A 57,671-nucleotide genomic window follows, 5' to 3' on the forward strand; every position below is an offset into this window, starting at 1 on the left:
GTCAATATAGGAATATAGTTTATTATTTTTCTTGTTTATCCATCACCTTTTGCTTCTTTTTCCTTCATTGTTGCATTTCTTCTGACATTCAAGCCAAATACAAAAGTTCCTATATTCACTTATAAGCTTTTTATTTTTTATCATTAACATACATAAAAAAATCCCTCCTTATAGTCACAATCTATAATAGAGGGATTATATGAATTTCTATTTATTCTTCAATGCCGCTTGTGCTGCTGCTAAACGAGCAATAGGAACTCTAAATGGTGAACACGATACATATTGAAGTCCAATTCGATGACAGAACTCTATCGAAGATGAATCTCCACCATGTTCTCCACAAATACCTAATTTAATATCTGGTCTTGTTTGTTTTCCTAATTTTACAGCCATTTCTACTAGTTTACCAACACCCTTTTGATCAAGTCTAGCAAATGGATCTTGTTCATAGATTTTTTTATCATAATAATCATTCAAGAATGAACCTGCATCATCGCGTGAGAATCCAAATGTCATTTGGGTTAAATCATTTGTTCCAAACGAAAAGAATTCTGCTTCTTTGGCAATCTCATCAGCCGTTAGTGCAGCTCTAGGTATTTCAATCATTGTTCCTACCAAATAGTTTAACTCTACCTTGTTATCTGCAATGATTTTATCAGCAATATTAGTTACTACACCTTTAACATACTTCAATTCTTCCACATCTCCAACAAGTGGAATCATGATTTCAGGCACTACATTGTATTCAGGATACTTTCTGTTAACGTTAATAGCAGCCTCTATTACAGCTCTTGTTTGCATTTCGGCTATTTCTGGATATGATACAGCCAATCGCACTCCTCTATGTCCCATCATTGGATTAAATTCATGTAACCCGTTAATAATACCTTTTAATTCATCTACTTCCATTCCCATATCATCTGCTAATGTTGTAATATCGTAAGAAGAAGTAGGTAAAAACTCATGTAAAGGTGGGTCTAAGTAACGAATCGTTACTGGTCTTCCTTCCATTGCCTCATAAATTCCTTCAAAGTCACCACGTTGCATAGGCAATAATTTTGCCAGTGCTCGTTCTCGTTGTTCTTTTGTTTTCGCAACAATCATTTCACGAATTGCTTTGATTCTTTCACCTTCAAAGAACATATGTTCAGTACGAACCAATCCAATTCCTTCTGCACCAAAGGTAACAGCTTGTTTTGCATCTCTAGGTGTATCTGCATTCGTTCTAACCTTCAATGTTCTAAATTCATCTGCCCATTGCATAAAGACTTCAAAGTCACCAACAATCTGTGCAGGAACTGTCTTTAACTCTTCTCCATATACATTTCCTGTTGTACCATCAAGAGAAATATAATCATATTCTTTAAAAACACGTCCATTTACTCTGAAAGTTTTAGTTTCTTCATTGATTTTAATATCTCCACAACCAGATACACAACAAATTCCCATACCACGTGCAACTACAGCTGCATGGCTTGTCATTCCACCACGGACAGTTAAAATACCACGTGCTGAATTCATTCCTTCAATATCCTCAGGTGATGTCTCTAAACGCACCAGAATTACTCTGTGCCCTTTCGCAGCATAAGAAGTAGCATCTTCTGCATTGAACACCACTTGACCTGTAGCAGCTCCAGGAGACGCTGGTAGTCCTTGTGTGATTGGTACCGCATGTTTTATCGAAGATTGATCAAACGTAGGATGCAATAACGCATCTAATTGCTTTGGATCTACCATCAATACCGCTTCTTCTTTAGTTAACAAACCTTCATCTACTAAATCACATGCAATTTTCAAAGCTGCTTTAGCAGTACGTTTTCCATTACGTGTTTGCAACATAAATAATTTTTTATTTTCAATTGTAAACTCCATATCTTGCATATCACGATAGTGAGCTTCTAATTTTTTCGTAATACCCACAAATTCATCATATACTTCAGGCATCACATTCTTAAGTTCTTCAATATGATTTGGTGTACGAATTCCTGCAACTACATCCTCTCCTTGTGCATTCATTAAAAATTCACCATATAGTTTATTCTCTCCAGTACTTGGATTACGTGTGAAGGCAACACCAGTACCACTTGTATCACCCATATTTCCAAATACCATCATTTGAACATTTACTGCTGTTCCCCAGCTAGAAGGAATATCATTCATTTTACGATAATAGATTGCACGTGGATTATTCCATGATTCAAATACCGCTTCTACTGCTTTTGCCAATTGTTCTTTTGGCTCTGTTGGAAAATCTTCATGCAATTCCGAATGATAAAACGCTTTAAACCTTTTTACCATTTCTTTTAAATCATCTGCCGTAAGTTCTGTATCAAGTTTCACTTTACGTTCTGCTTTAATATCATCAATTACCGTTTCAAATTTAGCTTTTGACAATCCCATAACAACATCTGCAAACATTTGAATAAAACGACGATATGAATCATATGCAAACCGTGGATTCCCTGTTAACTTCGATAACCCTTCAACTACTTCATCATTTAATCCTAAGTTTAGAATTGTATCCATCATCCCTGGCATACTAGCTCTAGACCCAGAACGTACAGATACAAGAAGTGGATTCTTTGCATCCCCAAATGTTTTTCCTGATAATTTTTCTAGTTCTTTTAAATGAGTAAAGATTTCGTCCATGATAGCATCATTGATTTCTTCCCCATCATCATAATACTTGTTACAAGCTTCTGTTGTAACCGTAAACCCATAAGGAACAGGCATACCAAGATTAATCATTTCTGCAAGGTTAGCACCTTTTCCACCTAAAAGATCACGCATTCCTCCGTTTCCTTCATGAAACGTATAAACATATTTTTTCCCCATAAAGAGACCTCCTTGTAATCGCTTTCATATCTATTATTATACCTAAGAATTCATTATAATTCTACTATTTTAGTGCAGTATAAATTAAAATTATTTCGACAATAAGAAAAATTAACTTGCATAAAGATAGTTTGATTCTTATTTTCAAACTATTTTATTGAAATTTTATTTGTATATTAAAAAAAGAGTGAGAAATTCCCACTCTTCAATGGCTCTTAAGATTCAGTTACAATATCCTATCTATTTTTTCTTGTAAATCACTTATATATTTGTTTTGTTGCTTTTTTAAATAAGACTTTATAAAGGGCTTAATGATTAATTTCTTAGCAGTCACATCTTCTGTGAAGATAATTTCTGTTTGCTCCCCTTTTTCAATAAAGCGACCAGACCAATGTCCCTTTATCATATTATTTTCCATTGTAAACGAAAAATAAGAACATGGTGTTTTTTCAATAATAGAAAATGTTGTTGCATAACCTTTTCTAGTATATTCAATGAATTGACATTCATCAACTATATCCACCTTACTTAAATCACTTCGCCATGCGTATTCTTTTATATTTGTAACAACTTTCCAAACTTTTTGAACATCGCAGTTTATATTTGTACGCATTTCACATTTTGTCATTTTATATCCCCTTTACTTTTGCAATTCTTTTAATCGGTTCTTTATAATTTCATATTGTGATTTATAGTCTTCTAATTTTTCTTTTTCTTCATTAACTTTCGCTTCAGGTGCTTTGTTTACAAAATTAGGATTTGCTAACATGCCTTCTGCTCGTTTAATTTCTTTCATTAATCGTTGTTTATCAACTTCAAGTTTTTTAATTTCTTCATCTATATTAATTAAGGAAGCTAATGGAACCGTAATAGAACCTTGATATATTGGACGTACGACTACTTCTTCATCAATATTCTTAACACTCCACTCAGCATGACACATTTGTTTCAATAATGCATTGATAAATAAATTTGTTTCCTCTAAATTTCCATCACTATCATTCACTAACAACGTAATATCTGCACTTGGTTTAAGTTTATAAGTTGCCTTAATTTCTCTTACCGCTTCTACCATTGAAATTAGTTTTTTCACTTCATCCATTTCCTCATTTTGAATATCTCTTTGAACATAATTTGGCCATATTTCTAAATTGATGCTCTCTTTTGCATGTGGAAGAGATAAGTATATTTCTTCTGACACAAATGGCATAAATGGATGAATCATTTTTAAAATTGATTGTAAAACGACTAACAAAGTAGATTTTGCTGCCAGTTTTACTGTTTCATCATTACTTTGTAATTCTGCTTTTGATAATTCTATATACCAACTACAGAAATCATCCCATATAAAACTATATAGCTCATTTCCTACCAATGCAAATTCATATTTATCCATATTTGCTGTTACATTATTTAAAGTTTCATTAAGGCGATTTAAAATCCATTTATCAATGGTACTTATTTTTGTAAGATCAATATCTTCAATATTAAATTCATCACCTAAATGCATTAGTACAAATTTTGAAGCATTATAGATTTTATTAATAAAGTTACTAGAACTTTCCACTTTTTCTTCTATATATCGCAAATCTTGTCCCGGTGTTGAATTTGTTGTAAGGAAGAAACGCATTGCATCACATCCATGTTTTTCAACAACATCCATAGGATCCACACCATTTCCTAAAGACTTTGACATCTTGCGTCCTTTATCATCTCTTACCAAACCATGAATCAAAACATCTTTAAATGGTCGTGAATTTGTACAATAACGTGCTTGAAAAGCCATTCTAGCCACCCAGAAGAAGATTATGTCATATCCTGTCACAAGTGTATCATTTGGATAATAACGCTTGTAGTCCTCTGTTTCCTGAGGCCACCCCAAGGTTGAGAAAGGCCATAAGGCACTAGAGAACCAAGTATCTAAAACATCTTCATCTTGTTCCCAGCTATCTATATCAGCTGGTTCCTCACATCCTACATAAATTTCACCGGTATCTTTGTGATACCATGCAGGAATTCGATGTCCCCACCACAATTGCCTTGAAATACACCAATCCTCAATTTTCTCTAACCATTGTTGGAAGGTGTGCTCAAAACGTTTCGGCGTGAAATGAATCTTCTCATCCTCGATTTCTTGGTTTTTCAAAACTTCATCTGCCAATGGACGCATCTTTACAAACCATTGTTTTGATAAATATGGTTCTACAACTGCATCTGTTCTTTCCGAATGTCCAACTGGATGCATATGCTTTTCAATACTTACTAAGTTTCCAGCAGCTTTAATATCTTCAACAAGTTGTTTACGGCACGCAAATCGATCCATACCTTCATATTTACCACATAAATCATTCATCGTTCCATCTGGATTCATACAAATCGGTTTTTCCAAATGATATTTTTCACCAATCAAAAAGTCATTAGGATCATGTGCTGGTGTACATTTCATAACTCCAGTACCAAACTCTATATCAATATAGTCATCGCTAATAATTGGTAGCTTCTCACCATTTGCTGGATTTATAGCATGTAATCCTACAACATCTGTATAGCGTTTATCATCAGGATGAACAACTATACAAACATCCCCAAACATCGTTTCAGGACGTGTTGTTGCAACATGAAGTTCTTGTCCTGTTTCAACAACTTTGTAAACAAACGTATACATTGCTCCTTCAATCTCTTTATGAATAACTTCAATATTTGAAAGTGCTGTTTCCGCTTCTGGATCCCAGTTAATAATCCGTTCTCCTTGATAGATTAAGCCATCATTATATAAATCTACAAACACTTTCTTTACCGCTTCACTCAATCCATCATCCAATGTAAAACGCTCTCTAGTGTAATCCAAAGATAATCCTAATGTAGCCCATTGTTCACGAATATGACTTGCATATTCATGTTTCCAATTCCATGCTTGCTCTAAAAATTTTTCTCTGCCTAAATCATAACGAGAAATTCCTTGCGCTTTTAATCTTTCATCTACTTTTGCCTGTGTTGCAATACCAGCATGATCCATACCAGAAACCCATAATACATCAAAACCTTGTAATCTTTTATAACGAGCAACAATATCTTGTAGGGTTGTATCCCACGCATGTCCCAAATGTAACTTTCCTGTTACATTTGGTGGTGGAATCACCATACTAAAAGCTGGCTTACTATTGTCCCCAGCCGTAAAGTAGCCTTGCTTTACCCAATGCTCATAATACTTTTTTTCGATTTTTAAATGATCATATTTTGCATCTAATATATTTTTCATACTATTTCCTCCGCTTTTCATTTACAAATAATTTCTCTTTACGAATAAAAAAAGCATTCACCCAAAGGACGAATGCTCGTGGTACCACCTTATTTTACACTTTACCAAGTGCCTCATACATATAACGGTGTTTACCGGATTTCCCTACTGCTTTCAAGAAACCTACTCCTAGACTACCTTCCTTATGCATCCAAGACCTCTTTTCACCAAAGCGAGGCTCTCTTTTCGTGTTTACATAAGTACTCCTTCTATTCTCTGTAGTTATCTGTAATTATAACCAATTTATTTGAAATAATCAACTATAGCTGTGCAAGAAAGTTTTTCGCATATACCCTAACTTCTTCTATCTGTGTCTCACTTGGTTTAAACAACACTCGATAGCCGTCATCTACTAATTTCATTTTTTGTTGTTTCAATCGAGACAATAAATTAGGAACTGCTTCACCACTCCAACCATAACTACCAAAAGCAGAGACTTTTTTAACTCCATGATAACCTGCAATGATACGATTCATAATATTATAAATTGGTGGAAGAGCATCCCCCAAAATCGTACATGATCCATACATGATTGCATCCGCATTTATCATCTCGTTAAACACTTCATCTTCATTTGCAATAACAAGATCGTAAATACTACAATCGATATCACATTTATCAGCTTCTTCTTTAATAATCTGTGCCAATTGTTTTGTATATCCATAGGCGCTAACATATGGAATCACTAGTTTAGGACGATCATTTTTCTTTTCAACAAGAAAAGTTTCGTACTTCTGCATCATCATAGCAATATCTGTATCAATAATTAATCCATGACCAGGAGCAATCAACTCAACTCCAACATCTTTAAGTTTATCTAATGCTTTGCGAATAAATGGTTTAAATGGTCCCATAATCATGGTTGTATAATAATCGAAAGCATCATAATAGTCATTACGATCTTGAATGTTTGACAACAGCATTTCATCACTTGCATAATGTGCACCAAAAGAATCACAAGTAATTAAAATTTTATCTTCTTCAATATATGTATAAATCGTATCCGGCCAATGTAAATTTGGAACACTTAAAAATTTTAGTGTTTTATTTCCTACTTTAATTTCTTCATTATCTTTTACAATCATTGAATTAAAATTTTCATTAATAATCTCATTTAAATTACGATTTGCTGCAAAACTAGAAATTATAGATATGTTAGGATTTAAATCTAACATTTTTTTCAATGATCCGCTATGATCAGGTTCAGTATGATTACACACTATATATTTAATTTCTTCAATCGCTGTAAGTTCCTTTATCTTTTCTAAATATTGATCAAAAAACTTCTCTTTCACGGTTTCAAAAAGAATTGTTCCATTATCCGTTTTTAATAAATAAGAATTATATGTTGTTCCATATTTTGTTTCCATGATAATATCAAAAACTCTCAGTTCCCTGTCTTGTACACCAATCCAATAAAAATCATCTTTTAATTTTAGTATGTTCATCTCTTCTTCTCCTATTTCATTCTCTATAAGTATATGAATTTTTTCAACATGTTACAATTAAAATGCACTATTTACAAGCAAAAATGATTATGCTAGATTAAGTTTAAGAGGATAAATACATGTCAAAAGCAAGTATGATAGCACAAAGGCTACAACAAGGGCAAACAATCGAAAAATATCGTGAAGCTGGTAATAGTATGTTACCAATTTTAAAGTCCAATCAACCCGTTACCTTAGAACCTATAAATACGGCAGAACTAAAAAAAGGCGATATCGTTTTTTGTAAAGTGAAAGGCAATTACTACACGCATAAAATATCAGCAATTAAAATTCAAAAAAATACCATGAAATATCAAATAATCAAGGATTTGTAAATGGCTGGATTAAACGAGAACAGATTTTTGGCATTGTAACAAAAATCTGGTAAACAAAAAAAAACTGTCAATTCAGACAGCTTTTTCTTGATACATCTCTTCAATCGCTTGCCATGCTTTGTCAACACCCATTCTTGTTTCACTTGAAAACGGAATTAGTGCTTCTTCGGGAATTTCTAACCCTTTGCAGATGCGGCGATAATTTTTAATACGCTCATTTTTCTTTAGTTTATCTACCTTAGTTGCGATTACTACAACTTTCATTTTATGGTATCTCGCATATTCCATCATTGTAATATCATCTTCTGTTGGATTATGGCGACTATCTACAATCAGTACAAGGCCTACTTTTTGTTGCCTTTCACCGAAATAATCTTCCATCATTTCACCAAATTGAATCAATTGATGCTTTGAAATATTGGCATATCCATAACCTGGTACATCAACAAACATCAATTCATCATTAATATTAAAGAAATTGAGTAACCTTGTTTTTCCTGGTGTATTTCCAACATACGCAAGCTTTTTACGATTTGTCAGTGTATTGATAAAACTAGATTTACCAACATTACTACGTCCTGCCAAAACAACTTCTGGTAAAGCAGTATCTGGCCAAGATTCTTTATCTGGTGCTGATATTACCAATTCACAACTATTAATTGTTTTCATTATTTCACAAGGGCAGCATTCAATACTTGTGACATATGTTCAACAGGTATAAATTTAATGCTTTCCTTAACTGTTTCAGGAATATCATCAAGATCTTTTACGTTTGCCTTTGGCATTACAATCGTTTTTATTCCTGAACGATGTGCTGCCATCGATTTTTCTTTTAATCCACCGATTGGTAATACATTCCCACGTAAAGTTACTTCTCCTGTCATAGCAACATCATTTTTCACTGCTTTATTACTAAGTGAAGAAATCAATGCTGTAGTCAAGGTAACTCCAGCGCTTGGACCATCTTTTGGAACAGCACCTTCAGGTACATGAATATGAACATCTTGATTTTCAAAAATACTACTATCAATTTTATATTTCTTTGCATTTGCTCTAACATAGTCATATGCAATCGTAGCACTTTCTTTCATCACATCACCCAATTGACCAGTTACTACAAGTTTACCTTTACCATCAAAGTGATTTACTTCAATCTGTAAAATATCTCCACCAAACGAAGTATAAGCCAACCCTGTTACTGTACCAACTTGATCTTTATGTTCTTTTTTACCATAATCAAAAATTTCTTTTCCTAAGAATTTTTGAATTGTCTTTTTCGTCATTGTTAATGTTTTCTTTTTATCCTTTAAGATTGCCAAAACACTCTTTCTAGCTAATGCTGCAATTACTCTTTCCAATTGACGAACACCACTTTCTCTAGTGTAATGTTTGATAACATAAGATAGCATTTCATCACTGATTTTAAATTGTGATGCTTTCAATCCATTTTCCTTAAGTTGTTTTGGTACTAAGTGACGTTTCGCAATCTCCAGTTTTTCTACTTCTGTATAACTAGATAATTGAATGATTTCTAAACGATCTTGCAATGCATGTGGAATATTATCCATATAGTTTGCTGTTGCAATAAATAATACTTTACTTAAATCATAAGGTTCTTCCAAGTAATGATCTGAGAAATATGAATTTTGTTCTGGATCCAATACTTCAAGCATTGCACTTGCAGGATCGCCTTTATAATCAGCGCCCATTTTATCAATCTCATCAATTAAGAATACTGGATTGATTGTACCTGCTTTCTTCATTCCTTGAATGAAACGTCCTGGCATACTTCCTAGGTATGTACGACGGTGTCCCCGAATTTCTGATTCATCCTTTACACCACCTAGTGAAATCTTAACAAACTCACGATCTAACGCTCTCGCTACCGACTTTGATAAAGAAGTCTTACCAACCCCTGGAGGCCCCACAAGACAAATAATCGGCGCTTTTAATGAATTAGTCATCGTTTTCACTGCTAAATATTCCATAATTCTTTCTTTAACTTTTTCAAGACCATAATGATCTTCATCTAAGATTTCTTGTGCTTTATTTAAATCTTCATTATCGGTACTTTCTTGCCACCAAGGAAGTTTCAACAACCAATCCAAGTAAGACTTTACAACACCACTCTCACCCGATGCACTTGGTAACATTTCATAGCGCGATAACTCTTCAAGCGCTTTTTCTTTAACAGACTCTGGATATGGATTTTCCGCAATCATTTTACGATATTCATCGGTATCCGATTCACGATCTGCTACATCACCTAATTCCTCTTTAATCGCACGCAATTTCTCACGTAGATAATATTCTCTTTGATTTTCATCTAAACGTTGTTTAACTTTGTCATTGATTAACGTATCCAATTCATTAATTTGTTTTTCATTTTCCATTTCTTGAATGATATACAATAAACGATCATTTACATCTGCCGCTTCTAAAATTCGCTGTTTAGCTTCTACAGAGAATGGAAAAATTTGAGCAACTTGATCAGCTAAATTCGTTGCAGAGATTCCTTCTGCCAATTTTGTAATCATATCTTTTGGTAAGTCTTGATTTAACACTTCAACATTTTCAAGTTGTCTTGCAATACGACGTACAAGTGCTAATTCTTCATTTACATCGGTTTGGACATCAATCAAAGGTTCAACACTACCAAATACCATTTCATCTGAAAATTCTAAACTTGAAATGCGGGCTCTTTCTAACCCTTTAAATTTAACACGTAAATATCCATCCATATGACGAATATGTAGGATATGACAAATTGTTCCAACTTCATAAAGATCATCCATTCTAGGATCTTCTAAAGCCAAATCTTTTTGTGCTACTAGCAACACTTGGCTTTGAAAATGTTCTTGTGCTTCTTCAAGCGCATAAACACTTTTCTTTCTTCCTACATCAATGATAATCTCATTGTTAGGAAACACTATCACTCCCCTTGTACACACTACTGGTAATTCAACTTTGTTTCCCATAATTTACCTCCTTCAATTTGGTTAAAAAAGACGCTGAAGCGTCTTTTATTTCTTATTTACAACGCTGTCTTTTACAATCTCAACAGCCTTTTGAAGTCTTAAATCATAATTCAATGCATCAACATTGATAGCTTCTTTGACTTTAGAAACTTCCATTCCATAACGATTAGCTATATTTTCATATTCAACTTCTACATCTTTTTCACTAATCTCTACTTTTTCTACTTCCGCAATTTTATCCAAAACTAAACGAACATTTACTTTTGTCTTCGCTTCTGGTTGCATTTGCTCTTGTAATTGCTCTGCTGTTGTTCCTGTCATTTGGAAATATTGTTCTTGATTAAATCCTTGTCCAGCCAGTCTTTGAGCAAAATCATTCATCATTTGACTAACTTCATCATCAATCATCACTTGTGGAATAACCACTTCTGCGTTTTCAACAAGTTTTGTTAATAAGTCATTTTCAAACTTTGTTTGAACTTCATTTTCTTTTTGCTCTTTTAAGTTATTCTTAACATATTTTTTGTAGTCTTCTACAGTTTCTACATCTTTAACTTCTGCATCCTTAATCAAATCATCATTTACTTCAGGTAACACCTTTTCTTTAATTTCATGAATTTTCACTTTGAAGACAACTGCTTTTCCAGCCAAATCTTCTGCTCCATAGTTTTCAGGGAATGTAATATCAAGATCTTTTTCTTCATCTGCTTTCATCCCAATCAATTGTTCTTCAAAACCTGGGATAAAAGATCCAGATCCAATTTCTAATGGATAATTTTCTCCTTTACCACCTTCGAATGCTACACCATCTTTGAATCCTTCAAAGTCGATTACAGCTGTATCACCATTTTTTACTACACCATCTTCTTTAACAACCAATTCGCTGAATCTAGCTTGTAATTGTTCAAGTTGTTCATTTACTTCTTTTGCAGTAACTGATACTTTGTCTTTCTTTATATCTAAGCCTTTATATTCACCAAGTTTTACTTCTGGTTTAACTGTTACATTAAATTTCAACATGACAGCTTCTTTTGTGATTTCATCAACACCTAACTCAGGTCTTGCAATGATCCATAAATCATGTTTTTCAATTCCTTCTTGCAATGCATGTCCTGCAACTTCGTCAATTGCTTCCATTAAAATGCTTTGCTCAGAAATTTGCTTTTTAGCAACTGATTCAGGAACTTGTCCTTTTCTAAAACCTTTTACTTCAATATCTTTAGCTAATTTCTTGAATGCTTTCTTTTGTGCTTCAAGCCATTTTTCGCCTTCAACCTTTACTTTTAATTCACCTTGAGAATTTTCCTTTAACTTCCATGTTGAACTCATTTTCTTACCTCCGTAATTCAATCAATTTTAAACTTCATACTTATATAATAATAAGTCATAACCCTCATACATTGCAAGGTTTTTTTCATCAATAAAGAGTTTAAATGCTTCTTCATCACCATTCGCTTTATATACATACTCAATAATTGCCACAACTAGGTAATTTATTTCATCTAGTACAACATTAAATGGTAATTTCAAATATAATTCTTTGACTAGACATTCTACACACATTTTATAAAATGTGGGATTGTCATTTTCAAAATAATTCTTCAACAATTTTACCATTTCCATTGTTGCTTCATTCTCTTGAATCCTTTCAACATAAACCGGAACAAAAGAAACCTCCAACCCTTCATACATTAGTTTTATTTCATCACTGACATCTTGCTCCATCAATATTTCGATTAATAGAGTACGAATTAGATAATGTGGTTTATCACTAAGATATGCTTCTACAATATCCAAATATTTCCTTATATTACTATTTCTTAATATCTCACAAGCCATATTAGCCTCATCAACACTTCCAAATAGCAAAGTTTCAATATCTTCATCATGATGCTTTTTACTTTGTGTATCGCTTTGTAACATTTGTTTACATTCGACAAACAATGCATTCAATTCACTTTCGTGTGTAAAGGGTATATAAGGCATATTCAACTCTTCTTTCAAAATCGAATATGCCTCCATAATTTTATTATTGTTTATCAATTCTTTTACATTTACGATTAACGCATCATAATAATCCATACCTACTCCTTGTATATAGTATACTAAATAACCAACATTTAGGGAACTAATTTGATTTAAGCCTTATTTTACTACACTATAATAGCATGTTACACACAAAATTTACACTAAAACATCATTTATTAATCCATGTTTTCTTTATCTGCAAAAGGATATGTCCAATATTACCATCTCCCGCAAACAAAGCTACATCAAAAAAATCACTATCGATGCTTACCCATGATAATGTATTTACTTCTTCTATTAAAGAAACGGATTGTTTTAACTTTCCTACAAAAACCTCAAGTTTCAAATCTATGGCATGATAACAAAAGTCCATAAAATGATTTAAATCGATATCCTTTGATGATATTCCCGTCTCCTCATATAACTCTCGATAAGCTGCAGATAAGCTTGTTTCATCTCCTATCACTTTTCCACCTACAAAATTATATAATCCTTTATATGGATTTTTGCTTCTTAAACACATCAATACGTTTTTTTCAGCTTCATCAAATACAACAATTATATTTGTTTTCATGATATTACAAATCATAAGCAAGCTGCTTATTTTCCAGTTGCAAAAGCTTCTCTTTCAAATCTAAGCCTCCTGCATAGCCTACAAGCTTCCCATTTGACCCAATTACACGATGACATGGATATACAATAATAATTGGATTTTTATTATTAGACAACCCTACTGCACGAAATCCTTTTGGACAATCAATTGCTTCGGCAATATCTTTATAGGTTTTTGTTTCACCATATGGAATTGTGGTTAAAGCGTTCCAAACCTTTTTTTGAAATTCTGTTCCTGCAGGATTTAAAAGTAAATCAAACGTTGTTCGTTTGTGATCAAAATATTCTTGAAGCTGTCGGATTGCTTCTTTCATGATTGATATTTCTTTTCGTTCGTATTCTTCAGATATAGGATTTTGAATTGCATCTAATACAATCTGTGATATTCCTTTCTCACTTGCAACTATTCTTAGTTTTCCAATTGGCGAATCATAATATGTATAGTATTCTTTCATTTTTTTATACCTCCCATTTATATTTCTTCATATCAACTTTTCCATTCTTTAAAAGGACAACACCTTCTGTACTTAATAAATCTTTCTGTTCATCCCAACCTAAAACCAAACTACCATCGCTATGTAGCACACGATGACAAGGATATGTACCATAAAACTCTGCGTTTGATAATACCTTACCTACTTTTCTTGCATTTTTAGGATATCCAGAAATTTTAGCAATCTGTCCATAGCTAGCTACTTTACCTTTTGGTATTTCATTAACAACTTCTAAAATCAAAAAAGCAAATTCATCCATTATCATTTCTCCTTTTCATGTGATAGTTTCCATAAATATAAGGCTGCAATAGAACCATAAGGACTATATCTTTGCTTATATATTTCAAATGTTTCTCTATCAATCTGTGACAATCCCTGAAGACGACAAAGTCCTCTACGAATTGCTAAATCTTTATAACTTAACACATCTTTACGTTGCAGAGTTAAAATCAAAATCATTTCTGCTGACCATTCGCCAATTCCTTTAATCAAAGTTAATTCCTCAATTACTTCTTTATTATTTTTTTGTTGAAGAGATTGTAAATTCAATTCTCCCTTTAAAATTCTGTCTGTAATTTCTTTGATTGTTTGAGATTTGCGTTTAGTTAATCCACATTGTTTTATTTCTTCAATTGAATACTGCGCAACATTCTCTGGTGTCATATTCCCCACCATTGCCTCCAAACGTGAAAAAATAACATTAGCTACCTTAGTAGATAACAATTGCCCAACTACTGTGTGCAACAAACCTGTATATATATCAGGAATTACTTCTCGCTCAATAAATCCATACTGATCAATTATTTTACTTAAAGCTTCATCACATTGCTTCAAATAGTTGATTTCCTTTTCCCCATATTGAAAATACACTGTTTTCATGTCTATCTCCTTATTGATTTTGGCGGCTTTTGACGATGTTTTTTAAATGATGCATAAAATGCTGATAAACTATCAAAACCAGATGCAAAGGCAATATCTACGATTTGCATATCCGTTTCTTTCAACAACTTTTCCGCTTTTTCTAACCGCAACATATTACGATAAGAAAAGGGTGTCATTCCATATTCTTTTTGAAATATTAGACTAATATGATTAAAAGATAAATCTAAACCATCTATTCTTTCTTTCAAACGTGCCGAATCTTTATACGTTTCTTCTATAATCCCCTTTAACCTTTTTGCAGTATCTTTTTCTGGTGTAAACACAATCAAATCGGGACGACACCTTTTACAAACCCGATATCCTCGTCTTTCACATTCATCCCTTGTATCTATGAATTCAATATTCTTACGTAAAGGCTTACGCGCTTTACATGATGGTCGGCAGTAAATACCCGTAGACTTTACTCCAATATAAAAACAACCATCATAATTGGCATCACACTCTATAAAAGCTTTCCATTTTTGTTCTTCTGTATATTTCATAATTTATCCTACCCTTAAAGTATAAAGTACTTTAAATGCTTTTTCTTCTAATATTTCATGATAGATATTTTTTAATACATGCTCCTCTATACGAAACCCTCATTTATTCACAATACCATACTATCATTTTTTCAAATATACTAACAATATCAATTTATTTATAATATTCTTTGATATATTTTTTCAATTTATAAAAAAGTAAAAAATATATTGTTATATTTTATACATATAGTATAATATAAGTGAGGAAAAGAGGAAGATAGGTACTCATATCAATAATAGATCACTTTTCCTTTCTAGTATCATCATACTTCTTCAGCATCTATTATTGAAAAAAGACCTTCATGAAAATGAAAGGTCTTTTCTATATAATTTTTTATTTGTTTTCTTTACAATCTGCTCCATTGGTTTTTAAATTTTTTACATATGTCTTATAAGGCGTATCTTTCAAATCATCAACCGTAATATTATCCATTCCTAACATTGGTGGAAATTCTTCGATTTCATTCACTTTAAGTGTAACCTTTAAAACTAAATCATCGCCATCAAATGAGATGTCAAATTCAGTACCTTTATATTCACCAAATTGCTCTTTTATAGCTTTCAACCCAGATTCTCTTTCGCTTTCACTAACACCTGCTACAGCGTCTTCTTGAACTGCAGTAACTGTAATTTCGTCAAGTTTTTTACCATCAGGAACAATTACCATTTCCATAGATGATCCACTTACATCAATTTTACAAACAGTAGATTCTTTTGCTTCTTTTTTACCATCTCCTGAACATCCACTTACAAGCAATGCAAAGAAGAAAATACTTAAACATATTTTTTTCATAATTCTCTCTCCCATATATGGTTTTATTATAAGCCCCCTTCATAATAAAACTACTTTCTAATAGTATTAGTATATCATTAAATTCTTTTTGACTCTAGAGCAAAAACATAATTTCATCCATAAACATAGTTATTTACTTGAGCATAGATTCATATTCATACAAAGTTTTCAAATTAAAATGTTTAACAAAACTATATATCCATTCATGAGAAATCGTTAATAATACTTGCCCATGATATTGAACACTTAAACTTAACTCTTTTGGTTTTGAACACCATTCTTCTGTACAATTCTTTCTTTGTTCTTCCATTTCTTTAACAACCTCATCAAGATTATTTGAATCAGCATATTTTTTAGTGATATTATCTATATCTTCTTGTGACAACATATATTGCTTTAACTCATTTTTATAAAAACTATATGCATAGAAAACATACTTACCATCAATAAGTTTAATAAATTTAATAAGCTCATCCAAATCCACTATCTCTATACATCGAAATATATCTTTTAAATCTAGCGCTTCTACTAGCGTAATATCATTATTCTCAAATCGCTTCCACAAATCTTCCTTACTCATTATGACATCTTGTTCAAAATATTCTAAATCTTCCATTTAACATTTCCTCCAATTAACTCCTATTATACTACATTATTTTAGATGAAGCACTGAATTATTTATTAGTGTATCATCCCAAGTCAAAGATATTTATGATGGTAATGAATATCATTACTATCAACACAATATTCAACATAACCATATAAATTATGAATTCTTTTTGAAACATCTCGAAAGCCATCAGTATCAGATAATATAAATGAATATCCGTTATCCTCAACCCACTTTTCTGCTTGACTCATCAACTTCTCACCAATATGAAATCCTCGTTGTTTTTCATCTACATACCATGGCTCTACAACTGGGATAGGCTTATCGGAAATCAATAGATTATTTATCTGATTATAATAATCTGTGTCTTTAAAATGATTCAGTAATTCTTTATAATTTTTTGCACATACTAACCCTATATCAATAAATCCAGCTAGTGTTTCATCTTCATTTTGATATACATAGCAAATCCATTTATCATAGTTTCTAAAACGATTATTCTTAGGGTAATATAGAAAGGCTGTAATTTCTTCACGCATCTCCTGTTTTGTATAATTGGTATACAAAAGACATCTCATTCTTAACAGTTCATCAAAATCAGTTTCTTTACATTCCCTTAACGTCGCCTACCTCCTATGCTATTTTATTAACAAAGTCTATTTTTATAGTTTTATCATTTCTTTATATTCATCCAACGTTTTTAGATCATAAAATTTTGAATAACTCTCGAACCAGTTATGAGTGATAACCATTGATATCAACTTTCCTTGTACGATTACACATAAAGTCAATTCATAAGGTCTGTCGAAATTACTTTTCTTGCAATTATCAACTTGACTTAACATTTGGTTTGAAATATTTGATTTTTCATTGTAATCAGGATTCTTCGTAGTCATTTCAACAACATCATTTACATCAAACACATATTTATCCACTTTATCATCATAATACTTATACCAGTAAAAAATATGCCTTTCTCTTTCAACACAAGCACATTCTACAAACTTCTTAATATCTGGTACTTGAATGACAGCTTCTGATTCCTTTATAAATTCAGTTTCAACATACCTGATTTTATTATACTCAAACAATTTTATTAAATCTTCTTTGCTTATTATGACATCTTCTGTAAAATCTTTCTTAATTTCCATTTTTAAGTCCTCCATTTATATTTAATTATACTATATATTCTAGGTTTTGATTACTATTTATGTAGTATATCAGGGTTACTATACACCTAGAGCATTTCAAAACAAGGATACCTCCTATACATTATTTATATCACTATTAATAAAATCTCTCACAGAATATCAAAACTACGTTAAACAAACAAATAGGTTTAGTATAACTTGGTGGTCAGGTCATTCTAAAGAAATGGTGCAAAAAAGATACAGTCATTTGTTTCCAGAAAAGAAAAGGAAAATAAGGAACGTTTTGGATAAATTTTAGAAAAAGTACATCAAAAATACATCAAATTGATAATCAGCAAAGAAAAAAGCCCAATTTCAAGGGCTTATTTTATAAATGGCGTCCACAGAAGGATTCGAACCTTCGACCGCACGCTTAGAAGGCGTGTGCTCTATCCAGCTGAGCTATGTAGACAACTGCTCAATAATAATACCAAAAATACATTGAAAAGGCAAGGTATAATTATTGATATAATTAAAAAAAGACTAATCTAAAAATTCAAAATTCACTTCTATATTCCCACTTTGATCATCGATATTCATAATCGCATAAGAAGGCGCTCGTCCATCACGTGAATGATATACTGATCCAGGGTTAAGAATATGCACACCATTCTTTATTTCATAATAAGCAACATGTGTATGTCCATAACAAACAATATCGCACCCTTCATTCTTTGCCTTACGTATCATCTTCTCTTCTCGTTTAAAATAACTAATCATATGAGAGTGAAACATAATTAAGCGATGTTTCCCTAAGTTTAATATCATTTCCATTGGATAATCATAATAATCATTGTTTCCACAAACAGTAATGTATCGTGGATATTCTTCTGGTGGTAAACAAATATCTCCACAATGCAGAAAATAGTCTGCATCTGCATGTTTATCCAAAATCATTTTCAATGGTTTCACCATTGAATGCGAATCACTAACTACTACTATCTTCATATCTAATTACCTATACTTTCTAATACTTTAAAATTCTCATACATGATTGTTAAATAATCTTGATTATTATTTGCTTCTTTTTCACTCAACGAAGACAAATTACTCAACTCAATAGGAATAAGTCCCAACTCTGCAACCAATTCATTATATAATTCTTCTATTTTAGGCGTCAAGTTTTGTTCATGAGCAATGTATAAAACTCCATCATCACGGATCTTTTGCTTTATAATTTCCAATTGTCTTTCATTTGGCAAAGCCCCATACTTTGACAAGATAACAGGATAAACTCTTATTCCAAAAGCATTCTGCCAATTCCCAAAACTAGGTGTCATAGATACAAAAGCAATATCCATATTACTATCTTTTAACACTTGATATTGTGCATCTAGATTAGTTAAATCTATTTCTAATTCTTCATAATTTTCAATAAATTTAGCTTCGTGTTCTGGATATTCTGAAATTAAATAATCTCGAACAACTTCTGCAGTACTGAGCATCGTTAATGGATCCATCCACACAAAAGGATCTTTCGTATAAGTATTTATATTATTAAACACATCACCATCATAATATGAAGTCATTTCTTGAGTCTCTGTACCATTGTTTGTAGAAATAATTACTCTTTGAAAATCATAATAATACCCATAATTCATCAAATCAACATAATTTGTTCCTACTTCGCGAATATCTTTGCTATATATTTCAAAGTATGGTTCCATACCTGAAATATAAAATAAAGCATTACTATTTTCTAAATCTTCTTTATAACTCTTTTTTAATGAAGCAACTTGAATCGTAACATCTGAAGAAATATTACATGTTTCGATATATGGTTCCCCAATACGTTGAAATAAATATTCGATTGGATACGAAGTTGTACAAATTTCTACTTTTTTATTATTACAACCACTTATCAAAAAAGTTGTACATAACAACACCAATACCAATATTTTTTTCATTTGCTTCACCTACTTCCTCCCTTTATATATATAAAGACGTTCTTCTTTTCGAATTCGCAATTCTTTCTTCTTAATATAATTATCTCTTATGTTTGTTAAAAAGAATAATACAAAAACAAACAAGGCATTTATGATGATGGTTAAGAACATCCTATCACTTATCCACATATAAAATGAAATTTTTGTTTCATTGATTAACAACATATAACCATAAACAATCAACTGTGTAGCAAACAAAGCACTAATACATATAACAATACTTTCTAATAAAGAATCTCCTAAATGCTTTGTCCATGCTTTGACAATAATACACAATATAACAAAAATGATTGAATATACCAAAAATGAATTTGTATAGAAAAAATCATAAAACATTCCACTCAACAAAGATAAAATAATTGCATCTGTAAAATCCATTTTACGAACAGTTAACACCAATCCACAAATTCCAAAGCAAGACACAAAATACATATGATCCATACTAAAACTAATATTGAAACATGCCTCAATTGCTCCATCTATCAAAAAACACAGGAACACAAATAAATATTGTACAACCATATTATTTCACCTTCAGAACACTAACATATTCAAAATCATTGAAATCTACCGATGGAGTTACCAAAACAGATTTCCCTTCTGCATTGTATAAATCCTCAACCTTATCAACTTCACCAATAATAATTCCAGCTGGAAATAATTTACCTTTTCCTGATGTTATAATCTTCATACCTTTTTTTATTTCTACATTTGAATCAAAGATACTAACCACATATTTCCCCGTACTTTTATCATAGCTTTCTAAAGAACCATCAGTTGCTTTATCTTTACTTAACTCAACCTTTACAGAAACACTATTATCCATCTTTTCATTAGTTAATAACTTTACTTTAGCACTTGTCGGATTTGCTTCTACTACTTTTCCAATTAACCCTTTACTACTAATGACAGCCATATCTTCTGTGATTCCATCATTGCTTCCTTTGTTAATTGTTAGCATGTTTGACCAACCTTGGATATCGCGTACTAACACTCTTGCTGAGATGCTCTCATAATTATTACTTGAACTAATATCCATCAACTCTTCCAATTCATTCAATTTACGTTTACTTTCATCCAACTCTTCTTTATACATCTTTTGAGAAGCTAACTTGTTTCTCAATTCATCATTTTCATTTTGCACATTCCACAAATTACTAAAATCATCAGAAAATCCTGCAACTGTTTCCACAGGATGATCAATTAATGAATATCTCAGCATTGTAAAAACATCATATCCATATTTTGAAGCAATATTTCCTCCTATAATTCTAGTGAAAATACCAAATGTTAATAAACATGCACATATTGTTATCAATACCTTTTGGACTCTAGTAAAACGAAATTTATCTCTATATACCTTTGAAAAACGCTCCATACATCACCAACTCATCTTCGCCTTTCTATGTTCTCTATTATAAACTATTCTCCACAATTAATAAAGAAGGGTTTCCCCTTCTAATCAATTAAATTCTTTTCTTTAAAACTAAAATAATTATTATGAGAAACAACAATATGATCTATAACACTAATCCCAATAATATCACCAGCTGTAACTAACGATTTCGTAAACACTATGTCTTGTTCACTTGGATTACAATTGCTACTAGGATGATTATGGGAAACAATTATGCTAGCTGCATTCTTCTGTATTGCTTCTTTAAAAATTTCTCGTGGATGTACAACACTGACATTTAAAGTTCCAATGAATAAAGTTTTCTCACAAATAATTTGATTCTTTGTATTTAAAAATAAAACATGAAAATTTTCTTGTTTTTTAAAACCTATTTTTTGATTTAAATACTGTGACAAATTTTTAGGAGAATTTATTTGTATTCGATCTGTAAGGTTTTCAAAAGAAACTCTCTTACTAATTTCAAAAGCTGAAAGTATCTCCAACGCTTTAGAAGATGAAATCCCTTTAATTTTAATTAACTCTTCATAATTCATACTATATAGATTCAACAACCCTCCAGCTTCATTTAATACCATTTCAGCCATCTGTAATACTGATGTTCCTTTATAGCCACAACGTAAAATAATTGCTAACAATTCACGATTGGACAAACTTTCAATCCCATTTATAACTGCTTTCTCACGTGGACGTTCTTTTGAACTAATCTCTTTTATTAAAATAAAACCACCATCACTTCCTATATTATTTTACCCTATAAAGACCTTGTTTCCTATTCTCTCTTTATTACTTTCGCTTCTTTATGTTATACTCACAAGTGAATAGACAAAAATAATTGGAGGAAACATAAATGGAACTAAGCAAAGAACTCTTGCAAAAGCAAATTGAGATTTTACTTCATGCGATTGAAAATGGAAAAATTGATAATCGCAAGTATTATCCAACATTATATTTAGATGATTTAATTAACATGGCTGAAAATAGTGAAGAATCTGGTTACAATGTAGAGCGAATGGTTGCAGCTTCGGCAATTAAATATCCTGATCTTCACAACCTCATTCGCAACCTAGTACAGCAAATCACTATTTTTAATTTAAAAGCTTGGGATAATTATGATGATTTCTGGCTATTACATGCTAATGATATGGACTATGCAGGTGCTGCATATGCTAAAGAACTAGCCATTGCAAATCAAAACGATATTCAAACCTATATTGACTTTTACCTTACAAATGATGTTAATCACGAAGTATATCAAGGAAAGGATATTGAAGCAATATTAGAAAAATGGGGTGTTAGCGAAATTACCTACCCTCTCATTGTTGCTCGTTGGTTTGAACCTGGACAGCATGGTGATGAACAACTAGAAGAATATTTTGATAGCATGATAGAAAAGTTTACTGATTCTTCACAATGTGATTTGTTTATAAAAGCATGTGCTAATTGGTTTTTAAATCGCATTCAAAAAGATAGCCATGAAATAGACTTTGATGATAAAGAAATGTTAAACCGTCTGTTTTCAAGTCTCTTTGATGAAGTTGAGAACTATGAAGACTACATGGCTGATCATGAAGATGATGAAGATTTTGATGAAGAAAACATATATGGCTCTGTTATCAATAAATTCTGTGATTATGTTAAAGAAGGAAAACTACCTACCTATTCTGATTTACTATAATACTAATTAGAAAGGATGTGATTTTAATTACTATCATATCCTTTTTCTTATCAAAACAATGTTCCCTGTTCGGGCTTTTGTGGATTCTCTAAATTCCATATCAAATTATTAGTCAATTTGGGAGAACACCATCTATCTTCTTGATTACCACGTAAATATTCATGAACTTCTTCATCTTCTAAAATAAACGGTAATCTTGAATGAACTCTAGCAAACTCTTTTGTTGCATCTTGTGTAATCACCACAAAACAATTTTCATCCCCCACTTTCATATATAGTCCTGCCATATTTAACAACTTAGAATCTTTCCTTTTCACCATATACTTATTCTTATGCTTGTCCCATTCATAAAAAGCCGGAACTTTCACTATACACCTTCTATTTATAAAACTATCTCTAAAAAACTCCTTTATATTTACTGTTTCCTGCCTTGCATTAATAATAGATTTCCCTTTTGACCACTCTGCCTTTATACCCCACAGCATCTTTACAACACCTGCCTTAGTAATGATCGGATAGTACATACCTGGAGTAATCTCTCTCGATTCATCTATATCATATAGTTCTTTGCTGACACTAAATAGAGATTGCATATCTTCCTTTGTAAGTGATGCAAAACGACCGCACATTATTTACACCTCCATTCATAAGTTAAAATCAAAATAAATAAATATACATTTTCATACTCTTTACTTCCTAAAACCTGTATTGGTATCATAGCATATTCGAAATCGATTAACATCTATTATTCTTTTTCAGTATTTAATTAATTTTGTAACCTCTTTTTTATTGACTTATAAAGGAACACTTTGATATAATCACTATGTTGGAAATTTGACTTGTTAGCTCAGTTGGCAGAGCAACTGACTCTTAATCAGTGGGTCCAGGGTTCGAATCCCTGACAGGTCACCATATAAGAATAACCGTTAATACTTTAAATCAAAAAGGGTTAACGGTTTTTTTATTAAATTAATATAAGATCCACCATCTATTATTTCAGCTATATATATTATAATTGGGACCTATTGAAAAAGATTATTAAAGGCAATTAAATAAAAAAATTGAGTATGTCATGATTTCCCTATATAATATTAGAGTGTTAATAGTATGAAAATTATTTAAAGAGAAATCCAGATTGTATACAAATTCTAATAAGCATCCAAAAGATATTGGTAGCACAATCAAATCTTCATGCTCTTAATAAATAGGAATTTGCGGAGGTATTAGAAAGTGAAAAAAATATTTAGTTTAGTATTAATATTAGGATTGTTGTTTTTAGGGGGGTGTAGTTCTAAATCCGTTGAAGAGAAATTAATTGATTCTGGATATACTATTGATAAAGCTAATATTGATAATATTATTATTTCAAACAAAGAAAATGATAGCTATTTTTGGGTATTTTCATATGAAGCATCAAAAGCAAAACACATCTCTTATATTGGTGGCGAGTTAAATGATGGCTCCGCTGACCCTGATAAATCAGTACTTATTAAAGGCAAAAAAGAAAAAGAAAATACTGATTCAGCAATAAAAATATATGAAAATGAGTTGAGAAGAATTGGAATAACTGAGAAAGAATTGATTGAATATTGTGAAAGCTTAAAATAAATAATAAATAAATTGAAAACTTCATAAAGTGATTTTTTATCTTTTCCTTATTTATTTGATCAACATAAAAACCTGCGCATATAACGCAGGTTTTTGCTTTTCTATCAGGTGTAAAGTGAAGTAGGAAGATAGGAAAGGGATATTTACACTTCACCTTACCATAATAGTATACCATATATGTCAAGCGATATAGCGCCATATAAAAAAGCATATCACTACAATAGTGATATGCCTGAATCATTCATTATTCTTTCTATTAATATACAAGCCTACAAATGCAATAATAATGGCAACGACAGCAATTGCCATTGCTAAAAATCCTGTAGCTGTATAGGGATTTCCTGTCAGAAGTAATACAAAAGCAAAAGCTATAAACAGATAATACACGATTGAACTGCTTATCATAAAACTCCTCCTTCCTCCTCCTTACCTACTTATATTATAAGAAGAAATGAAGAAAAGATAAACAGAAATGCACAAATTGGTATTATCGGCTTTTCATTCGTACTTTTTGGTATTATTTATTATCATTAGTAAGATATGTTTTTAAACTGTCTAACCATATTTTATACAAATCACATTCTTTGATTATTCTATTTGCATTGCTTGTTGATGGCAAGCAAATACAAGATATTGATAAAGAAGAAAAATGACGTTGATATAATTCATAACTCTTTTTTCCATTACAAAAAATAGCCTTTATTGAAGGATGGATAGCAACAAAATCAGCAATTGGATTCACTGTCACATTTCGAATCTTAGAATCTAAGCTTCCTTCTCGCTCACAACTCTCTATAACATCCCATAATGCTATGCCATGCGCCTTCAAGCATTCTTCCTTATCTGTATAACTATTAAATTTACATCCTGTATAAGTTGTAATTATCTTCCAAAATCGATTATGTTTATATCCATAGTATTCTACATTTTTAAGTGATGTGACAGAAGGCATAGATCCTAAAATTAAAATTTTTGCTTCTGCACCAACAATCGGTGGAAAACCTTTAATCATTTACTTTCTCACCAATTAAGTCATAAGGCAAAGCATCCGTGATTTTTACCATTACAAAACTTCCTAATGGAATCACTGTATCACTTCTAAAAATAACCATTCCATCAACTTCATCAGGTGCATTCATCTTAGAACGCCCACGATACTTTCCACTAAGTCCATCCAAAGCTTCCACTAGCACCTCTATCTCTTTACCTATATATTTCTTATTATTTTCTAAAGCAATTTCTTTTTGTCGCTTCATAAGCTCATCCAAGCGTTTATCCATTACTTCTTGATCTACTTGCCCATCCATGTCATATGCTTTTGTATCTTCTTCTGGAGAATATGTAAAAGCCCCCATGCGGTCCCATCGTACAACCTCTAAAAAGGCTTTCAATTCCTCAAAGTCTGCTTCCTCTTCATGAGGAAAGCCTACAATGAATGTCGTTCTTAATGTTGGATATTCAAAGGTTTGACGAATATAAGAAATTCTCTCTAAAATTTCCTCTTTCGTTCCCCTTCGATTCATAAGTTTTAATAAACGATTTGATGCATGTTGCATAGGAATATCAAAATATGGAATCACTTTATCCAACTTCTTCATACCATCAATCAATTCATAATCAATTTCATCAGGGTACATATATAAAATACGAATCCAGTGCAATCCTTCAACTTCATTTAATTTTTCAAGCAATGTTAACAAACTTCTCTTTCCATATATATCCATTCCATATTTTGTTGTATCTTGGGCAATTAAAACCAATTCCTTAACTCCAGATGTTGCTAACTCTTTGGCTTGTTTAATCAGTTGTTCCATAGGATATGAAATATTTCCACCACGAATTAAAGGGATTGCACAAAATGTACAACAATTGCTACAACCTTCAGCTATTTTCAAATATGCAGTATATGGTTTGCTAGATATTAATCGTTCACTCTTATTATAAGAAACTAGAGGATTCCCTAAATGATGTTCTAATATTTCATGTAAATGAGGATATTCTGCAATACTAATAATTACATCAATCTCAGGTATTTCATTTATCAATTCTTGCTTATATCTTTGTGCCAAACAACCTACAACAATCAATTTCTTCACATGTTGTTTCTTGTATTCTGCCATTTCCAATATGGTATTGATAGCTTCTTCCTTAGCAGATGTTATAAAACCACATGTATTGATGATAATGGCTTCTGCCTTATTGGGATCATTCACAAGTTCATGTTTTCCATGTACAAGCATTCCCATCATCGTTTCACTATCTACCAAATTTTTACTACACCCTAACGATATAAATCCAACTCGCATAATATTACCTCACTTCTTCTACATGATTATACAACATTTCCTATTTCTTTCAACCAACGAAAGAAAAAAGAATAGAGAACCTATTCTTTTGTACGCTTAAGCCATTTTAAAGCATGTAACAATTTTATTTGATTTCCATACATCAAAGTACCACGACGGTAAATCTTTGAAGCTCCCATTCCAACAAGAACCGTTGAAACAATCAAAATTCCAAAAGATATCAATACCTCAAAAATTGGTACATCAACCATCGCCATCCTTGCAAACATTGCCATTGGTGAACTTAATGGAATAAAAGATGCAATTTTAAAAATTGTATTCGTTGGATCCATTACCCCTAAATACACAACAAGATAAATAGCAACAAAAACTACCGTAATTGGTGTTGCACTACTATTAACATCTTCACTTTTTGAAACCAAGGCTCCTAATGCACCAAAGATAAATGCATAAAATAAGAAACCAAAAATTCCAAAGACTGCAAATGCTACCAATACTGATGTCGGTATATTAAACATCGCATCTAACATTCCATTCCATGCGGAAGCATTGAGTGAATATGCCAGAAATGTACTACCTACAAACATCCCCACCTGAATAAAGGCTGCTAATGCAGTTGCTAACACTTTCCCAAAAATCAAAGCATTCGTACTCGCGCTTGTTACAAGAAGCTCCATTGTACGATTTCCTTTTTCACTAGCAACAGTGGTTGCAATCACATTTCCATACATAACTGTAATCATATATATAATTAATATCATCACAATTGTATAAAAGAAATTATTCGCACCATCACTACCTAAAATCTCCGTTTTCCCGATGCTTGTATTCTTATAATATATATCCATTACTTTATTTGCATCAAGCCCAGCTTCATCAAATGCATGATTTCGTTTCACTTGAGAAATCGCCTCTGAAAAAATTGTATTCGTCACATCCGTCATACTTGAATCATATACATAATACGTAAAAGAATAGTTTTCTTTTACATAAAATCCACCATCGGCTTTTTCATCAGATACACTTTTTTTCAAAGCATCCAAAGAATCAGCTGTTTTAAATTTAGCGTTTGGAAAATACATTTTAAGTGTTTCTCCCTCATCATCTAAAACACCATCAGGATCATATACGATATAATCAACTTTACTTGTTAACTGCTCTACAAGCGTATCCTTCGCATCACTTGTTTCTATTTCCCCAAAAAAGCTAGGGATTGATAACCCAATTACTGCAATCAACACAAATATCGTAGTTGTTACAATATATGTTTTTGTCTTTACTAAACCCAAAAACTCAAACTTAAAAATGGTTAAAAACTGTTTCATTGTTCATCACCCGTCTTCCATACAAAAATATCTGTAAGCGTAGGTTTATAATCACCAAACAACTCAATATCAACAGATATAGAATTCAGTTTTTCAAGAAAATCTTTTTTACTGTATCCATTTAATAATTGAAGGATTAAAAAATCTTTCTTCTTCCCCTCTATAGCCACTTCTTTTGAAAGTCTATCTATACACAATGTTTCCAACTCTTGTAAAGTGTAATTGTTAGCATTTAAAATAATTTTCTTTTCACCCAAATCCTTTTGAATTGCATCAAGATTTCCCTTTAACACAATTTCTCCACGATTAACAATTACAATATCTTCACAAAACTCTTCTACATAACTCATTTGATGACTAGAAAAAATAACAAGTTTTCCTTTTTTTATTTGCTCATCAATTAAATTTTTTAAAATCTGTGAATTTACTGGGTCTAACCCACTAAATGGTTCATCTAAAATAACAATATCTGGATTACAAATCAACGTTTGTGCCAATTGTACTTTTTGCTGATTCCCTTTTGATAAAGTTTCAAGTTTTCGATTTGTATATTCTTCAATCTCTAATTTCTTCATTAATTCTTTTGCATTCGTTTTTGCTTCTTGCGCAGATATACCACGCAATTCACCAAAATAAATCAATTGCTGTAACACTTTCTTTTTAGGATACATTCCCCGTTCTTCAGGCATATATCCAATTTTATAATCTTTTGCTACAAATGGTTTACCATCGATTAACACTTCTCCCGATGTCGCTTTAAACACATCCATCAAAATCCTAATCGTTGTTGTCTTACCTGCACCATTTCTTCCCAAAAGACCAAGTGCTTTCCCCGCTTCAGCATCAAAAGAAATTCCATGTAACACTTCGGTTCCATCAAATTTTTTTCGAATTCCTTTTACTTCAAGTTTCATAGTTTCCTCCCAACATTGTAACGATATAATATCACATTGAAAATGTATTTCCTACTATATTTTTAATATCAAAATTTTTTGACATAATAATAAAACAGTTACATTTCCGTTGCCTATATCAGTATTAAGACTATTATTTTCTTCAATAGGTTCCATTTTATAGTATTATCCGTTTTTGAGGAAAGAATAAAAAAACATTGTTTATTTTGAATCGTTATATCCAAAATATGAACAATGTGATTACAAACCCAACAAATAAAGAGTTTTTTCATTTGTATAAATAGGACATTTAATAGTATTCTAACTTCTTTTCATTACGTTTAATCAACATACCGATTTTACTGTTGATTAAAATAGTCTAATAATAAAATTCTATTTAATGTAATTTCTTTTCCATCTAGATAAGAAAAGTAATCATTATTTGAAGAATGAAATACTAATTTATATGCACACAATGCTTGGTATTGAAAATCTGTATGTGTACTACCATATCGTAAATCCCCAAGCAAAGGAAACCCCATATGAGCAAACTGCGCACGAATTTGATGAGCTCTTCCACTAAACAACTCAATTTCCACTAAACTAATATCCTGTTTTGTTTTTAAAACATGATATTTCGTTTTCATTTGCTTGTATCCTACTTCTTCAATATCGCGAATAATGATTTTTTGATTTTCCTTTTTATGATAATGAATCCAAGTATCTGCGTTTTTATTTGGTATACCTTTTATAAGCGCAAGATAGAATTTATCAAGCCTTCTTTCCTTAATCAATAAATTTATATTACGTAAACTTTCTGCGTTTTTTGCACCTATTACAAGTCCTTGTGTATTACGATCAATACGGTGTGCTAACGCAGGAGCAAAACTTTGTTCACTTTCAGGGTTATACTCTCCCTTTTCGTGTAAATATTTCTTCATTCGATTGATAAGTGTATCAATATCTTCATTTTGATCACTGTGCACAAGTAGGCCTACAGGTTTATTCATAATTAAAATATTAGTATCTTCATAAATAACTTGAAGCTCACTTTTAGCTTTTAAAAAAGTCATATCTTTTTTTGTTTCAAAAAACTCTTCCGCAATATAACATGAAAATATATCCCCATTACATAATTTTTGTTCTGGCTTACAACGTTTTCCATTTACTTTTATTTTTTTATTTCTAATATATTTATACATTAAACTTTTAGGCAATTTAGGTAGGGCTTTTTGAAGAAATTTATCAACTCTTTGATTTGCATCATTTTCATAAACATGAATCGTTTGCATTTTTTTACCATATAATCGCTACATACGCGATCCCTATAAGAATTCCTACCAATGACCCAAAAAATACATCTGTGAAATAATGTACTTTTAAATACATTCTTGATATTGCAATTAAACTTGCAATAATAAACGCAATGAATCCAAAGTTAGGATAAAAATATCCAATCACAATCGCACAAGCAAATCCATTGGCACTATGGCCTGAAGGAAACGAAGATCCATATGGATTATTAATATGAATCTTGATATCTGGATGGTCTTCAAAAGGCCGTTTTCTTCTAAAAATCGCTTTAATAAAACCATTATTTATAGCATTTACCAATAACATTACCACCACTAAAGCAACAACCAATTTACGCTCACCACGCAAAAAAGCAGTTATACAATAAGCCAACCATATAAAACAAAAATCCCCCATATGGGTACAGAAAATCATAAATTTTTCCAAAATAGGGTTCGTTAATTTATCATTAATATAATATAATATCGTATCGTCTATTCGATTCATCTCATCACCTCCCATATTATATCTTATTAAAGAAAAAAAGGATAGTATTGATTTACTATACCTCGTTCTCTATATATTGATATAATATTCTCCCCAAACGTGTTAAACCATCGACAATACGATCTTCTTGCATGTTGGAAAAATTTATTCGAAATGTATTTTCATTGCCACCATTTGGATAAAATGAACCACCTGGTACAAAGGCAATATTTTCCTTTAAACTTACTTTCAAAATTTCTCTAGCATCAATATATTCTGGCAATTCAACCCAAGCGAATAATCCGCCTTGTGGTCTTGTAAACTTAACTACCTTTGGAAATGATTTTTCCATTGTATGGACTGCTAAATCACGACGTTTTTTATAAACTTTACGTATCTTTTCAATATGTTTATCAATATCATATTCTTCAAGATATTTAGCTATAGTAATCTGTGACATAGTATTACACTGCAAGTCGGAACCTTGTTTTACCAAAATGAATTGACGAATTAATTCTTTGTTTCCTGCTATCCAACCAATTCTATACCCAGGACAATATATTTTTGAAAAAGTACCAGTACACATAATATACCCTTTTTTATCAAAAGCGGATATAGAAGGTAAAAATTCTCCTTCAAAACGTAATTCACCATATGGATTATCTTCAATTACTGGAATTTCATATTGATTAGACAGTTCTGCTAATTTCTTTCTTCGCTCTAAGCTCCATGTTCTTCCAGAAGGATTTTGAAAATCTGGGATAACATAAATCAGCTTAACCTTTGTATTGCTTTTTAATATTTTCTCTAATTCATCCATATCCATTCCATCATCATCACAACTAATCTCTTCAAATTTTGCCCCAAACATCTTAAATGCACTAATTGCGGCAAGATATGTAGGACTTTCACAAATCACAACATCTTCTTCATCTAAGAATACTTTCCCACCCAAATCCAATGCTTGCTGTGAACCATGAGTGATTAAAATCTCATCTTCATTAAAGTTTGTATCTAAACGTTTTTCCATCCGTTTGGCTATCCATGTACGAAGTGGTTGATATCCTTCTGTTGTGGTATATTGTAAAGCCTTTTGTCCATCTTCAACAAGAACTCTTTCATTTATTTTCTTTATATCTTCAATAGGAAATAATTCTGGTGCTGGCAATCCTCCAGCAAATGATATAATTTCAGGATTTTCAGTTATTTTTAAAATTTCACGAATCTCTGATGCTTTCATATTTTTCATTCGTTTAGCTAATTTCATAAAACACCTCCTGATGATTTTCTATGATTATATCATTTGTATTATATTATTTCCACAACAAAAAAAAAAGAGGTAACCCCCTATTTTATGCGTATATTTTTGTATTCCTTGGCTTTTGATCCTTCCAAGATATCTTCAATCTTTTCTACAATCAACCAATCATCCATATTTTTTTGACGATCATATTGCATTGGTTCAATCTTCTCTACATCCCGCACTTCAACTAGACAAATAATCTTCTTTCCATACCATCGTTTCTTTTGAGCATCACTCAATTGTAATTGCTCTTGATTCTTTTCAAGCAAATGAATCGACTCATCAGCACTCATTTTCTCTGAATTAAAAACATGACTTACAACCCCTCTGGCACGAATTGTTCCACTCCCATCATTCTCTACAAAATATAAAATTTCACCTGCAAATACCCTACTATGTGGAAGCTTACGTCCTGCTGCACCACGAACAATCATTGTCTTTTTTTTGTTTAATAAATTTTCTAATACATTGCTTTTCTTATCTGTATATACTAAATGTTCCATCTTGTTCTCCTTGTATAGTAACACTATAAACCCTACAGTAACTGTAAGGTCAAGAAGAAATTGGAATTGTTAATAATGTTACAAATAAATCTTCATCTTTTCCCGAAACTGGATCAATAATATATTCCTCACATCCTGGACCAATCATTTTAAATCCATTTGTTTTACACCAATCTAACATTTTAGCATATGTATTATTCATATTATGATATGCACCATAATGATATGCACAAACAACTAAGAAATCCCCCCACTTGCGAACATGTTCATGTTCTATGTCTTCTGCAACTCTTACACACACTTCAATATCAGCATTCATAGGGTTATAGGATTTATAATGATCATGATAAATTGCCATTACATTTCCACACATTGTCAAATTATGATCTTCACTTAATTTTCGTAATCTTGTAAACCGTAAATAAAACGCTTCTGGAGTTGATTCACTTCGATATCGCTCAAACAAAAGATTGGTAGATGGAATACGTTTCACAAATACATCCTCGCTTCTATTATCGCTCAATGTCGTCCACTGTTGTAAAAGCTCATGATGTAATCTTAGGTGCATCATCTTTTCTGTTACTGCTTTTTCTTTTTCTACTAACAAGGGCTCATTTTCCAAAGTATCCACATTCATCAAATATTTTATCTCTTCAATTGAAAACTCTAGCCTCCGAAACAGTTTAATTTTATTTACGATTAAAAGATGATTTTCATCATAGTATCGATAACGATTTTCTTCTGCTACAATTGGTTTCAATATCCCTATATCATCATAATAATGTAATGTTCGTACCGATAAATTACATAACTTAGAAAATTCCCCAATTTGATAATATTTCATTTCCCATTACCTTTCCTATTTATTTTATCAAATACCAAAAGAAAAAGCATTATAAAATTATAATGCTTACATCCGTTTTTTCAAATACTCCTTAAAGCTTGTTGGTTTACGATTCAATAACCAAGTTAACACATTAGCATTCCCATCAATTCCATATTTACTATATGTATTAGATAATTCAATAAATGCATCGCGTGAATAAACATTTTCTAAATGAATACTATCCATAAAATCAACAATATCAATTTTTTCTGCGATTGCTTGTTCACCATATACTTCATTAAACTCACAAACCAATCCTTTTGGTGATAATACATCATTTCCCACCAATTCATAAGTTGCTTTGTTATGAATTTCAGGATGTTTTAAAACATTTGCAGTTACCTCTCCTACATCATCGCTATCAACATAAGCAAGGGGTGTATCTATATCATAAAAAATAGAGTAACGCTTCGTTTCTTTTACAAGCATTGGATTAAAATTATGCATATAATGCATAGGTTGTAGAATTGTATAATTCAATCCATCACTTAATCCTTTATATATTAAATATTCTTCAATGTCTCTTTTTGCTGTATGTTGTAATAAGGTTGACATAATTGAATGTGTTACTGACATCAACACAAATTGCGAAACCTTTAAACGAACCGCTTCATCAATCATCGCTTTTCCTATATAATATTCCTCTGCTTTAAACAATGGAGGAATAAAGACAATTTGAGAAGCTCCTTCAATTGCCAAGCGAATTGTTGATATATTAGTTAAATCACCAACTACAACTTCTTTAACTCCAAGTTCATCTTTCAAATTCTCCACTTCTGGATTAATGTCAGTAGCTCTAACATCTAACCCTGCACTTACCAATTGTTTAACAATACTTCGTCCTGTGTTTCCATTTGCACTTGTTACTAAAATCATTTTATATTTCCTCCTTTTATTAGTTTCATTATAATAAAATATAGGTATGTTTACAATGATTAAGCAAATGAATTGAATCTCTATTAAGATATGCTATCATATAAATAGTTAGATTAAGCTAACATATTAGGAGGAAAGAAGAATGGAAAACAGTTTAAACAAATATTTATCAGATTTAGTAGTTGAATATCATAAACTACAAAACTTTCATTGGTATGTGAAAGGAAAAGATTTTTTTACAGCGCATGAAAAACTAGAAGAATTATATGATTACATCAATGAAACAATTGATGAAGTTGGTGAATTAATTCTTATGATTGATGGCAAACCAAAGGCTTCTTTAGAAGATTTCTTAAAGTTATCTAGTATTAAGGAGGCGCCTGCTCAACATATCGCTTCAAAAGATATATATAAAGAGGTTTTAAATGATTTCGAACATTTATTAAAGACATCAAAAGAAATCAAACGTGATGCAGAAGTAAAAGAATTGGATGTTGTTGCAATTCAAATGGATGATTACATAAAAGAATTTACAAAATCTATTTGGATGATCAAGCAAGTAGTAGAAGCATAATAGATGTTTAGAAAATTAAAGGATGTAATTTCTGTAAGATACAGTAGTTACATCCTTTTTTTATCAACATCATAAAGCAATCCTTTGGATCACTTTATGATTACTACTTTTGTTTTTTCAACGCTTCACTACCCTTAGTAATAAGTAATGGTTTTACTAGCCACTCCACATTGTCCCAATGTTCTTCTTTTGTAAGAATTTCAAATCCACTCTTGAAGAACGCAAGAAGGGCAGCTTCTGGATCTTCGTAATTCATCACATCTCTTAGAGTTATAAAATACTCACTTTTTTCTTTACTATAAAATGCTTTATCTGGTTTGATATTTGTATTCGATAAATCTTTTGTTACAAATGGGTATGGTAATATAAAGAAACTTGGTTCATCTATTGTATCATCACCTGGCCAAAAACCAAATTCAATCATCTGCTCATCAAAAGCCGTCTTTTCAATTACTCCATTACCTGGAAAAGGTGCCTCTTTACCACTAAATAACACAGCAGAGATATCAAATGTTCCCCAGAAAAATGATGGTAAGATTTTCTTGCCTCGATATGCAGATACAAATTTCAATAATGCATTATGTGCAAATGTTGACATTTGAAAAAACGTCAATGCACATTGCGTATCGTACTCTCTTTTCACTTTATCATCTTCAAATGGTGTTCGAGTATTCATTTCCATTGGAACTGTACATATTTCCGTCTCACACATTACATCATTAAGCATGCGATTAAATAATGCATAATATTCACTGATTGATTTTCCAGTTTCGAAAGAAAACCCACTTGTTCGCCCATCGATACCACTGGCTACTACTTTCCCTTCTTTGATCATTAATGAGATGGAAAAACTCTTTTCACCATTCGGGATTAACCCCGTTGTAAATCCATCCGCATTTAATTGTAAAAGCGTATGATTCCATTCTGGTTGTGGTTCCATTCTCGTTAATTTTGCTTTCCCTAACATCTGACTTATCAAATGTAAGGTAAGCGCTGTATCTTTCCATTCACTATACTTTAACACATTCATTTCAACATCTCCTTTTCAATAAATATCCTATTAGTGATATTATATCATTTCGGATTCTATATGTAGATTAGAATGCATAAGATATTCATTTATTTGCTTTTTATCCGTTGAATAATCAAAGGCAAAAATATCGCTGACAATAAAATACCTATGGATACTTGAGCTATCACTTCATCAACATACGGAGCGTATGCTTTATTTGCTGATGCTATGAGCAAAGGTGCAGATAGTGAAACTCCTCCTACACTACAAATTGCAGTTGCCATAATTCCCTTTTGATGCAAGAGTTTAGTATCTATTAAATATAAAGGTATCCAGTTTACTATCATATAGACAATAAACAATATGATTCCTGACAGACTTGAATGTAATACAACATCTAAATGTATAGAACTTCCCAAACAGGCGCCTAAAAAAGGAAGTAAAACTTTATTCATACTTTTGGTAGCTACCCTAGATTGAGGAAATAGCTTTCCTATTACTAATCCAACAATCAAAGGTATAATGGTTGCTAGTATCATCTGATAATCAAACGATGCAGAACTATCCAAACCCATAATCATTAATGGAAAAACAGGCAATACCATGACACTTAATAAAGCGAAATTTGCTTTATCTACATCATCACCATACTCTTCTGCAATTGCCATATAAACTCCAGGATTATAACTAGTAATAGCTACAACAAACGCTAATACAGAAATACCTAAGATACTATCTTTTACTAAAAAAATTACAATTGTAGATAGAATAACATTTATCAAAAATCGCACAACAACTAAGATACCTCCACGTTTCATAGCCTTTATAAAAAGGGGAAGCTTCATCTGAATTCCTGTAACGACTAACATAATACCAATAATTGTCATTGTCCCTGTACTTGAAAACACTGCAGTTGTTGGATTACCAATATCTAAAATATCTGTATAACTATTTAAAACTGCTGTTATCAGCATTGGAATCAATAATATCGCCCCAGGCATTTTCATTATTTTTTCTATTATTTTTCGCATATCATCCTCACCATATCAACTATAACAATGATATAAGTAGAGGTATACTACCTTGCTCTTGCCATCACCAAAAATCGGCATTGTCGAAAAAAGGATATTATAATACCCTTTTATACTGTTTATATTTTTGAAAAATAGACATTGGTGCGAAAAGCTTCAATGCAATCCCAGATCCATGATACTCCATATCTACTACTTTATACTGTTCATTCAAATAAGAAACTACATCTCCCATTGCATATGGAAACAAAAACTCTCCTATTTGATAATCAGCGAACAACGCTTCACGAAGAGCCTTTCTAAGTAGCTCAAGCCCTCTTTCTTGAAGTGAAGACACATATACCTTATGATCTCCTGCACTTGCTTCTACTCCTTGTAAATCAATCTTATTATACACTTCAATTATTGGAATATCTTCAATTCCAATTTCTTTCAATGTTCTTATAGCAATATTCTTTTGTTCTTGGTAATAAGGATTGTTTAAATCAATAACATGCAACAAAACATCTGCTTCCTTTACTTCTTCTAAGGTAGAGCGAAATGCTTGTATAAGATAATGTGGAAGTTTATCAACAAACCCAACTGTATCTGTAAGTAAACATTCTTCTTGATCTGATAGTTTCACTTTTCTAACTCGTGTTTCTAATGTCGCAAAAAGGATATCTTCAGCAAAAACCATTTTCTCATCATCTGCCACAAGCGCATTCATTAACGTTGACTTCCCTGCATTGGTATACCCAACCAATGCTACCGTTTTTATCCCTGTTTGTTTACGTTTTTCCCGTTGTGTCTTTCGCTCTTGAACCATCTTTTTTAGTTCTTGTCTCTTCTTATGAATTTTCGCTTCCAACTGTCGTCGATCCAATTCCAGCTTCGTTTCTCCGCCTCCACGATTATAAAACCCAGCACTTCCCCCTTGCCTATTTAAATTCTCATAAGTCCCTACTAACCTTGGCAATTGATACTGAAGCATACTGATTTCTACTTGTAACTTCGCTTCTTTTGTTTGGGCACGACGAGCAAAAATATCTAAGATTAACATCGTACGATCCATAACCACACAAGGAATTATCTCATCTATGTTACGTAGCTGTGATGGCGATAATTCATCATTAAAAATAACAACATCGATATCCTCTGCCGCTTCTGCAATTTCTTCTAATTTTCCTTTTCCTACATAATAATGCTTTTGCATGCTTTCTAGTTTTTGAACAATTTGTTTGATTGGTTCAAACCCACATGCATAAGCAAGATTTTCTAACTCTTCCATACTATATTCAAATGCTTTATCTTGAGGTGTTTCTACACCTACAAGGAGCACTTTTTCATTTTCAACTTCACTCATAAATACCTCCTATTTTCACGTCAAAAGTATAGGTACATATTACCTAAACAAATAAAAATAGTGAGACACCTTCAATTTTAAAATACAAAAAAAGAATCTATCCTATTTATTTAATATATAAATGTACCTCATTATAATTTTCTATTTCTGATTCTTATATAATAGCGCATTTTAAAACCCCCAATCGCATTCACCTTACCATATGTCCATATAAAATACAACTATCACTATTCTTTAATCTTTATTGATATCTTTAAAATATATTCCTCTGGTATTCGCGTTGAAATCTCATTTAATAAATAATCCTCATATGCTTCTTTTTCTAATGTGTAGTTATGTTCTTTCGCATATTGAAACATTTTATTATAAAATTCTTGTCTAATCATATAATCACCATATAAGTAACCTACAAGATACTTTCCTTTAGGTTTATATGTATTTGATTTTGGGATTCGATAATATAGTTGCATAGTTTCCTCTGTCCCATATGCTTTATATCTCTCATAATTCACTACAATTCCCCAAGGAAATGCACATTCAAACCCTTCATCACTTGCATATTGATAAAAGCGTGAAACCATTTTAGACAAAGAAATTTTCACACCATCCTCCAATCGCAAATCCGGACTCAAAAAAATAGGTTCCTTTTCATGATATTCAACTTGTATTGTTCCTACTTTTACCTTCTCTGCTTCCTTGGCCATCTCCATTTGCATATCCATCATATCTTTAATTTGCGTTAACTTGTCTATTTCTTCTTCAATTGTTTTTTTCTGTTTTGTAAATAAAGCAATCATTTTTTCTGGCGTTCTACTATCCGTGAATTTTTTTATCTCTTTTAATGGCATTCCAATTTCTTTTAATGTCCATATCATATTCATTGTATATAACTGGCGATAGTAATAATAACGATAACCATTATCTAATACAATTTCAGGAGAAAAAACACCAATTGAATCATAATAGATTAAATTTTTCCTACTGATTCCTGATGCTCTAGCAAATTGTCCAATTGATAAATACACTTCTTTGTCTAATTTTCTTTCCATATAATACCTCTTTTTCATTTTATTAAGATTAGGATTGACTGTCAAGTCGCTATACAGTTTAGAATAATAGTATAAAGAATTAACATATTTCTATAGTTTTGAAAGGAGGCCTTCTTATGAAAGCAAAAACTATATCAACAAACGCATTTAACAAACCATTATTTGAGAAAGACCTTGATTATGCATATCATACAAAAAAATACGTATATGATATAAAACAGCATTTCGGTAAAAATTTAAATAATGCAATTTATGTTACTTTATATCGATATCTATTGGATCTCTCACTGCATTCAAAAAAATCCCATGAAAATAGACGTTCTACTTTATGGTTAGTATCTACCTATTTTAACGAAGAATTTTTAGTTGCTCAAACTATCATTCATGATTTAAACAAACACGTACACTGCTTAAATACATACCATAGTAGTGAAATTGCTTTATTGATTATAGCTTCAAAATTTCATCTTTCGCCATCACAAATCTATATCATGATCGATATCATTTCAGAAATCACCAAAATAGTTAAATACTATTTTATGTATCCTATGGATATTCACTCACCTACTACCCATAGCTTTTTAGAACACATCAAATTACTGTCTTATCGTATCGTAATAAACAAATACGATAATAGCAATATTGTCGACATGTTAGATGTCTTCAAAGCAAAGTATATCCTTGCTTTTCAAGGTAGTGAAAAAGTAGCATCTTTTATCCAAAAAAAATATCGATTCACACTAACAAAAACAGAAAAGACTTTCTTAGCAATACACATTCAAACAATGATTTATAAATCTGAACACCAAAAAACCGACTTTTAGCTTTAAGTCGGTTTCACTTTGTCTTTTATAAAACTTCAATACTATATGATGTAGTAAAGGTTTCACCAGCAGTTAAATTCATCATTCCTTCACGTTTAGCAAATGGAAGATCTACCTTTTCAAAATCACCATGTGAATACCAAGGTTCAATACAAACAAAAGGCGCTCCTTGCGTTGGACTCCATAAAGCTAGTAGTGGAAACTTATCCATGGTTACTTTCACTTCATGCTTTGGCCCTTTCAAAGTCACATATGAACTTTTCATACCTTTATAAATAAGAGTTAAATATTTTTCAAACATTGCATAGTCCATAGGTATAGATTTCAAACTTACTTCCGTATACGTATGAGGAACCTTTTTATTTGGGTCAAATATCAATTGTTGAAGTTTTTCCTCTTTTTCAAATACAATTTGATAATCTTCAAATTTTTCATCTTTTTCTAATGGACAGCGAAATCCTGGATGTAATCCAAAGGTAAAGGGCATCGTTACTTGATCATTATTCGTAATTGCATAATAAATCTCAATTTTATTATCTACTAATTTATATGTAATCTTATATGTGAAATCAAATGGATATACTTTTTTTGTTTCTTGATTTGCATATAAGGCAAAAGAAATCATCGTATCACTTTGCTCAACACATTGTAAATCTGCATAACGAATCAATCCATGATTTTTAAAGGTGTATGTTTTACCATCAACCTCATAAGTTCCATTATATGTATTTCCGACAATTGGAAACAACGTTGGATTCTTACCAGACCAATATTTTTCATCTCCCTGCCACAGATATTCAATACCTGTTTCTTTATCCTTAAACGATGTCATTTCACCACCTAAAGTGGTAAATTCAACTTCAAAACGATTATTAAATATTTTCATATTACTCCCTCTTTCTTCCTTTATTTTATCATAAAATAACCATTTGTATCAGCAAAGTCATTCGCTTGACACATTACTTAAAAGAATATATCATATAAGTGTAAAGTGAAGTGTAAATATCCCTTTCCTATCTTCCTACTTCACTTTACACCCTAAAAAAAGGACGTAAGTCCTTTTTTTAGTTTCAACTACTATTCAAATGGTGTTCACAAAACCAACACACAAGCAAACTATACTATAAGCAGTTAGATAAGTTTCTTTCTCTCTCCCTAAAATAATCTTTTCTTCTTATCTAACTTTTCCCTCAAAAAAAAGATTCAATTGAATCTTTTTTTATATTCTTTTCTTCAATTCCTTAGAAAGCCTATTTAGGCTTCTTTTTTTGCCTTTTTGCTTAAATAAAACAACAAGAATCATTAACACAATTATTCCTGCAATAGTAATATAATACCATGGATCATCTTCTTCATCACTCCACATATTTAGTTTTTGCTTTTTCGCAACCGCTTCTTTTTCATAAAGCATATCTGTATAAGCATAATCACCATAAATGTATTTGACTTCTGCCAACCCTTCTTCTACCAATTCTTCCTGTAATAATTCCCCATCTACAAACACCCAAGCGAGAAGACGATCATATTTATCTCGTTTATTACTTGGTTCATACTCCAAACTAATTGCTTCTGCTGCTTCTAATTTATCGCAAACATAAGCACTGGATTCTTTACCATAACGCTCCTTTTTTTTCGTATATTCAGGTGCATTAATCGCTAGAAAACGTACTTTTTCTTCTTTTCCATTCACAAGAAAAGCAGCTGTATCGCCATCAATACACCTACTTAATGAAACAGTTTCTTGATCATTTGCTTGAATATTGGTTGTCATCATCAACAAACAACAAATACATATTAATTTTCTCATTTTAACTTCTCAAACAGCTCCTCATAAATCTTTTGTAGTTCTTCTTGTTCTTTATCCGTCATTTTTCTTTCAGTAGCATCATGATCATCCAATGTCCCCATATGGTGTGCAACAATTTTACCTTCTTTGATTATAATAACCTCCGGCACATATAAATATGTTTCACCATCATTTTCATCTAATCCATATGCTTTATCCAACAATTTAGTTGTCTCTTTTAGCCACTCAGGATGTGCTTCATTTGCTTCACTTTTTTTATTTACATAATAGATATTAGTTTCTTGTGCTTTGGCTACCTCATTCATGATTGGAACTGCTTCAATACACCAAGGGCATGTTGCATATCCAAAATAAATAATTCCTGAAAACTCTTTATCTTTTATAAACGTGTTTGCTTCATCAAACGTAACCTCTAAAAAGACATGATCACCATCCATGAAATTATCATATCCTTCCATATCTGCTTTCTCACAATCTACTCCACAAACATTCGTATTTTCTTTTTCTTTATTGTCATTACACCCTGCTAGCAATAAACAAATGCCAAACAATACAATTCCTATTTTTTTCATTTTAAATCTCCTGAATCATTTACAATTACTTTAATATCTTTTTTCTTTAATCGATTATCAATATACTCGCCAAATAATTCATATGCCAAGGCAGTACATGGTACAGCTAATAACATACCAGCTACACCAAATAAATCACCTAAAACGAAGATTGATAAAAGAACCCAAATTCCTGGCAAGCCAATACTTTTCCCAACAATCTTTGGATATATGATTTGACTTTCTAAATTCGACAGAATTTGGAAAATCACAATAAACCATATCCCTTGCAATGGATCAAAAGCAAAAATCAAAACAAAATCTATCAACATTGCAAATATTGGACCAAAAACAGGAACGATACTACATACCGTAATCGTCGTTGCCAATAATTCTGGGAGTGGGAAGTCAAGAATGATAAATACAATATAGAACATAATTCCCTTGATTGCACAATCAACCAATTGACCACCAACAAATTTTGTAAACATGTAATTCGCTTTTTCACCAATTCGGAAAATCTTATGACTATGTTTTAAATTAAAGCAAGCCAAAATCACCTTACGAATTTGATAAATAAATTTTTCTTTTCCTGCCAATAAATAAATGCTCAAACAAAAAGCTAAGAACCATTGGAAGAAAGCATTCGTAAACTCCATCGCATTCCTTATCACACCAGCTGTAATATCCCCAAAGAATGTAATACCTTTTTCAAATATTTGCTGCCATGACATATCTTGTAATTCCTTTATATATGCAATATCTTGCAAACGGAAATTAATATTAAAATCATCAAATATTTTATTCACAGAACGAATCCACGAATTTACAAGTTGTGGGAATCCTTTGAATACTTCAACCATACTTTCTGAAACCTTTGGAATAATAATCATCACCAATAAATATAAAAGAATTGTCGCAAAAATTAAGGTCAACAAAATAGAAATTGTTCGAATGAACCGTAAGAGAAATTTATTATTTCGCAATATTTTATTTAACCCCTGTTCAATTCTTCGCATTGGGATATTCAATACAAATGCAATTGCGATTGCATAAAAAAGTGGTTTTAAAAGCCCTAAGATAAGCATTGTATAATCAATGATTACTTTATAATTCAACATTACGGCTAATAAAACAATAACATATGTACAAACAAAAATTATATTTTTATTTTCACTTAAAAATTTTTTCATTCCATACCTCTTTATATATTTATTATATATGTTTTTCTTCTATTATGAAACCTATTTCATCATTCGATTATTAATCACTGCAATTGGTTTTCCGTTTTCTTTAATTACTTTCGTAATTCGATCATTCAATAAACATAGCACTTCATAAGAAAGCATATCTAATTCTTTCGCTACCTTTACTAAAGGTATATGTTCCCCAATGATTTCCACCTTTTCACCAATAGGATACATCTGATCAACCATAATCATCATCTGATCCATGCAAATTCGACCAACGATTTCATATGGATGTGTATCTATACATACAAAACGTCCTTGATTTTTCCTAATAAATCCATCCCCATAACCAATTGGTAATGTAGCGATAATACAATCTTTATAACATTCATAGGTAGCTCCATAACTAATGGTTTCACCTTTCTTTACTTCTTTAATATGCGTAATTGTTGAGTAGAGAGATAATACTGGCTTTAACAATTCCTTACTATCTACACTCTTGATTCCATATAAGGCTAATCCTACTCTTACTGCATTGCTACGCTTATCTACAACCGATAAACTAGCATCGCTATTCGCCGTATGAATCCATAAGAAATCATGCGCTAAACAATCAACAATATTATAAAACCAATTCATTTGAATTTCACAAGCAGTTTTATCTTTATTATCAGCACTATGAAAATGTGTATAAATCCCTTCTACTTGAATTTTTAATACCAAGAGCTTTGCTAAAGCTGCTTGTACTTCATCTACTTTTTTAAAACCTATTCGATTCATACCTGTATCCACTTTTATATGTACACGTAATTTCTCAAAATCTAGTTTTAACGTCTCTAGCTTTTCAATCCACGATAAAGAAAACACGCTGATTGTTAGATCTTGTTCAATCACTTGCGCAACACAATCATGATCAATATATCCAAGAATTAAAATATCACTATGAAATCCCTGGTGACGTAAAGAAAGTGCTTCATCAAAAGAAGAAACACATACATATGGGCAACCATTTTCTACAGCCGTCTTGGCAATATAATAATCACCATGTGAATATGCATTTGCTTTACATACACAAAAAACTTTCTTCCGTGTATGCTTTTGCATTGTCTCAATATTATCTTTAAAGTTATCTAAATCGATTTCACTATATGTTCCACGATATATCATAGATAACACCTATACAATTTTAGCCATATAATATGAAATATACCCTGCATAAACAATCATTATCAAATGAATCATTCCCATCACATCCAATTGAAATAAACTACGGAATGTACTTTCTATACTATATGGTAAATAGTTAAGTGAAAAAACTGATAGCTGGTGTGTAAATGCAACAAAATCTCCTAAGAACACACATAAAATAAAACAAGCTACACTTAAAATTGAAAACTTTTTATCAACACCACGTCCAAAGTATTTAATTGCATAACCAATTGCATATCCTGCAGCAATATAAAGCAAAGAATAGTACCATCCTGTCCCAGAAGTGATAAGCCCTATCACAATTGCACATAAAATCGCTGTGATAACGCCTGCTGCTACTGCAACTGGGAAACGTTGCTTATTTCTTAAATTATTAGGATTAAAAATATTCATAATCTACCTCCACTAATAAGTAGTATAGCATAAAAGAAAAACAATTGAAAAATTTCCAAAGCAAAATTCATTACAAAAATATTCAACAGTTTTCCTTATTAATAATACACAAAAAATGATGTTTAAATTTTTCTGAATAATTTCCAAGAAATATTCAAAAAATGGTTGACATCATTTTCTACAAATGATAGTATATAAAGGCGCTGGATAATATATCCACCAAGAAAATAACACGGAGGTTTAGCTCAGTTGGGAGAGCATCTGCCTTACAAGCAGAGGGTCAGCGGTTCGAGCCCGTTAACCTCCACCATTATGCCGACTTAGCTCAATCTGGTAGAGCAACTGACTTGTAATCAGTAGGTTGTGGGTTCAATTCCTATAGTCGGCACCATTTTTTTTGTGGGGGGGTAGCGAAGTGGCTAAACGCGGCTGACTGTAACTCAGTTCCTTAGGGTTCGACAGTTCGAATCTGTCCCCCCCCACCATTACTTTCTTGGGGTATAGCCAAGCGGTAAGGCACCAGACTTTGACTCTGGCATTTCACTGGTTCGAATCCAGTTACCCCAGCCAATTTCTTATATGTGACCCGTTAGCTCAGATGGTAGAGCATTTGACTTTTAATCAAAGGGTCGGGCGTTCGAATCGCCCACGGGTCACCATTTATTTATTTTTGCGGGTGTAGTTTAATGGTAGAACTTCAGCCTTCCAAGCTGACTACGTGAGTTCGATTCTCATCACCCGCTCCAAATGTAAAACAAAAACTTAACACTCAAATGTGTTAAGTTTTTTTATGCTTTTTAGAATACTTAATGATGACATTTATGATCATCACCATGATGGTTACATGGAAACATCCGTGCTATATATATTAATGAATGAGATAAAAGCTTTTGCACTACTTCATCTGTTTTTCCTTGCACACTTCTATATATGGCTATATTGTTTTCCATTAATATTTCTCTTAATATGATCAAGAAATCATAAACATCTCCTATTCTTATATTATTCAATGCTTAAAACTTACTTTTCGAATTTTTGTAATTCTTCATAAGCGATATCAATATAATAATATCCACCATTTGCTGAAGAATAACCATTATATACCAAGAGTAAAAGTGAATCTTTTTTAAAATAAGAATATACAGGTTGATCTACATCATTATAATTCTTATAAAATGCTGTATCTGCATTTTTTAAAGCATACAAAAGATTATCCCCATACTCATTCATAAAGTCCTCTCTTGCTCCACTCTCCTTAGTTAGAAATCTTGATTTGTCAAAAACAAAGTCAACTAACTCTTGATCTATATTATAGACATCTTTCAAACACAACCTTTCACCTGTGGCTAAATTATAATTCAAACTAAATGTAGGATGCCCTGAAACATTTCTATCGACTATTTCTACTGCTGTAAATTTTATACTGAAAATCTTTCCACGCATATTCCATTCATAATCTATACCAAGAGAAATATTATCTTTTTTATAAAGTTCATTTCCATTTATATCAGCTAAAAGTAACATTTCTATTTCATTATTAATTTTATTCTCAATATCTTTATTGTGTAATTGATTAATACTAGGGTATTTTATGTTAATTGTAGGTTCATCTGTATATATACTCAAAATTTCATTAACATAAATGACCTCATTAATACCAATATCATTATAAGCATCAGAATATAAAATATGATCACTATTTTTTTGCGTGTTTTTATCTTTTATAACTGGATTATTTTCCGTAGTTTCTTTTTTATTAGTATTAACACACCCCACAAAAAAACAACAAGACATAAGTATTAAAATTATAATCTTAATATTTTCTTTCATTTTTATCCTCTTTTCTTTAATCAAAATATTTCGATGCTTCATCATAGTATTGTTTTCTATCATTTAGAGATTCTTCATTATCCCATGGGTTGATTAATGCCAGTACATCCTCAACACTACCACCAGTGTCAATAACTGCATTAATTTCACGGTATTTCCAAAACCATCCTGCTGATTGCCATGGATAATTATCTGCGACATACTGATAGCCTTGATTTACTATTTCTGGATCATCTATTTGATATATTTCTTTTAAATATGCTGCAAAGGCTTTATAATTACAACGTCCGGTTAATTGGAGCCCTCCAGCACCTCGATATTTGCTACCATCACCTGGTTGTGTATTACCTAATTGTCCGCCACTAAATGTACCTGGTTCATATTTATCAAAAGCATTTGAATTATTACCATCCCACTCTACCATATCTCTTCCTCCACCAGTTTCTTTTGTAGCTTGCGCTATAAAATGCTTTATCCGCTCAGGAGTAGTAATATTATAATCTTCTAACGCTTTATTTAAATCATAAAGAAATTCTTCAGTTACAACATCTTTTCCATCTCTTGTCTTATTCCATCCCAATAATGTCAATTGCCAACAATCTACATAAATTGTGTAATCTACAAAACCTTGTTTGCTCTTTGTCAATTTATGTAATTCCTCTATAATTTCCTTTTTTCGTATCTCATCAGCATTCCAATATTCATCTACTAGTTTATCCTGTTTCGTTTGGATACTTTCCAAAAATCTTTTTTTAAGCACTTCAAATATTTTTCCTATTTCTAAACCTTTATCCTTTTCTTTTTTCTTACTTGTTTTTGATATGATATTTCCAACCCAACTCATCTGCTTGATATCTATTTTAAAGCTTCCACTTTTTTCATCCCATGTACCTTTTGATAACATATTCATTCCTTGCTTCACCTGATTGTAATAATATCTAGCTTCATCATAATATCCCTCTGCTTCAATATCAAAATTATACAACCTCTCTATCATATCTTGCAAATCCCTTGTTTCATATAACTCCATATCCATCCAAGGCTGTATACCTATCTCATATTCCATTATTTCTCTTAATCTATTAAACCTTTCAATTCCTTCATATAAATAATCAGTATCAATATACGCTGTATGCGACCCATCTACTTGATTATGAAATTCATTCATATATCGACTATTTGCATGGATTGTAGAAGAACACATATTTTGTATTCCTTCTAACAATGGAAGCCATACCATCTGAAAATATTCTTTTCCATTATCATATGCTTTTCCTTGTAATTGCTCCTCATTAATCAACCCTATGATTTCTTGTTTTAATTCTTCAATATCCTCTATTTTATTTTGCATATTGTGATTCATACCTTCCATCATAATATGCATCTCATTTGCATCAATAATCATTTCCTTCTCCCTCTATTCTTTTCTTCCTTTGCCAATACACTGCTTCTTCTTCCTGTTCATTTAATACTCTATTCATTTTTTTATACGCTTCTTTTTCAAACTCTATATATTCATTGTTTTTAATTAATACATTTTTATACAGCTCTTCCTTTTTACCATAAAAGGTATTGGCTCTATCTCCTTGATACCCTTCAAATACTAAAGCTAATACATTATTCGTTTCTTGTGTATGACAATATATTGCTTCTCCTGTAGATTCTATTTGCTTAAACTTTTGTTTGTTCCGATATCTTTTAATTTCTATATCCTCTAATTGTTTATTAAATTCATTATTCATAGTTATTTTACTTCTCGTATTGTCTTTGCCATCTTTTTATCAACATTGTCAAATGATTTTGCCATAATTAAGAAATAATCAACATCCTTTTGCAGATGAGATTCCAAATCAGATAATATAGAAAAAGTATCATTTTCACATGATACTGATTATAATATTGATTGTAGAGTACTTTTAGATACTTGTATTGAATTGTTTATTTTACATACTTTAGATTGAATCTTATGTAATATTGTTACTCTCGTGTTGACAATATCTAAACTAGATTTTAACATCATATTTTCACTTCCTTTATACACTTATGACGTAACCATTTAAATTAGCGTTCCCCTTCCATTTGAAAATTCAATCAATTCCTTGTAGTTCTTTCAGATATTATTTCTAAAAAAACAAAGGAGTACAAATACACCTTTGTTTTTTGAGCAGCTAATAAACTAATCGTTCTAATACCACAATATGTATCAACAATTACTTCATCACCTTTTAATTCTAATAAAGACAATGCTTTATCATATAGTTTTTCACATTGTTCATGATTGATTTGGTAAAATGACTTCGGTGATATTATCTTAAAAGTTAAGCCACAAAGTGTATCATAGAAATATCCTTTTCCAAATATGTTAAGTTTTTTTATACTTTTTAGAATATTTAATGATGACATTTATGATCATCACCATGATGGTTACATGAAGCATCTGTGCTATATATTAATGAATGAGATAAAAACTTTTGCACTACTTCATCCACTTTTCCTTGCACACTTCCATATATAGCAATATTATTTTCTTTTAATATTTCTCTTGCTCCTGCACCTATGCCACCACAGATAAGTGCATCAATGCCTTGATCTTTCAAAAACTTCCCTAAACTTCCATGCCCTTGGCCATTTGTACCAATACATTCACTATCAACAATTTTATTATCTCTTATCTCAAAGATTTTAAACTGTGTAGTCTTTCCAAAGTGTTGAAACACATTTCCTTCATCATAAGTAACTGCTAATTTCATTTTCTTTTCTCCTTTATTATTTCTAATTCAATGCTTATTCCTTACTACATGTTCCCCTCTTGCAACATTTCTTTTTATGATTACATTCCCCACAGATTTTATACTCTCCTCCTTCTATGAGCAATGTATCTCCATGTACTAAGAAGGAAGCTATTTTCTTTCTACTCCTTGCATAAATTGCTTGGACTGTTGTACGTGCTACTCCCATCTGTTTTGAACATTCCTGTTGATTTAGACCTTCTAAGTCAATCAATCGTATTACCTCATATTCATCAACACTTAAAATAATTTTATTTATATCGTTTCTTGTTTGAGAATGAAAACAGTTATGTTTTGGTAAATGGCACACGTTTCTTCCTTTTTGTGGTCTTGGCAAAGCTTCACCTCTTTTCTATTGCATAATACGCCCATTATCGACATATGTCAATAATGGATAAAAAATAAAACACTCTATCATTTAGTAGAGTGTTTATAAATAACAATCAATACTATTTTATTTTCATAGTCGCTTGAATTCCTGCTATTGTACCATCAGCAACAGCAGTTGATATTTGACGAACTTTTTTTACTCGAACATCTCCAACAGCATAGACATTTGGAAGGTTGGTTTCCATATTTGTGTTTGTCTTAATGTATCCATTTTCTAATTCTATTTCTTTACACCACTGTGTACTTGGATGAGAGCCGATATAAATAAATATTTGACCTCCAGATAAAGGAATTATTCTTTCTTCTTTATTGCTGTTATTTATTACTTTAATAGACTCTAATCGCTCATAATTATCTACCTCAGATAATGAACTATCAGTAATTACTTCAATCGTGTTTGAATTCATAATAGGGTTTTTAAATTGTTCAATACAAGATAATTCTTTTTCTAAAATAATCATATATACTTTTTTAGTTTTCTTTGCTAAATACAACGCCTCTTTAGCAGCTCCATCAGAACCTCCTACAACACAAACACACTTGTCTTTGTATTGTTCTACTTGTTCAAAAGAATTATGCAATGCTATCGGATATTTAAATTTGCTCTTATTAATATTAGACAATTCGTTTTGAATTGTACCTGTAGCTATAATAACCACCTTAGCTTGATAACAATCTTTATCGGTACGTATTTCTTTTGTATCACCTGATAAATTTGCATCTAGTATATTCCCTTGTACAATTTCTATATCCATCTCTTTTACTTGCTTCCAAATGCGCTTTGCTAATTCTGGACCAGATTCATCATTTAAAACACCTGCATAATGAGTTACCGTTGAAATATTTTGAATCGTTCCTCCAACAAAGGATTCTTTTTCTATCAACAGAACATTTTTTCCTCTACTCTTTGCATAGATTGCACTAGACATTCCAGCAACACCTGCTCCAACAACTATTATATCGTACATATAAAATCTCCTTCTCTTTATTCTATATACAGTATACGCTCTTTCTTACACAATTAGAAAGTAAAGTGATAAATCAATTAAGCTACACGCTTACCCATTGTCCTTCTTATGCTTTAGTTGACATATAGCTTGGGTCATTGTCCCCATTGGACAATATACACACCATGATCGTGGCTTAAACAAGAACATGCTCACGATTCCTAGTATTGTTGATGTCAACATTACACTATAAAAACCAAAAGCAAATTGAGCTACCCAATTGCTAACAATTGACGTATTACTCCACCACCAAGGTAATTTAAATACCCACATTAACGTAACTACCTCTTTTAGTGAAGCACCTGCAAAAACTAAATAGGTATTCCAAATCATCAATAGAAACATTGACATAAAAAAGACTAAAAAACCATAGCGAAACCATTTTGTACGCAAAATTTTTGGTGATATTTTTCTTTGTGATAAGCCATATTTTTCTCCTAAAATTTCTAATAATTGTCCTCTCCCGCAATACTTATTACAATAAGCTTTATCCCCACCAAAAATTGAGATCAACAATGGAATACTAAAGCAAAGTAAACCAAGCCAAGCAAATAAGATATTAAAAAAACCAAGAATTAGATATACCAAAGATACCACCCAAAGATACTCATACCAATGCTTTTTCATGTCCCTCTACCTCCCTCATCACAATTTCAATCACATCAGCAGGACAAACCTTAGCACACTTTCCACATCCCACACATTTGTTTTCATCCACTTGTGCATACAATCCCTTGTGTATTATAATTGCTCCAACTGGACAATACTTCACACAATTACCACAAGCTACACAAGCTTTACCAATTTGTGCCTTTTTTCGTTTTATCATATAAATACTCCTTTATAATCTTATCCATATACAAAATATGTAAGAGTGTTATTATATCTCTTACATATTTTATACCCTTACTTTTCTTCTACGCTTTTAGAACGTTTCCATTCATCATACGTTAAATATCCACCAAGTAAATTGTATAAATTTGAATACCCTAACTGGTGTAATAAACACAATGCATAGTGTGCTCGCTGACCTACTTTACAATATACAACGATTGGTGTATTTTTATCTTTTGATAATTTATCTATATTATGACGCAATGTGTCAAGTTCAATGTTTATAGCACCTTCTATATGACCACCTTGATATTCTGAATCTGTACGAACGTCCAATAAAATAACATCCTTTTCTCTATTGTCTACATCTTGTGATTTCATTGTCTTATATAATCCATCAATTTCATGACTTGCTGCATATCCTAAAATGTTTACAGGATCTTTTGCACTTGAGAATGGCGGAGCATAGCATAGTTCTAATTTTGCTAAATCTGTTACTTTTAATTTTCCAATAATTGCTGTCGCTATAACATCTATTCGTTTTTCTGTTCCTTCGTAACCAATTCCTTGTGCTCCTAAAATATCTAAAGTATCTTTATTATAGACAACTTTCAAAGTTAAGTTTTTTGCATTTGGATAATATCCTGCATGATTTGAACGATGAACAATGGTAGTAGAAACAGGAATACCTAAATTGTTTGCCATCACTTCATTAAGTCCTGTAGAAGCTGCTACCATATCAAAAACCTTTGCTACACTTGAGCCCAAAGAACCTTGATAATCAATTTCCTTTCCATTTATGTGATCTGCTACTAATCGCCCTTGACGATTCGCTGGCCACGCTAATGGAATGTATGTTGGCGTTTGTGAAACTAAATGATTCACTTGAATCACATCTCCAACTGCATAAATATTAGGATCTGATGTTTGTAAATGTTCATTTACCACAATTGCTTTTCTTATACCCAATTCAAGATTTGCTTGCTCTGCTAATTTAGAAGCTGGAGATACTCCAATTGCAAGAATAGTAAGATCCGATTCTAGCATTTCTCCATTATCTAATAACACCGTTTTTCCATTATTAGCAAAGCCTTTTAATCCTACACCAAGTTTTAATTTAACACCTTTTCTGATCATTTCATTTTGCAAAATCGCAGCCATTTCTTCATCAAATGGTGTAAGTACTTGATTCGCTAAATCAACAAGCGTTACTTCAATACCCAAATGATGTAAATTTTCTGCCATCTCAACACCAATAAAGCCACCACCAACAATAACTGCTTGCTTAGGGTTATGTCTTACTACTTCTTTAATTTTATCCGTATCCGGAAGGTTGCGTAACTTCAACACATTTTCCGCTTCTTCCATACCTTCTAAATTAGGCCAAATCGGGTTAGCACCTGGTGATAAAATCAAACGATCATAAGATTCTATATATGTTTCTTTTGTCTTATGATTATATACAGTTACATTTTTCTGTTCGCGATGAATTTCTGTAACTTCTTGGAAATTACGAATATCTAAATCAAAACGCGTAGTCATTCCTTCTACTGTTTGAACTAATAATTTATCTCTTTCTTTTATTACTCCACCTATATAATATGGTAACCCACAGTTTGCAAATGAAATATATTCATCTTTTTCAAACATAATAATTTCATCATCTTTTGATAATCTTCTCAATCTTGCAGCTGCTGAAGCACCTCCAGCAACACCACCAACTATTAATATTTTCATACTTTTCCTCACAATATTTCTATTTTATTTCGCCATTATCTTGATTTCATCAATAAATCTACAGCTTGTTCAATTTCTTTATCACTATATTCTTCACTCTCATACAATTCTTTTAAATTATTAACAACAATTAATGCAATGATACGATCAATACTAGAACGCACAGCACTCAATTGCGTAACAACCTCTTTACAACCTTTTTCATCTTCAATCATTTTCAAAATACCTCGAAGTTGCCCTTCGCTTCGTTTTATTCGATTGCTAATATCACTACTGCATTTCATCTAGATACCTCCTTATCTGTTCATAAACCTTATACTATCTTCCCTCGCCAACTACTCATTCCTCCACTCACATTAATCACATCATATCCTTGTTTAGATAAATAGTGACATGCCTGTTTGCTTCGCATTCCTGATTGACAAATTACATATGTAGTTCCTTTTAACTTAGTATTTTCAATATTAGACAACGGTGCATTAATTGCACTCTTGATGTGTCCATCTTTAAACTCATCCTTCTCTCTTACATCTAAAATTGTGGTCTTGTCTCCTTGTTCTACCAATTCTTGCAATTTCACTGCACTTATCGACTTTATTTTTGAAAAAAACATACTTATCTCCTTTATACCCTAGGGGGTATTATTAATGTTATTCTATCGTCTTTCTTTGTTCGTGTAAATTAAGATGCACTTAATATTACAAAAAAAGCAACCACAATATTATGGTTACTTCCACTTTCTATTTTGTATATAATTTTAACGCTTCGAAAATCGTTTCATATTCTGTCGAAAAAGCACTATCTTTATTCCACAAAAATGTAAAATCATGAATAACTACAAAATCCGATAGTGGTATCTTTCTCAATGTCCCATTTTTCAATTCTTCTTCCACTGCTGATTTATACAAAAAGGCTATTCCACAATCCTGGCATAAAAGATTTACAATTGTATGTATATTGCCTATTTCTACTTTATGCTTAAAATCATCTATTGACATATTTTTAATTGCCAAGGTTTTTGACAATATTGCCCTTGTCCCTGAACCATGTTCACGAACAAGCAAACGCTCTGAAACAAGATCTTTTAAATAATGAATTGGTTTTTCAAACATATGATCTTTTGCTGCTATTGCAATATACTCCTCACTCTTATATATTTGTGCATTATAGTCATTACTATTAAAATATCCTTCTACAATTGCAAAATCAATTTCCCCATGACGCAAATAAGAAAGCAAAGTTTGTGTATTTGCATATCGTACTCTAATATCTACATTGGGGTGCATTTTAATAAAATTAGCCAAAGCAGGTACAATTGTATATTCCCCTATTGTCATTGTAACACCAAATGTTAATGTCTTTTTCCCATCAAGACTAACTTTCATACGTTGTTTTAACGTATTTTCATCATTTCGCATCGTTTCTAAGGTAGAACGTAATATTTCACCAGCAGGAGTAAGTAGCAATTTCTTTTTATCACGAATAAAAAGTAGTGTCTCATATTCCTTTTCTAAATATCGAATATGCTGAGAAACAGCAGGCTGAGTAAGATTTAACACCTTAGCAGCATGGGTAAAATTCATATACTCACAAACCTTTAAAAAGGTTTCCATTCGAAAATCTAACATCATTACCTCCATATATTGATTATTATGCTAACCATAACAAATATTTATGATTATATCAATTATTATAATTTTACAAAATGATTATACATGTATATAGTAAAAGGGCATACATTCATAATGTGGAGGTATTTTATGAAACTCATTTCAAACAATTGGCAAGGAATCCTTTTCTGTCTTGCATTAGCAATTCCGTCTTATTTTCTAGGTAATCAATTCCCTATTATTGGTGGTCCAGTTATCGCCATTGTTAGTGGAATGATTTTAGCTATTTTCATAAAGAATAAAAATTCATTACATGATGGCGTTAAATATACATCTAAAAAAATACTACAATACGCTGTAATATTATTAGGTTTTGGGATGAATCTGGAGGTTGTTGTTCAAACCGGCAAACAATCTTTACCAATTATTATTTGTACAATTTCTACTTCCTTGGTGATTGCATATGTATTGCATCGGACAATGAAAATCCCTAAAAAAATATCTACCCTTATTGGTGTTGGTTCCTCTATATGTGGAGGATCAGCAATTGCTGCTACAGCTCCTGTAATCGATGCTGATGAAGAGGAAATCGCACAAGCAATCTCTGTTATTTTTCTTTTCAATATAATCGCTGCACTTATTTTCCCTATGTTAGGGAATGCCATCGGCTTCTCTACCTCCTCAGGTGATGCCTTTGGTGTCTTTGCTGGAACAGCCGTAAACGACACCTCTTCGGTCAGCGCTTCAGCATCTACATGGGATTCCATGCATAATCTTGGAAGTCAAACATTAGATAAAGCTATTACTGTAAAACTTACTAGAACCCTTGCAATCATTCCTATAACTTTATTTTTAGCTTTCAGAAGAAGTAAAAATACGGAAGCAACCAATGAAAAAAAAGCATCTATTAAAAATGCTTTTCCCTTCTTTATCTTACTTTTCATCTTCGCCAGTTTCCTTACTACCATCGCTACATCAGCTGGTATTAGTGAAGATGTTTTCGTACCAATGAAATTCTTATCTAAATTCTTCATCATCATGGCAATGGGTGCAATTGGTTTTAATACCGATGTTGTAAAACTAATTAAGAGTGGTATTCGCCCCATCCTATTAGGTATGTCTTGTTGGATTGGAATAACTATCGTTTCCTTAGTGATGCAATATATGATGAACATTTGGTAACATTTTATCAATTCAGAAATACTGCTTTAAGTACAGAAAAATATTCTCTTATATAATTTGCAGTGAACCCTTTATATAACTTTTGGGATGGAGAACAATATGCTTTCATCCCTATTTTATTGGCGATATATTTTGCTCGAAATGCATGGAAATTATTAGTAACAATCAGAAAAGATGCATCTTTATTATCAACTAATGCATATGAATTCCTCAAATTTTCATAAGTTGAAAAAGAATTATCTTCTAATAAAATTTGTTTCTTTGAAACCCCTAACTTAACAAGATATTTTTTCATTACTTCTGCTTCGCTATACTTTTTATCACTCGCTTTTCCACCACTACAAATGATCTTTACATTAGGGTATTGTATATAACAATCATACGCCTCCTCTAATCGATAACGTAAAGCTTTACTAGGTTGGTCTCCTTTAATTGCAGCCCCCAACACAACAATATAATCCGGTTTCACATCATCCTTTTTTACACCATTAATAATTACAAGTGTTTCAATAAGTAGAAAACTAACAATAAAGGTTGTAACACACACCCGACAAACGTATTGAAAAGGTTTTGGTAATTTCGCTAAAATGTTTTGCTGTTGACGGAAACATACAAAAGAATATGCACACAACAAAATACCACCTATACATAATAAAATCGTAAA

General features: G+C 31.6%; 65 protein-coding genes, 8 tRNA genes and 1 other annotated feature (1 of these 74 running past the window's edge). Of the genes, 13 read left to right on the forward strand and 60 right to left on the reverse strand.

The window, feature by feature from the left end; all coding sequences use genetic code 11:
- Positions 1-207: 207 nt before the first annotated feature.
- The 4 genes from ppdK to M2475_RS02280 all read right to left on the reverse strand — a co-directional run bounded on the left by ppdK (position 208) and on the right by M2475_RS02280 (position 7,581).
- Entirely contained in the window at positions 208-2,835 is a 2,628-nt protein-coding gene (ppdK, locus tag M2475_RS02265; protein ID WP_277489321.1) for a pyruvate, phosphate dikinase, read from the reverse strand.
- 226 nt (positions 2,836-3,061) lie between these two features.
- Positions 3,062-3,463 carry an SRPBCC family protein gene (locus tag M2475_RS02270; protein ID WP_277489323.1) on the reverse strand — a complete coding sequence of 134 codons (402 nt, stop codon included), beginning with the start codon at positions 3,461-3,463 and terminating at the stop codon, positions 3,062-3,064.
- A gap of 12 nt (positions 3,464-3,475) precedes the next feature.
- Positions 3,476-6,094, reverse strand: a complete 2,619-nt coding sequence (locus M2475_RS02275; RefSeq protein ID WP_277489324.1) for a valine--tRNA ligase — start codon at positions 6,092-6,094, stop codon at positions 3,476-3,478.
- 61 nt (positions 6,095-6,155) lie between these two features.
- Positions 6,156-6,359: a binding site (T-box leader), on the reverse strand.
- 34 nt (positions 6,360-6,393) lie between these two features.
- A complete protein-coding gene (locus M2475_RS02280; protein WP_277489325.1) occupies positions 6,394-7,581 on the reverse strand; it encodes an FprA family A-type flavoprotein in 1,188 nt (395 codons plus the stop codon).
- 119 nt (positions 7,582-7,700) lie between these two features.
- Between M2475_RS02280 and M2475_RS02285 the strand changes: the two genes are divergently transcribed.
- Entirely contained in the window at positions 7,701-7,955 is a 255-nt protein-coding gene (locus M2475_RS02285) for a hypothetical protein (RefSeq protein WP_277489326.1), read from the forward strand.
- Positions 7,956-8,027: 72 nt separating this feature from the next.
- On the opposite strand, the gene yihA is transcribed toward M2475_RS02285, so the two are convergent.
- The 19 genes from yihA to radC form a co-directional block, all read right to left on the reverse strand.
- Positions 8,028-8,624 carry a ribosome biogenesis GTP-binding protein YihA/YsxC gene (yihA, locus tag M2475_RS02290; RefSeq protein WP_277489327.1) on the reverse strand — a complete coding sequence of 199 codons (597 nt, stop codon included), beginning with the start codon at positions 8,622-8,624 and terminating at the stop codon, positions 8,028-8,030.
- Positions 8,624-10,933: an endopeptidase La gene (gene lon / locus M2475_RS02295; RefSeq protein WP_277489328.1), complete on the reverse strand. Its 2,310-nt coding sequence runs from the start codon at positions 10,931-10,933 to the stop codon at positions 8,624-8,626. Before lon ends, yihA begins: the two co-directional genes overlap by 1 nt.
- A 45-nt stretch (positions 10,934-10,978) precedes the next feature.
- Positions 10,979-12,262 carry a trigger factor gene (tig, locus tag M2475_RS02300; RefSeq protein ID WP_277489329.1) on the reverse strand — a complete coding sequence of 428 codons (1,284 nt, stop codon included), beginning with the start codon at positions 12,260-12,262 and terminating at the stop codon, positions 10,979-10,981.
- A gap of 27 nt (positions 12,263-12,289) precedes the next feature.
- A complete protein-coding gene (locus M2475_RS02305) occupies positions 12,290-13,015 on the reverse strand; it encodes a hypothetical protein (RefSeq protein WP_277489330.1) in 726 nt (241 codons plus the stop codon).
- A 115-nt stretch (positions 13,016-13,130) separates the two neighbouring features.
- Positions 13,131-13,535, reverse strand: coding sequence for an NUDIX hydrolase (locus M2475_RS02310; protein WP_277489331.1), 405 nt, complete (start codon positions 13,533-13,535; stop codon positions 13,131-13,133).
- A gap of 4 nt (positions 13,536-13,539) precedes the next feature.
- Positions 13,540-14,028, reverse strand: coding sequence for a methylated-DNA--[protein]-cysteine S-methyltransferase (locus M2475_RS02315; RefSeq protein ID WP_277489332.1), 489 nt, complete (start codon positions 14,026-14,028; stop codon positions 13,540-13,542).
- Between the two features lie 4 nt (positions 14,029-14,032).
- Positions 14,033-14,326 carry a methylated-DNA--[protein]-cysteine S-methyltransferase gene (locus M2475_RS02320; RefSeq protein ID WP_277489333.1) on the reverse strand — a complete coding sequence of 98 codons (294 nt, stop codon included), beginning with the start codon at positions 14,324-14,326 and terminating at the stop codon, positions 14,033-14,035.
- A 2-nt stretch (positions 14,327-14,328) separates the two neighbouring features.
- Complete coding sequence (locus M2475_RS02325) at positions 14,329-14,946, reverse strand: DNA-3-methyladenine glycosylase 2 family protein (RefSeq protein ID WP_277489334.1); 618 nt, start codon at positions 14,944-14,946, stop codon at positions 14,329-14,331.
- 2 nt (positions 14,947-14,948) lie between these two features.
- A complete protein-coding gene (locus M2475_RS02330; protein WP_277489335.1) occupies positions 14,949-15,491 on the reverse strand; it encodes an Ada metal-binding domain-containing protein in 543 nt (180 codons plus the stop codon).
- A gap of 376 nt (positions 15,492-15,867) precedes the next feature.
- A complete protein-coding gene (locus M2475_RS02335) occupies positions 15,868-16,326 on the reverse strand; it encodes a hypothetical protein (RefSeq protein ID WP_277489336.1) in 459 nt (152 codons plus the stop codon).
- 133 nt (positions 16,327-16,459) lie between these two features.
- Positions 16,460-16,942, reverse strand: coding sequence for a hypothetical protein (locus M2475_RS02340; protein ID WP_277489338.1), 483 nt, complete (start codon positions 16,940-16,942; stop codon positions 16,460-16,462).
- Positions 16,943-17,025: 83 nt separating this feature from the next.
- Complete coding sequence (locus M2475_RS02345) at positions 17,026-17,502, reverse strand: GNAT family N-acetyltransferase (protein ID WP_277489340.1); 477 nt, start codon at positions 17,500-17,502, stop codon at positions 17,026-17,028.
- 96 nt (positions 17,503-17,598) lie between these two features.
- Complete coding sequence (locus tag M2475_RS02350; protein ID WP_277489343.1) at positions 17,599-18,087, reverse strand: hypothetical protein; 489 nt, start codon at positions 18,085-18,087, stop codon at positions 17,599-17,601.
- A 374-nt stretch (positions 18,088-18,461) separates the two neighbouring features.
- Positions 18,462-18,538, reverse strand: a tRNA-Arg gene (locus tag M2475_RS02355).
- 71 nt (positions 18,539-18,609) lie between these two features.
- Positions 18,610-19,074, reverse strand: coding sequence for a metallophosphoesterase family protein (locus tag M2475_RS02360; RefSeq protein ID WP_277489345.1), 465 nt, complete (start codon positions 19,072-19,074; stop codon positions 18,610-18,612).
- A 2-nt stretch (positions 19,075-19,076) separates the two neighbouring features.
- On the reverse strand, positions 19,077-20,033 hold the full coding sequence (locus M2475_RS02365; RefSeq protein ID WP_277489347.1) for a zinc ABC transporter substrate-binding protein: 957 nt from the start codon (positions 20,031-20,033) through the stop codon (positions 19,077-19,079).
- Positions 20,034-20,042: 9 nt separating this feature from the next.
- Positions 20,043-20,594 carry a hypothetical protein gene (locus M2475_RS02370; protein ID WP_277489349.1) on the reverse strand — a complete coding sequence of 184 codons (552 nt, stop codon included), beginning with the start codon at positions 20,592-20,594 and terminating at the stop codon, positions 20,043-20,045.
- A 1-nt stretch (position 20,595) separates the two neighbouring features.
- Positions 20,596-21,450: a rod shape-determining protein MreC gene (gene mreC / locus M2475_RS02375; protein WP_277489351.1), complete on the reverse strand. Its 855-nt coding sequence runs from the start codon at positions 21,448-21,450 to the stop codon at positions 20,596-20,598.
- Between the two features lie 80 nt (positions 21,451-21,530).
- Positions 21,531-22,229, reverse strand: a complete 699-nt coding sequence (gene radC / locus M2475_RS02380) for a DNA repair protein RadC (RefSeq protein ID WP_346780380.1) — start codon at positions 22,227-22,229, stop codon at positions 21,531-21,533.
- A 107-nt stretch (positions 22,230-22,336) separates the two neighbouring features.
- Here radC and M2475_RS02385 point away from each other — a divergent pair, with 107 nt between their 5' ends.
- Positions 22,337-23,164 (forward strand): hypothetical protein, encoded by an 828-nt coding sequence (locus tag M2475_RS02385; protein WP_277489352.1) that lies wholly within the window; start codon positions 22,337-22,339, stop codon positions 23,162-23,164.
- Between the two features lie 50 nt (positions 23,165-23,214).
- Here M2475_RS02385 and M2475_RS02390 read toward each other — a convergent pair whose 3' ends face one another.
- Positions 23,215-23,793 carry an SOS response-associated peptidase family protein gene (locus M2475_RS02390; protein ID WP_277489353.1) on the reverse strand — a complete coding sequence of 193 codons (579 nt, stop codon included), beginning with the start codon at positions 23,791-23,793 and terminating at the stop codon, positions 23,215-23,217.
- A gap of 207 nt (positions 23,794-24,000) precedes the next feature.
- On the opposite strand from M2475_RS02390, the gene M2475_RS02395 reads away from it, so the two are divergent.
- Together M2475_RS02395 and M2475_RS02400 are read left to right on the forward strand one after the other, a co-directional pair.
- A tRNA-Lys gene (locus M2475_RS02395) sits at positions 24,001-24,076 on the forward strand.
- 318 nt (positions 24,077-24,394) lie between these two features.
- Positions 24,395-24,772 (forward strand): hypothetical protein, encoded by a 378-nt coding sequence (locus M2475_RS02400; protein WP_277489354.1) that lies wholly within the window; start codon positions 24,395-24,397, stop codon positions 24,770-24,772.
- A gap of 237 nt (positions 24,773-25,009) precedes the next feature.
- On the opposite strand, the gene M2475_RS02405 is transcribed toward M2475_RS02400, so the two are convergent.
- The 11 genes from M2475_RS02405 to M2475_RS02455 form a co-directional block, all read right to left on the reverse strand.
- Complete coding sequence (locus tag M2475_RS02405; protein ID WP_277489355.1) at positions 25,010-25,177, reverse strand: hypothetical protein; 168 nt, start codon at positions 25,175-25,177, stop codon at positions 25,010-25,012.
- A gap of 112 nt (positions 25,178-25,289) precedes the next feature.
- Positions 25,290-25,784: a DNA-deoxyinosine glycosylase gene (locus M2475_RS02410; protein WP_277489356.1), complete on the reverse strand. Its 495-nt coding sequence runs from the start codon at positions 25,782-25,784 to the stop codon at positions 25,290-25,292.
- Entirely contained in the window at positions 25,777-27,078 is a 1,302-nt protein-coding gene (rimO, locus tag M2475_RS02415) for a 30S ribosomal protein S12 methylthiotransferase RimO (protein ID WP_277489357.1), read from the reverse strand. The genes M2475_RS02410 and rimO overlap by 8 nt, the downstream gene beginning before the upstream one ends.
- 80 nt (positions 27,079-27,158) lie before the next feature.
- Positions 27,159-28,403, reverse strand: a complete 1,245-nt coding sequence (locus tag M2475_RS02420) for an ABC transporter permease (protein ID WP_277489358.1) — start codon at positions 28,401-28,403, stop codon at positions 27,159-27,161.
- Positions 28,400-29,317, reverse strand: a complete 918-nt coding sequence (locus M2475_RS02425) for an ATP-binding cassette domain-containing protein (protein ID WP_277489360.1) — start codon at positions 29,315-29,317, stop codon at positions 28,400-28,402. The genes M2475_RS02420 and M2475_RS02425 overlap by 4 nt, the downstream gene beginning before the upstream one ends.
- A gap of 338 nt (positions 29,318-29,655) precedes the next feature.
- A complete protein-coding gene (locus M2475_RS02430; RefSeq protein ID WP_277489361.1) occupies positions 29,656-30,588 on the reverse strand; it encodes an RluA family pseudouridine synthase in 933 nt (310 codons plus the stop codon).
- 4 nt (positions 30,589-30,592) lie between these two features.
- Entirely contained in the window at positions 30,593-31,096 is a 504-nt protein-coding gene (locus M2475_RS02435; protein ID WP_277489362.1) for a phosphatase PAP2 family protein, read from the reverse strand.
- Between the two features lie 55 nt (positions 31,097-31,151).
- Complete coding sequence (locus tag M2475_RS02440) at positions 31,152-32,342, reverse strand: PLP-dependent aminotransferase family protein (protein ID WP_277489364.1); 1,191 nt, start codon at positions 32,340-32,342, stop codon at positions 31,152-31,154.
- Between the two features lie 80 nt (positions 32,343-32,422).
- Entirely contained in the window at positions 32,423-32,881 is a 459-nt protein-coding gene (locus tag M2475_RS02445) for a hypothetical protein (protein WP_277489365.1), read from the reverse strand.
- Positions 32,882-32,930: 49 nt separating this feature from the next.
- Positions 32,931-33,725 (reverse strand): MerR family transcriptional regulator, encoded by a 795-nt coding sequence (locus tag M2475_RS02450; RefSeq protein ID WP_277489366.1) that lies wholly within the window; start codon positions 33,723-33,725, stop codon positions 32,931-32,933.
- Between the two features lie 66 nt (positions 33,726-33,791).
- Entirely contained in the window at positions 33,792-34,643 is an 852-nt protein-coding gene (locus M2475_RS02455) for an NmrA family NAD(P)-binding protein (protein ID WP_277489368.1), read from the reverse strand.
- A gap of 142 nt (positions 34,644-34,785) precedes the next feature.
- On the opposite strand from M2475_RS02455, the gene M2475_RS02460 reads away from it, so the two are divergent.
- Positions 34,786-35,217, forward strand: coding sequence for a DNA starvation/stationary phase protection protein (locus tag M2475_RS02460; RefSeq protein WP_277489369.1), 432 nt, complete (start codon positions 34,786-34,788; stop codon positions 35,215-35,217).
- A gap of 103 nt (positions 35,218-35,320) precedes the next feature.
- Here M2475_RS02460 and M2475_RS02465 read toward each other — a convergent pair whose 3' ends face one another.
- The 4 genes from M2475_RS02465 to M2475_RS02480 form a co-directional block, all read right to left on the reverse strand.
- Complete coding sequence (locus M2475_RS02465) at positions 35,321-36,247, reverse strand: DUF5996 family protein (protein WP_277489371.1); 927 nt, start codon at positions 36,245-36,247, stop codon at positions 35,321-35,323.
- A gap of 89 nt (positions 36,248-36,336) precedes the next feature.
- The gene (locus M2475_RS02470) at positions 36,337-37,260 is read right to left on the reverse strand and encodes a 2-keto-3-deoxygluconate permease (protein ID WP_277489372.1); all 924 of its coding nucleotides are present in this window, start codon (positions 37,258-37,260) and stop codon (positions 36,337-36,339) included.
- A gap of 97 nt (positions 37,261-37,357) precedes the next feature.
- Positions 37,358-38,605, reverse strand: a complete 1,248-nt coding sequence (gene hflX / locus M2475_RS02475) for a GTPase HflX (protein WP_277489373.1) — start codon at positions 38,603-38,605, stop codon at positions 37,358-37,360.
- 227 nt (positions 38,606-38,832) lie between these two features.
- Positions 38,833-39,654, reverse strand: coding sequence for a MerR family transcriptional regulator (locus M2475_RS02480; RefSeq protein WP_277489374.1), 822 nt, complete (start codon positions 39,652-39,654; stop codon positions 38,833-38,835).
- A 116-nt stretch (positions 39,655-39,770) separates the two neighbouring features.
- Between M2475_RS02480 and M2475_RS02485 the strand changes: the two genes are divergently transcribed.
- Positions 39,771-40,478, forward strand: coding sequence for a PRD domain-containing protein (locus M2475_RS02485; protein ID WP_277489375.1), 708 nt, complete (start codon positions 39,771-39,773; stop codon positions 40,476-40,478).
- A gap of 25 nt (positions 40,479-40,503) precedes the next feature.
- Here M2475_RS02485 and M2475_RS02490 read toward each other — a convergent pair whose 3' ends face one another.
- From M2475_RS02490 to M2475_RS02515, 6 genes are all read right to left on the reverse strand, one after another.
- The gene (locus tag M2475_RS02490; protein ID WP_277489377.1) at positions 40,504-41,364 is read right to left on the reverse strand and encodes an aldose 1-epimerase family protein; all 861 of its coding nucleotides are present in this window, start codon (positions 41,362-41,364) and stop codon (positions 40,504-40,506) included.
- A 333-nt stretch (positions 41,365-41,697) separates the two neighbouring features.
- Entirely contained in the window at positions 41,698-42,285 is a 588-nt protein-coding gene (locus tag M2475_RS02495) for a thermonuclease family protein (RefSeq protein ID WP_277489379.1), read from the reverse strand.
- The gene (locus M2475_RS02500) at positions 42,282-42,857 is read right to left on the reverse strand and encodes a transporter accessory protein (protein WP_277489380.1); all 576 of its coding nucleotides are present in this window, start codon (positions 42,855-42,857) and stop codon (positions 42,282-42,284) included. The genes M2475_RS02495 and M2475_RS02500 overlap by 4 nt, the downstream gene beginning before the upstream one ends.
- Positions 42,854-44,029, reverse strand: coding sequence for an AI-2E family transporter (locus M2475_RS02505; protein WP_277489381.1), 1,176 nt, complete (start codon positions 44,027-44,029; stop codon positions 42,854-42,856). Before M2475_RS02505 ends, M2475_RS02500 begins: the two co-directional genes overlap by 4 nt.
- A gap of 51 nt (positions 44,030-44,080) precedes the next feature.
- A complete protein-coding gene (alr, locus tag M2475_RS02510; protein ID WP_277489382.1) occupies positions 44,081-45,193 on the reverse strand; it encodes an alanine racemase in 1,113 nt (370 codons plus the stop codon).
- Between the two features lie 9 nt (positions 45,194-45,202).
- A complete protein-coding gene (locus M2475_RS02515; protein WP_277489384.1) occupies positions 45,203-45,628 on the reverse strand; it encodes a hypothetical protein in 426 nt (141 codons plus the stop codon).
- A 234-nt stretch (positions 45,629-45,862) separates the two neighbouring features.
- Between M2475_RS02515 and M2475_RS02520 the strand changes: the two genes are divergently transcribed.
- The 6 genes from M2475_RS02520 (at position 45,863) to M2475_RS02545 (ending at position 46,374) form a co-directional block, all read left to right on the forward strand.
- Positions 45,863-45,938, forward strand: a tRNA-Val gene (locus tag M2475_RS02520).
- A gap of 4 nt (positions 45,939-45,942) precedes the next feature.
- Positions 45,943-46,019: transfer RNA gene (locus M2475_RS02525), tRNA-Thr, on the forward strand.
- Between the two features lie 10 nt (positions 46,020-46,029).
- Positions 46,030-46,113, forward strand: a tRNA-Tyr gene (locus tag M2475_RS02530).
- A 9-nt stretch (positions 46,114-46,122) separates the two neighbouring features.
- A tRNA-Gln gene (locus M2475_RS02535) sits at positions 46,123-46,198 on the forward strand.
- A gap of 13 nt (positions 46,199-46,211) precedes the next feature.
- Positions 46,212-46,287: transfer RNA gene (locus M2475_RS02540), tRNA-Lys, on the forward strand.
- Between the two features lie 13 nt (positions 46,288-46,300).
- Positions 46,301-46,374 (forward strand) — tRNA-Gly (locus M2475_RS02545).
- 60 nt (positions 46,375-46,434) lie between these two features.
- Here the strand turns inward: M2475_RS02545 and M2475_RS02550 are convergent.
- From M2475_RS02550 to M2475_RS02615, 14 genes are all read right to left on the reverse strand, one after another.
- Positions 46,435-46,578 carry a hypothetical protein gene (locus tag M2475_RS02550; RefSeq protein WP_277489385.1) on the reverse strand — a complete coding sequence of 48 codons (144 nt, stop codon included), beginning with the start codon at positions 46,576-46,578 and terminating at the stop codon, positions 46,435-46,437.
- A 70-nt stretch (positions 46,579-46,648) separates the two neighbouring features.
- On the reverse strand, positions 46,649-47,458 hold the full coding sequence (locus tag M2475_RS02555) for a hypothetical protein (RefSeq protein ID WP_277489387.1): 810 nt from the start codon (positions 47,456-47,458) through the stop codon (positions 46,649-46,651).
- A gap of 16 nt (positions 47,459-47,474) precedes the next feature.
- Positions 47,475-48,863 (reverse strand): T7SS effector LXG polymorphic toxin, encoded by a 1,389-nt coding sequence (locus M2475_RS02560; protein WP_277489388.1) that lies wholly within the window; start codon positions 48,861-48,863, stop codon positions 47,475-47,477.
- Positions 48,853-49,200: a hypothetical protein gene (locus M2475_RS02565; protein ID WP_277489389.1), complete on the reverse strand. Its 348-nt coding sequence runs from the start codon at positions 49,198-49,200 to the stop codon at positions 48,853-48,855. The genes M2475_RS02560 and M2475_RS02565 overlap by 11 nt, the downstream gene beginning before the upstream one ends.
- A gap of 349 nt (positions 49,201-49,549) precedes the next feature.
- Positions 49,550-49,861: a hypothetical protein gene (locus M2475_RS02570; protein ID WP_277489390.1), complete on the reverse strand. Its 312-nt coding sequence runs from the start codon at positions 49,859-49,861 to the stop codon at positions 49,550-49,552.
- The gene (locus tag M2475_RS02575; protein WP_277489392.1) at positions 49,849-50,208 is read right to left on the reverse strand and encodes a NifB/NifX family molybdenum-iron cluster-binding protein; all 360 of its coding nucleotides are present in this window, start codon (positions 50,206-50,208) and stop codon (positions 49,849-49,851) included. Before M2475_RS02575 ends, M2475_RS02570 begins: the two co-directional genes overlap by 13 nt.
- Positions 50,209-50,242: 34 nt before the next feature.
- Positions 50,243-50,584, reverse strand: a complete 342-nt coding sequence (locus tag M2475_RS02580; protein ID WP_277489393.1) for a DUF134 domain-containing protein — start codon at positions 50,582-50,584, stop codon at positions 50,243-50,245.
- 112 nt (positions 50,585-50,696) lie between these two features.
- A complete protein-coding gene (locus M2475_RS02585; RefSeq protein WP_277489394.1) occupies positions 50,697-51,605 on the reverse strand; it encodes an NAD(P)/FAD-dependent oxidoreductase in 909 nt (302 codons plus the stop codon).
- Between the two features lie 90 nt (positions 51,606-51,695).
- Positions 51,696-52,271, reverse strand: a complete 576-nt coding sequence (locus M2475_RS02590) for a 4Fe-4S binding protein (protein ID WP_277489395.1) — start codon at positions 52,269-52,271, stop codon at positions 51,696-51,698.
- Positions 52,252-52,473, reverse strand: coding sequence for a 4Fe-4S binding protein (locus M2475_RS02595; protein ID WP_277489396.1), 222 nt, complete (start codon positions 52,471-52,473; stop codon positions 52,252-52,254). Before M2475_RS02595 ends, M2475_RS02590 begins: the two co-directional genes overlap by 20 nt.
- A 77-nt stretch (positions 52,474-52,550) precedes the next feature.
- The gene (locus M2475_RS02600) at positions 52,551-54,215 is read right to left on the reverse strand and encodes an FAD-dependent oxidoreductase (RefSeq protein WP_277489397.1); all 1,665 of its coding nucleotides are present in this window, start codon (positions 54,213-54,215) and stop codon (positions 52,551-52,553) included.
- Between the two features lie 35 nt (positions 54,216-54,250).
- Positions 54,251-54,499, reverse strand: a complete 249-nt coding sequence (locus M2475_RS02605; RefSeq protein WP_277489398.1) for a metal-sensing transcriptional repressor — start codon at positions 54,497-54,499, stop codon at positions 54,251-54,253.
- A gap of 29 nt (positions 54,500-54,528) precedes the next feature.
- Positions 54,529-54,828, reverse strand: a complete 300-nt coding sequence (locus tag M2475_RS02610; protein ID WP_277489399.1) for a rhodanese-like domain-containing protein — start codon at positions 54,826-54,828, stop codon at positions 54,529-54,531.
- Between the two features lie 127 nt (positions 54,829-54,955).
- Complete coding sequence (locus M2475_RS02615; protein ID WP_277489403.1) at positions 54,956-55,843, reverse strand: LysR family transcriptional regulator; 888 nt, start codon at positions 55,841-55,843, stop codon at positions 54,956-54,958.
- Positions 55,844-55,975: 132 nt separating this feature from the next.
- On the opposite strand from M2475_RS02615, the gene M2475_RS02620 reads away from it, so the two are divergent.
- Positions 55,976-57,007 carry a YeiH family protein gene (locus M2475_RS02620; RefSeq protein ID WP_277489405.1) on the forward strand — a complete coding sequence of 344 codons (1,032 nt, stop codon included), beginning with the start codon at positions 55,976-55,978 and terminating at the stop codon, positions 57,005-57,007.
- Between the two features lie 7 nt (positions 57,008-57,014).
- Here the strand turns inward: M2475_RS02620 and M2475_RS02625 are convergent, their stop codons facing one another.
- Positions 57,015-57,671, reverse strand: the 3' portion of a protein-coding gene (locus tag M2475_RS02625; protein ID WP_277489407.1) for a YdcF family protein. It continues 87 nt past the right edge of the window; the window shows 657 of its 744 coding nt (coding positions 88-744); its start codon lies beyond the right edge, outside the window; it ends in the stop codon at positions 57,015-57,017.

The sequence above is a fragment of the Breznakia sp. PF5-3 genome (assembly GCF_029504745.1).
GTDB lineage: Bacteria > Bacillota_I > Bacilli_A > Erysipelotrichales > Erysipelotrichaceae > Breznakia.

Bases quoted from the DNA above. Each gene is read 5' to 3' on its own strand.
- ppdK (WP_277489321.1), bottom strand. From the start codon at position 2,835: ATGGGGAAAAAATATGTTTATACGTTTCATGAAGGAAACGGAGGAATG.
- M2475_RS02270 (WP_277489323.1), bottom strand. From the start codon at position 3,463: ATGACAAAATGTGAAATGCGTACAAATATAAACTGCGATGTTCAAAAA.
- M2475_RS02275 (WP_277489324.1), bottom strand. From the start codon at position 6,094: ATGAAAAATATATTAGATGCAAAATATGATCATTTAAAAATCGAAAAA.
- M2475_RS02280 (WP_277489325.1), bottom strand. From the start codon at position 7,581: ATGAACATACTAAAATTAAAAGATGATTTTTATTGGATTGGTGTACAA.
- M2475_RS02285 (WP_277489326.1), top strand. From the start codon at position 7,701: ATGTCAAAAGCAAGTATGATAGCACAAAGGCTACAACAAGGGCAAACA.
- yihA (WP_277489327.1), bottom strand. From the start codon at position 8,624: ATGAAAACAATTAATAGTTGTGAATTGGTAATATCAGCACCAGATAAA.
- lon (WP_277489328.1), bottom strand. From the start codon at position 10,933: ATGGGAAACAAAGTTGAATTACCAGTAGTGTGTACAAGGGGAGTGATA.
- tig (WP_277489329.1), bottom strand. From the start codon at position 12,262: ATGAGTTCAACATGGAAGTTAAAGGAAAATTCTCAAGGTGAATTAAAA.
- M2475_RS02305 (WP_277489330.1), bottom strand. From the start codon at position 13,015: ATGGATTATTATGATGCGTTAATCGTAAATGTAAAAGAATTGATAAAC.
- M2475_RS02310 (WP_277489331.1), bottom strand. From the start codon at position 13,535: ATGAAAACAAATATAATTGTTGTATTTGATGAAGCTGAAAAAAACGTA.
- M2475_RS02315 (WP_277489332.1), bottom strand. From the start codon at position 14,028: ATGAAAGAATACTATACATATTATGATTCGCCAATTGGAAAACTAAGA.
- M2475_RS02320 (WP_277489333.1), bottom strand. From the start codon at position 14,326: ATGGATGAATTTGCTTTTTTGATTTTAGAAGTTGTTAATGAAATACCA.
- M2475_RS02325 (WP_277489334.1), bottom strand. From the start codon at position 14,946: ATGAAAACAGTGTATTTTCAATATGGGGAAAAGGAAATCAACTATTTG.
- M2475_RS02330 (WP_277489335.1), bottom strand. From the start codon at position 15,491: ATGAAATATACAGAAGAACAAAAATGGAAAGCTTTTATAGAGTGTGAT.
- M2475_RS02335 (WP_277489336.1), bottom strand. From the start codon at position 16,326: ATGAAAAAAATATGTTTAAGTATTTTCTTCTTTGCATTGCTTGTAAGT.
- M2475_RS02340 (WP_277489338.1), bottom strand. From the start codon at position 16,942: ATGGAAGATTTAGAATATTTTGAACAAGATGTCATAATGAGTAAGGAA.
- M2475_RS02350 (WP_277489343.1), bottom strand. From the start codon at position 18,087: ATGGAAATTAAGAAAGATTTTACAGAAGATGTCATAATAAGCAAAGAA.
- M2475_RS02360 (WP_277489345.1), bottom strand. From the start codon at position 19,074: ATGAAGATAGTAGTAGTTAGTGATTCGCATTCAATGGTGAAACCATTG.
- M2475_RS02365 (WP_277489347.1), bottom strand. From the start codon at position 20,033: ATGAAAAAAATATTGGTATTGGTGTTGTTATGTACAACTTTTTTGATA.
- M2475_RS02370 (WP_277489349.1), bottom strand. From the start codon at position 20,594: ATGGTTGTACAATATTTATTTGTGTTCCTGTGTTTTTTGATAGATGGA.
- mreC (WP_277489351.1), bottom strand. From the start codon at position 21,450: ATGGAGCGTTTTTCAAAGGTATATAGAGATAAATTTCGTTTTACTAGA.
- M2475_RS02385 (WP_277489352.1), top strand. From the start codon at position 22,337: ATGGAACTAAGCAAAGAACTCTTGCAAAAGCAAATTGAGATTTTACTT.
- M2475_RS02390 (WP_277489353.1), bottom strand. From the start codon at position 23,793: ATGTGCGGTCGTTTTGCATCACTTACAAAGGAAGATATGCAATCTCTA.
- M2475_RS02405 (WP_277489355.1), bottom strand. From the start codon at position 25,177: ATGATAAGCAGTTCAATCGTGTATTATCTGTTTATAGCTTTTGCTTTT.
- M2475_RS02410 (WP_277489356.1), bottom strand. From the start codon at position 25,784: ATGATTAAAGGTTTTCCACCGATTGTTGGTGCAGAAGCAAAAATTTTA.
- rimO (WP_277489357.1), bottom strand. From the start codon at position 27,078: ATGCGAGTTGGATTTATATCGTTAGGGTGTAGTAAAAATTTGGTAGAT.
- M2475_RS02420 (WP_277489358.1), bottom strand. From the start codon at position 28,403: ATGAAACAGTTTTTAACCATTTTTAAGTTTGAGTTTTTGGGTTTAGTA.
- M2475_RS02425 (WP_277489360.1), bottom strand. From the start codon at position 29,317: ATGAAACTTGAAGTAAAAGGAATTCGAAAAAAATTTGATGGAACCGAA.
- M2475_RS02430 (WP_277489361.1), bottom strand. From the start codon at position 30,588: ATGCAAACGATTCATGTTTATGAAAATGATGCAAATCAAAGAGTTGAT.
- M2475_RS02435 (WP_277489362.1), bottom strand. From the start codon at position 31,096: ATGAATCGAATAGACGATACGATATTATATTATATTAATGATAAATTA.
- M2475_RS02440 (WP_277489364.1), bottom strand. From the start codon at position 32,342: ATGAAATTAGCTAAACGAATGAAAAATATGAAAGCATCAGAGATTCGT.
- M2475_RS02445 (WP_277489365.1), bottom strand. From the start codon at position 32,881: ATGGAACATTTAGTATATACAGATAAGAAAAGCAATGTATTAGAAAAT.
- M2475_RS02450 (WP_277489366.1), bottom strand. From the start codon at position 33,725: ATGAAATATTATCAAATTGGGGAATTTTCTAAGTTATGTAATTTATCG.
- M2475_RS02455 (WP_277489368.1), bottom strand. From the start codon at position 34,643: ATGATTTTAGTAACAAGTGCAAATGGAAACACAGGACGAAGTATTGTT.
- M2475_RS02460 (WP_277489369.1), top strand. From the start codon at position 34,786: ATGGAAAACAGTTTAAACAAATATTTATCAGATTTAGTAGTTGAATAT.
- M2475_RS02465 (WP_277489371.1), bottom strand. From the start codon at position 36,247: ATGAATGTGTTAAAGTATAGTGAATGGAAAGATACAGCGCTTACCTTA.
- M2475_RS02470 (WP_277489372.1), bottom strand. From the start codon at position 37,260: ATGCGAAAAATAATAGAAAAAATAATGAAAATGCCTGGGGCGATATTA.
- hflX (WP_277489373.1), bottom strand. From the start codon at position 38,605: ATGAGTGAAGTTGAAAATGAAAAAGTGCTCCTTGTAGGTGTAGAAACA.
- M2475_RS02480 (WP_277489374.1), bottom strand. From the start codon at position 39,654: ATGGAAAGAAAATTAGACAAAGAAGTGTATTTATCAATTGGACAATTT.
- M2475_RS02485 (WP_277489375.1), top strand. From the start codon at position 39,771: ATGAAAGCAAAAACTATATCAACAAACGCATTTAACAAACCATTATTT.
- M2475_RS02490 (WP_277489377.1), bottom strand. From the start codon at position 41,364: ATGAAAATATTTAATAATCGTTTTGAAGTTGAATTTACCACTTTAGGT.
- M2475_RS02495 (WP_277489379.1), bottom strand. From the start codon at position 42,285: ATGAGAAAATTAATATGTATTTGTTGTTTGTTGATGATGACAACCAAT.
- M2475_RS02500 (WP_277489380.1), bottom strand. From the start codon at position 42,857: ATGAAAAAAATAGGAATTGTATTGTTTGGCATTTGTTTATTGCTAGCA.
- M2475_RS02505 (WP_277489381.1), bottom strand. From the start codon at position 44,029: ATGAAAAAATTTTTAAGTGAAAATAAAAATATAATTTTTGTTTGTACA.
- alr (WP_277489382.1), bottom strand. From the start codon at position 45,193: ATGATATATCGTGGAACATATAGTGAAATCGATTTAGATAACTTTAAA.
- M2475_RS02515 (WP_277489384.1), bottom strand. From the start codon at position 45,628: ATGAATATTTTTAATCCTAATAATTTAAGAAATAAGCAACGTTTCCCA.
- M2475_RS02550 (WP_277489385.1), bottom strand. From the start codon at position 46,578: ATGGAAAACAATATAGCCATATATAGAAGTGTGCAAGGAAAAACAGAT.
- M2475_RS02555 (WP_277489387.1), bottom strand. From the start codon at position 47,458: ATGAAAGAAAATATTAAGATTATAATTTTAATACTTATGTCTTGTTGT.
- M2475_RS02560 (WP_277489388.1), bottom strand. From the start codon at position 48,863: ATGATTATTGATGCAAATGAGATGCATATTATGATGGAAGGTATGAAT.
- M2475_RS02565 (WP_277489389.1), bottom strand. From the start codon at position 49,200: ATGAATAATGAATTTAATAAACAATTAGAGGATATAGAAATTAAAAGA.
- M2475_RS02570 (WP_277489390.1), bottom strand. From the start codon at position 49,861: ATGTCATCATTAAATATTCTAAAAAGTATAAAAAAACTTAACATATTT.
- M2475_RS02575 (WP_277489392.1), bottom strand. From the start codon at position 50,208: ATGAAATTAGCAGTTACTTATGATGAAGGAAATGTGTTTCAACACTTT.
- M2475_RS02585 (WP_277489394.1), bottom strand. From the start codon at position 51,605: ATGTACGATATAATAGTTGTTGGAGCAGGTGTTGCTGGAATGTCTAGT.
- M2475_RS02590 (WP_277489395.1), bottom strand. From the start codon at position 52,271: ATGAAAAAGCATTGGTATGAGTATCTTTGGGTGGTATCTTTGGTATAT.
- M2475_RS02595 (WP_277489396.1), bottom strand. From the start codon at position 52,473: ATGATAAAACGAAAAAAGGCACAAATTGGTAAAGCTTGTGTAGCTTGT.
- M2475_RS02600 (WP_277489397.1), bottom strand. From the start codon at position 54,215: ATGAAAATATTAATAGTTGGTGGTGTTGCTGGAGGTGCTTCAGCAGCT.
- M2475_RS02605 (WP_277489398.1), bottom strand. From the start codon at position 54,499: ATGAAATGCAGTAGTGATATTAGCAATCGAATAAAACGAAGCGAAGGG.
- M2475_RS02610 (WP_277489399.1), bottom strand. From the start codon at position 54,828: ATGTTTTTTTCAAAAATAAAGTCGATAAGTGCAGTGAAATTGCAAGAA.
- M2475_RS02615 (WP_277489403.1), bottom strand. From the start codon at position 55,843: ATGTTAGATTTTCGAATGGAAACCTTTTTAAAGGTTTGTGAGTATATG.
- M2475_RS02620 (WP_277489405.1), top strand. From the start codon at position 55,976: ATGAAACTCATTTCAAACAATTGGCAAGGAATCCTTTTCTGTCTTGCA.